Genomic DNA, 57,671 nt, shown 5'->3' on the forward strand with positions numbered 1-57,671 from the left:
TTTTATCCATCGTTTTCCTCGGAAGAAGAGCTTTGAAAAAAGCAATTACTATCTCTCAAGAATTTTTTGAGAAACTTTTAAGCATGCTGTATCAGTGTGCTATTCAGAATCAACAAGAGAGTCCTCACTATGGCTAAATTTTGTGAGGATCTCTCAGGCTTTATGCGCGGGCTCTATACCGAGACACACGAAAATGTACCTATTTTTAATGTAGCCTTTACTGGATTCTGCGCATAAAGCGTGGAACATAAGCTAATGAAGCAATTGTCAACAGCCCCTAATATAGGGTCGATAATTAGAAGCCCGAATTATCGCTGCACTAACTTGAGGAACAGACACATGTATCTTGAGCATAGAGAGATTTATCATTGCTCTAACACATTGTTACAAAGAGAGCCCCTCGCTACACTCGTGATGACGAAAAAACCTCTGGATTTCGTTAAACTAATCCAGTCTACTAAACACCATTGTTATTTAGGCAAGGAGGCTAAAAAGTCAGTAACCTCTTTGGGTGTTAATTCATAACATTGTCCACGTGACAAATATCTTGGCATAGTTAATACACCGTAGCGAATTCGTATCAATCGACTTACTTCCACACCTTGTGATTCCCATAATCGTCGCACTTCCCTATTACGTCCTTCATTTAATGTCACATGATACCAGGAGTTTGATCCTTCTCCACCTCGAAATTCCAAGCGAGTAAATTTAGCTATTCCATCTTCTAGTTCAACACCCTTTTGAAGATTATTTAAAGCCTCCGGACTAACCTGGCCATGAACTCTAACTGCATATTCTCTTTCCAGTCCATATTTAGGATGCATTAATTGATTTGCTAAATCACCATTATTTGTAAAGATAAGTAAACCAGAAGTATTTAAATCCAAACGACCTACCTGAACCCAACGTCCCTGTCGCAAATGAGGTAAATGATCAAAAACTGTCTTCTCAAATTTAGGATCATGACGGCTTGATATTTCACCTACGGGTTTATGATAAAGCAGAATGCGTGTGTTTTGTCTTACTTTAAGTGGATTAGGAATTAACTTTCCTTTTACAGTGATCTTATCTTCGGCACTTGCTGAATCGCCTAATTTCACTGGTTTACCATTAACCTGAACCCAGCCATTTTCTATCCAACGCTCCATTTCTCGTCGAGATCCAAGGCCTGCTTGACTTAATATTTTTTGTAACCTTTCGCTGCTCATTCGGTAATATACTCTTCATTAGGATTATGTAAAGTTAAGGATTCCATAACCTCGGGTAAGGTTGGAAGTTCCTTTAAATATTTTAAATTGAAATAATTTAAAAACTCTCTTGTAGTCGTATATACAGCGGGCTTACCCGCAACATTTTTATAACCAGAAACACGAATCCATTCTCTTTCCAATAATGTTTTTATTATTTGACTACTTACTGCAACACCACGTAGCTCCTCAATATCAGCTCGGGTAACTGGTTGCTTATAAGCAATAATGGCTAAAGTTTCAAGCAAAGCACGAGAATATTTACTAGGCTTTTCAATTTGCATGCGAGCAACCCAGCTGCTGTATTCTTTTCTGGTTTGTATGATAAAACCACTAGCAACTTGAACAAGCTCAAAAGATCGTGATGTATAGTCTTCTGTTAAGTCATTAATAACCATACTTAAATGTTCTTTGGTAGGTCTTTGCCATTCATCAAAAACCTCTAACAGTTTATCTATAGAGATTGGTTCATTAGAGCTTAAAATTAATGCTTCAACTATGTTTTTTAATTCCTTTTCATCCATCTTATGCTGCCTGTAAATGTATTGGAGAAAATGCTTCGTTTTGTGTAATCACAATGAGTGATTGCCTCGCTAACTCTAAAATAGCTAACAAAGAAACAACCAATCCAATTCGTCCCTCCTCAATCGAGAATAATTGACTGAATTCTAAAACTTTATGTTCTTGCAGTAGTGACAAAACGTGACTCATTCGCTCACGAACCGATAGCACTTCTCGTGAGATTTGATGATGGCTTGTCTGCTCTTCTCTTTGTAATAGTGATTTCATTGCTTCAATTAAATCTTCCAAATGTACATCAGGATGAACTATTATTCGTTCAAGTTCAGAAGGAGTTACTTGAACTAGAAAATGATCTCGCTCTTGTCTAGGAAGTGTATCAAGCAATTCTGCTGCAATTTTTATTTGTTCATAGGCTTGGAGTTTTCGTACCAGGCTCATACGAGGATCTTCTTCCTCATCATCGTCACTAGCAGGAGGAGCCGGTAGTAACAGTCGTGACTTAATTTCTGCAAGCATCGCAGCCATCAATAAATAATCAGCAGCTAATTCTAAACGTCTACATTCCATCAATTGGATATAATGCAAATATTGCTTTGTGATACTTACAATCGGAATATCCAGTATATCTATATTCTGTTTGCGAATAAGGTATAAAAGCAAATCTAGAGGTCCACTAAATGAATCTAAGAGAACCTCGAGTGCATCAGGAGGAATAAATAAATCATCAGGGAGCTCCGTAAGCTCCTTACCATCAATAATTGCTTTTACTTCTGGTTTGCTTGCTAATTCAATATCCATGCTAATAACTCATTCTTATGAGGCTCTTCACAGATACACTCTCAAAAATCGGCATAAATCTGTGCATGTAAAATGGAGGAAGTAACGTGGAACCTGGACGCTATTATATTCGTCCAGGATTGTTTTTCAAAAGTACCGATATAACGCCCAAGCATCAATAATCAAGCCCCATAACTTCTCGTACAGTACTCAAATTTTTGCAAGCCACTTCTCGTGCAGCTTCACTTCCTTCAGAAACAATTCGTTTTACTGAACTCAAATCAGACTCATATTCCGTAATTGCTTCTTGAATAGGTTGTAACTCTTTATTAACCGCGTCAACAACCGGTCGTTTACATTCAATACAACCAATTCCTGCTGAACGACAGCCCTTTTGCACCCAATCCTTCACTTCATTATTGGAGTAAATTTTATGAAATTGCCAAACAGGACATTTGTCTGGCTCACCAGGATCGGTTCGTTTGACTCTTGCTGGATCAGTTGGCATAGTCAATATCTTTTTCTCAACTTGTTCCGGCGGTTCCCTTAACATAATTGTATTATGATAGGATTTAGACATTTTTTGCCCATCTGTACCAGGCATTTTGGCTGTTTCGGTAAGTAATGGGTGGGGTTCTGGCAGAATAATTTTACCACTACCCTCTATGTAACCTAAGAGACGCTCTTTATCACCAATAGATAAATTAGGTTGATCTTCTAACAAAGCTTGTGCTGTTTTAATTGCCTCATGATTTCCATGTTCCTGAAATTGCCGACGCAACTCACTATAATACTTGCTGTTCTTTTTTCCCATTTTTTTAATAGCTTCAGCCGCTAACTCTTCAAAATTTGGCTCTTTACCATATATATGATTAAAACGACGCGCAATTTCTCTTGTAAGCTCAATATGAGATACTTGATCTTCACCGACAGGGACATAATCAGCATGATAAATAAGAACATCAGCACTTTGTAATAAAGGATAACCTAAAAAACCATAGGTCGATAAGTCTTTTTCCTTTAATTTTTCTTGCTGATCTTTAAAGCTAGGTACTCTTTCCAACCATCCCAAAGGAGTAATCATGGATAAAAGTAAGTGTAACTCAGCATGCTCTGGAACCCATGATTGAATAAATATTCGTGATAATCCAGGATTTACTCCACAAGCCAGCCAATCCACAATCATATCCCACAGATGGTTTTCTATAAAACCTGGTTGATCATATTGTGTGGTTAAGCCATGCCAATCGGCTGCAAAAAAGAAGCAATCATATTGATGTTGTAATTTAATCCAATTTTTTATTACACCATGGTAGTGCCCAAGATGTAATCTTCCACTGACTCGCATTCCAGAAACAACTCGTTTATTGGAACTAAATAATGCTGACATCAATATCCTCTTTATAAATTTAAATTAATTACTTAAAAGGTTCGGGATCACCCTTACCCTCCCTTATTATCACTGGATAATCACCAGTTAAATCAACTACCGTTGTGGGCTCTTGTCCACAGTTACCGCCATCAATAACTAAATCGATTTGATGTCCTAACAGATCATGAATCGCTTCAGGTTCGCTCAATGGGGCCTTAGCGCCAGGTAGAATCAACGTAGTGCTCATTAAAGGCGCTTCAAGACATTCCAATAGTGCAAGTGTAATCATATTATCAGGAACGCGTAATCCCAGAGTTTTTCTTTTGGGATGGAGCATTAAGCGAGGAACCTCTTGTGTTGCATTAAGAATAAAAGTATAGGAACCTGGCGTAAACGCTTTCAATAATCTAAATATTGGATTTGATACACGGGCATAAGTGCCAAGTTGAGATAAGTCACGACAAACAAGAGTCATGTTATGATTTTTATCCAATTGGCGTAATTTTCTAATGCGTTCAAGTGCGGCCTTATTACCTAAGCTACAACCCAATGCGTAACCTGAGTCCGTAGGATAAACAATTAGTCCGCCGTCCTCAATAATATTCACCGCCTTTCTCAATAAACGAGCCTGTGGATTATCAGGATGTAATGCAAAAAACTGACTCATAAAGTCCCCTGTTAAATGTTCCATTCATGCCAAATAGGCGTACAGTTCACTGGTAGCTGCCTCTGGCCTCCAAGCTTAACTCGTGAAGAAATATCACTATGATAATCTGAACCAGAAGAAGCTAATAACTGGAACCTTAGGCATATCGCCGCCATTTCATTAACATCAGTAACAGTCATCTCACCAGAAACTACCTCTATTCCTACGCCACCAGCTTCTTTAAATTCATTAATTAACTCATGCAATTTAGAGCGCGTCAATCCGTATTTAAGAGGATGAGCGATAACTGCCTGGCCACCTGCAGTGATAATGCCATCGACCGCTTCCTGAATGCTAATCCAAGGAGTCGGAACATAGGCTCCTTTACCTCTCCCTAAAAAGCGCTTAAATGCCGTTGCAAGATCTTGAACTTTGCCTTCATTCACAAGAAGCTGTGCAAAATGAGGTCTTCCTACTCGCTCATGTCCTGCTAATTTGCATGCCTTTAAATAAGCATCCGAAATACCAAGCAAATCTAATGCCGCTCCAATTTGTTGCGCACGCTCTACTCTACTCTGATTTTGCCGTTGAATCAGTTCAAGGAAACCCGCAGAATGGTTAATTTGATAACCCAGAATGTGTAATTCATGCTTTTTCCATCGGACACTAAATTCTATTCCATTAATTATTTTAATTGATGTAGTAGAAGCGGCCTGCAATAATTCGGGATAACCTGCGACTGTATCATGATCTGTAAGCGACAAACACTGAATCTGTTTACTTTGCGCTCTTTGTATTAATTCTTTTGGACTTAAAATTCCATCAGAAAAATTGCTATGACAATGAAGATCGATCATGAATTTGTGTTATATCAAAAAGAATGATTGTAGCATAAATCTTGCAGAAGATGAGCGTTCTGCACTATTCTTGTGAACCCATACCAAATACGGCCATAAAGTATAATAAATACTATACTAATAATATATTACTTTATTAAGGAAAACCCTAAGATAATGATTCATAATGTTCATCATGTTAAATTATGTAGAAAGTCAATCGTTGCCCGAAATAACAAACAAGCTGACTTTCTCGATGCAATAGACCGCTTTGATGTAACCTTTGCTGTTGGTCCCGCAGGAACAGGTAAAACTTATTTAGCTGTTTCTAAAGCCATACAATGTTTTGAAAAAGGTGAAATACAAAGATTAATTTTTGTAAGACCGGCAGTTGAAGCAGGTGAAAAATTAGGATTTCTTCCAGGAGATTTAGTAGAAAAAGTACTACCCTATTTAAGACCTATTTATGACGCACTATATGAAATGATAGGTTTTAAAGAAACACAAAAGCTGATTCAATCGGATATTATCGAGGTTTTACCCTTAGCATTTATGCGTGGCCGAACTTTAAACGAATCATTTATCATTCTTGATGAAGCACAAAACACAACCATTATGCAGATGAAAATGTTCTTAACACGTATTGGTTTTGGTTCAAAAGCTGTAGTAACTGGAGATATGACACAAGTTGATTTGCCAAAAGGTATTGATTCAGGGCTTGCGCATGCAGTAGGATTATTCAAAAAATTACCGGAAATTAGTATTCATACATTTACAAGTCATGAAGTAGTAAGGCATCCGCTAGTATCTAAAATTGTTGACTGCTATGATAATGCATCAACCGGAAAAAAATAAATGAGTTATTATATCGACATTCAAAACGCAACTGATGAATCACTACCTATCAGCGAAGACGAAATAATCCGCTTGGCATCTCTGGCTTTAAGAGATTGTAAAAAAGAAGCGGAGCTCACTGTTCGGCTGGTTACTGAAGAAGAAATGATTCATTTAAATCATACATACAGAAAGCAAAATAAAACCACAAATGTATTGGCATTTCCTAGTGCGTTACCACCTGAAATACAGTTAGAATGCCCATTATTAGGTGATGTTGTCATTTGCCCACAGGTTTTGTTAGAAGAAAGCAAGCAGCTTAAAAAAACTTTAGAATCACATTGGGCATTGATTTTGATTCATGGAGTATTGCATTTATTAGGCTATGATCATATTAAGGATGATGAGGCAGCCATAATGCAATCTATTGAAATTAAATTATTAGCTGAGCTTGGATTTCCTAATCCTTACGACGTAGAGGGTAATGAACTTGAATAGAGAGGAAGATAGCACTACGTGGTTTGCTCGTTTTAAGCAGTTTTTACAAGGAGAACCACAAAATCAAGAGGAACTTGTTAGTTTATTAAGGGACGCACAGATTCGCTCTCTTATTAGCGCTGAAACTTTGACAATGATAGAAGGAGCTATTTCATTCTCCAAAATGCGTGTACGAGATATCATGTTGCCCAAAAACCAAATGATTTGCATTAAGCAAGATGATCAATTCTGCGACATCATCAAAACAATTACTCAAACCGGCCACTCAAGATTTCCTGTAATTGCCGCAGATTCAGACGAAATCATTGGGGTATTACATGCAAAGGATTTATTACGCTATCAATCTGCAAATCTCGACTCCTTCGATTTACTAGATATTTGTCGTCAGGCAACGTTTGTTCCTGAAAGCAGGCGTTTGGATAGCTTACTCCGTGAATTTCGCAGCAACAAAAATCACATGGCTATTGTTGTGGATGAATATGGCGAAGTTTCAGGCTTTGTAACCATTGAAGACATTATCGAACAAATTATTGGCGATATTGAAGATGAGTTCGATATTGATGAAGATGCGTACCTTAAGGCACATGAAGATGGACACTATATTGTTAAAGCCCATATGCCTATTGATGAATTTAATGAACAACTTAAAGCAGATTTTAGTGATGAAACTTATGATACAATAGGTGGTATTGTAATGAATAGTTTTGGTCATTTACCTTCACGAGGGGAAACGATTACGATCGATTCTTTTGAGTTTAAAATTATTAATGCAGATGCTAGAAGAATCAAGTTGATGGAATGTATTGATAAACGCAAGGCATAATGAAGAATGAATGGTAATATTCTCATAATCGATGACGATATAGAGCTGACAGATTTATTAGCCCAATATTTGGAACCCGAGGGATTCCATGCTGTTTGTATTCATGACGGTGAAAACGGAGTAAAAAAAGCCTTAAATCAGACTTTTGATGCAATTATCCTTGATGTCATGTTACCGAAACTGAATGGTTTTGAAGTATTAAAAGCGATTCGTGAACATTTGGAAACACCTGTTCTCATGCTTACGGCTCGAGGTGATGATATAGACCGTATTGTAGGCCTTGAAATTGGTGCCGATGATTATCTGCCTAAACCATGCAATCCTCGCGAATTAGTAGCTCGCTTACGTGCTATTCTAAGACGTACCCAAAAAATTCCCACATCAAGACCGGTCATCGAACAACATAACATAGTGGTTGACTGTTCCAAACGTCATGTAACCATGGGTGGAAATTATCTCGAACTGACTAATGCTGAATTCAATATTTTAGAAATGCTTATAAAATCACCAGGGCAAGCATTTTCAAAGGAAGAACTTACTGAATATGCTTTAGGCAGAAAATATACTGCCTATGATCGAAGTATCGATGTTCATATCAGTAACCTAAGAAATAAATTAGGAGACAATCCTCAAGGCGAACCCATAGTTAAAACTGTTCGAGGATTTGGATATATGTTTAATGCGTAGTTTGTATTGGAAAATTTTTATTTCATTTTGGCTCGCCACAATACTTATTATTTTCACTACAGCTTGGGTAATTAGTCATATTGTACAAAAATCATCATTGCCTGCCCAAGAACAGCTATTTATGGATAGTTATGCAAATGCGGCCGTTGCAACGTACGAATCAGGTCGACAAACTGCTTTATTAAAATGGCTTAATAAAATTGGTATTTCACGCCATATGTCCATTTATTTATTATCAAGCACTGGTGAAATTATTGGAACACAAGCCGTACCAGAAAATGTAAAAAAAGTTGCAGAAAACTTACTTCAAGATCAGCTAAGCGAAGGTATATTAAAATCAGGCAAACTCATCGTGAGTCATGAAATCTTATCCACTTCAGGAAAGTTTTATCGACTTGCTGCTGTAAGTGAAAAACCAATCTATCATTTTGTTGGCGTTCCTTGGGCTGGTCTTGCGATTCGCCTCATTTTAGCCACATTTATTAGTGGTCTTATTTGTTATTTATTATCACGGTATTTAACTCAACCATTACGATCTTTGGGATTGGCGGCTAAATCAATTGCTACTGGAAAGTTAAATACAAGAGTTGGGCATTTAAGAGGTCATTATAATGATGAGATAGCCCAATTGAGCAATGAGTTTGATCGTATGGCAGAACAATTGGAGACAATAGTCAACTCCAAAGAACGATTGTTACAAGATATTTCACATGAATTACGCTCCCCTCTTGCTCGATTGCAAATTGCTATTGAATTAGGACGCAATAAAACGCAACATTTAGCAGACACAGAATTTAATCGTATGGAACTTGAGTGTTCCAGGTTAAATGCTTTAATTACTGAGGTACTTGATTTTGCTCGTTTGGAAAAATCAACAACTGATCTCAATTTAAATAAAATTGATCTTTCAGCTCTTTTGCTCAATATCATTAGAGATGCCAATTATGAAGCTGGAGAGGAAACACCGCGAGTCAAGGCAGGCGTGATTGAACCGTGTTGCTTGTTCATTGATGAGCGATTAATTCATAGAGCAATAGAAAATGTGGTTCGCAATGCACTACATTACTCGCCTGCCACAGAACAAGTGGTTGTTTCATTAAAACATGATGAAACTAAAGAACATGTGTACATCGATATTAGTGATAAAGGACCAGGCGTGCCTGAAGCTCAATTAAACAGAATATTTAGCCCATTTTATCGTGTTGATACGTCAAGAACAAAAAAAACAGGCGGATACGGTTTAGGGTTAGCCATAGCCTCTCGCGCAATTCAATTACATCAGGGTGAAATCATGGCTCTAAATAATCCTGGTGGAGGATTGCTTATACGCATTATTCTTCATTCAATACCAGATATAAAAACGGAACCACCTGTATTAAATCCAGTTATAAATTCGTAAAACTTTAATCATAAAATTAAATATATGATTGATACTTTTTTTATTCACTCTTATGCTCTTAAATATATGAAATAAACTATTTTTTTCTGTTTAATTAAGGTACAATTTGCAGGGTTACAAAATCTCCAGGATTACTTTTATATGACCGTAGCCCAGAAATTAGATAAAGCAAGTGGCATTTTTTTCTTTGCTGGCTTTTTGCTTTCAAAGCTTCAGTATATTCCTTTTCCACTGGCGTCAGCTATTTTCCGATTCATTTCATTGGGCGTTTATTCATTAGCTTATCTGTCTTGGTTTATAGCATGCCATCTTCATCCTGATCATCCAGAACACTATCGCAAATGGTATGGTTTTGCACAAATTAAAGAGCAATTTCTTTTTTCCTCAATTGTAGGGTTTACAGCAACAATAATCAGTGTCGCTGCCATTTTTGTACCGGCTTTATTTCCTCCTGCAGCATGGTTGTTTCTTCTTGGTAATATAATATGGTCAATTGGAGAGTATCATAAATTGAAAAATCCCCCTCCGGGTGATGAAAATTTTTCCTCGACACGACAAAAAGCTTATGTATCTTACGCTATAACATCTACTGCCATAAGCCTTGTTGCTGCAACTGCAGCAACTTTTATCTTTTTCTTTCCGCCGATGGCGATACCAATTACTATTTTTTCACTGCTCATTTGTGTGGGACTTGGGGCATTCGCATTTGAATTCTGGTTAAATTGCAATTTCGGACAACATAAACCCGACCAAACTCCTGAAAGTTATTATGAAATGAGTGAAATATTAAAGCCTTCAGTTTCCGTACAATACTCTAAGTCACCCGAACAAGAACCCAGTTGCTTCAACAGTGTATTTTCAAATCCGAGCCAACAATCTTCTGAACCAACTAAATCAAATGTTATTAATGGCGAAGAACATAAAGAAGAAGATAGTCTTAAAGACAATACTCTTTTATACTTACAAACTTCCAGTTTTAATTGAGATTTGTTATGGATCAAACGATTGCGAAAATGATTTCAAACGCACATGAGGCGCTCATTCATTCTTACTCGCCTTATTCCAAATTTTGCGTGGCTTGTTGTATATGCACCGATAAAGACAATTTATATACAGGAGTGAATGTAGAGAACGGCTCTTATGGTTTATCTGTATGTGCTGAAACTTCAGCAATTTCTGCAATGGTTTCTGCAGGCGAACAACATATTAAAAGTATGGTTATCCTTGCGGGAACAGATTTATTGTGTCCACCTTGTGGTGCATGTAGACAAAGGATTTATGAATTCTCAACAACTGATACTCTAATCCATCTATGTAATAAAGATTCAATATTACGTAGCTTAAAGATTAATGAACTCCTACCATTGGCATTTAATTTTGATGTTAACCCTTAATTAATAGGAAAATTTGTATGACAGATACTGCACCAAAGCAGAGCTATGCCCATTTAGCAGCAAACTATATCAAAAAATTATACCCTTCATTTAAACCAACCATTGGGGTGGTTTTGGGATCAGGATTAGGGAAATTTGCTGATGAGTTACAAGATTCAATACGAATCAGTTATGAAGAGTTACCAGGATTCCCTAAAATTACCGTGCAAGGACATGGTGGTAATTTGATTTTTGGCTATTGGAATAATGTGGGTGTTGTATGTTTACAAGGTCGAGCTCATACTTACGAAGGTATAGAGAACTATGAAACAGTTAAAACCTATATTCGTACTTTAAAACTGTTAGGATGCGATTATTTTATTGCCACTAATGCCTCAGGCTCATTAAGAGAAGATGTTGGGCCCGGAGAATTAATGCTAATCTCGGATCATATAAATTTACAGCCTAGCAACCCATTGATTGGGGCCAACGATGATGAGTTTGGCCCAAGATTTTATCCTTTGGATAACGCTTATGACAAACAAATGCGTTTTGACTTATTATCTATTGCTGCACAAAATTCAATTAAGCTTACTGAAGGAGTTTACATTTCGGTGTTAGGCCCACATTACGAAACAGCTGCCGAAATCAGAGCATTTAAAGTTTGGGGGGCTGATGCTGTAGGCATGTCTACTGTACCAGAAGTATTAGTTGCGAATCATTGTGGGATGCACGTAGCAGTTATTGCTATGATTACTAACTATGCAACAGGTCTCTCAAAAACTGCACACAGCCACGAGTCTGTAGTCGCGATGGCAGAAAGTGCTGCGGAAAAACTTAATTTAATTCTAAAACAATACATTGCGAGTATAAAGTGACTTTAGAGACCCATTTGAATGAGGTCATGGAAACGTTGCTTGGTAGCTATTCCAAAAGAATCATCCCCGCCAAGCAACTTATTCAAACCATTGATCTTACATTATTGGATGAACATGCAACTCCTGAAGCATTATTGCAATTAAAACACAATGCGAATCAAAATAAAGTTGCTGCGCTCTGCATTCATATACAGCATCTGGATCAATTTTTTTCACAAAATAATATTGATTTGGCTACGGTTATTAACTTTCCCCATGGAAGCGAAGAACTCTCTATTTCACTTGAAGCTATAGAAAAGGCAATTGAGCTGGGGGCTCGAGAAATTGATTATGTTTTTCCTTACCATATATATCTTCAGGGACAAATGCAAAAAGCGTTAAATCAATGCCATACTATTGCACAATTATGTAAGAGGCATAAGCTTACTTTAAAAATTATTTTAGAAACAGGCTCTTTTCCTGATATCAAAGCTATTTACAATGCAAGCAATGAGTTAATTGAATCAGGCTGCGATTTTATTAAAACATCAACAGGAAAAATATCTACAGGAGCATCATTATCCGCAGCATTTGCTATTTTAAGTGCTATTCGAGATGCAGGTAGAGTCTGTGGGATTAAGATTTCAGGAGGCATTAGAAAGCCACAGCAAGCATATAATTATGCCATACTCGCAGAGTTGATAATTGGCAAACAAATTAATAAAAGCTGGTTTCGCATTGGGGCCAGCAGTTTATTAGAAGAACTGTTAAAAATAAATTAATTCTCGGTTATACTTCATTCGATCGTAAAATTAATTAGTACGTGACATAGATAATTCCCTATTTGCTTCAAGATAAGCTCACAGTTAAATTTGATATGGGGCTATTATCTTAATCATGTTCCTTACTGGAGTTTGAGTATCTATGAATCGAAAAAACATATTTAAACCAATTTTAGTATTATTCTTTGGTCTTATTTTATCAAGCTGTAATAAAGCATTGCCTCCTGGTGAATATGATTCAAATGAGGTAGGTAAGATTAAAAAAGTAATTCCAGGAACAATTATTTCCAAACGCCCTGTGAATTTGCATCGAACAATGAGCAATGTAACTAATAACACAAACAATAGTTTTGAGGACAATGGCTATAACCAATCACGTGGTGTTGAATATGTCATTAAATTAAATTCAGGAGGAATTATTTCTGTAGTACAAGCAGAAGATCTCAAGCTGAAAACAAAGCAAAAAATACTTGTAATTTATGGAAAACATACTCGAGTTGTTGCAGATAATGGTAGTGAGGCCTTTTAAATCTAAACTATAGGTGTAGCCTGGGTGAAGCGTAGTGGAATCCGGGCTACTATAACTATAATACTACTGTGAGAACATGGTCTTATATGTTCAGGAAGATCATCACAGACCAATACCAACAACAGCCAACCACATTAATGCGCCATAATACGCACTCACAATAAAGGCTTTAAAGCAATCTTGAGGTATTCTTTTATTAATCAGCTTTTGTTGGTAAATCAAGACAATACCCGCTATAAACCAAAAAATATAAAACGATAAATTTATTTGATTTATGAATGCCCAATATAACCACAAACTATGAAATAAACCTTGTAACAAACCAATAATCACCCGATCATAACTAGCAAAATAAATTGCAGTCGATTTCACCCCAATTCGTAAATCATCCGCTTTATCAGCCATGGCATACATGGTGTCATAAGTAATAATCCAGGAAAAATTTATTAAAAACAACAAGAAACATTCACTATTTAAAAATCGATCTGAGGCAACATAAGCCATAGGTATTCCCATAGAAAATGCTAAACCAAGAACAAATTGGGGTGCATTGAGAAAGCGTTTACAAAAGGGATATAACAGAGAAATAAATAGTGCGATTAATCCAAGAAAAAAACAATTTCTAGGAAGCTGAATTAATATAAATAATGCAGCTAAAAGTAATGTTATTAATACAAGAAAACTCTCTGGCAAGCTCACTTCACCAGCAGTTAGCGGTCTTAGTTTAGTGCGTGCAACATGTTTATCAATATTTCGATCAGCAATATCATTGATCACACAGCCCGCAGCACGCATCAGTGCAGTACCGCATAAAAAAAAGATTAACAGTCTGAGCGATGGTAGTCCTTTATTTGCCAACCATAAAGCCCATGCCGTTGGGTACCAGAGCAATAGAATTCCCACGGGCTTATCAAAACGCATTAATCGCCAGTATGCATTCCACTTCATGAGTTAATATTCTCAAGTTCAGGTAACATAATTTCAGCCAAAAAAAATGATTCTTTTTGTTGAAATGAAAACTCAGCGAGTCGCACCCAAAGCACACCATTAATTGAGTCCAGATTTTGTTTAACCCAATAATACTCCAAGCATTGTTGATCCACAGGATAGCTTGTCCATCGAACGCGATGCACTCGATCTTCATTAAAAATTAAGTTTTTTATTGATTCGTTTTCTAAGCGTCCAAAAAAAGCAGGATCAAGCTCATAACATCTCTTAGGAATAATACTTCGTGCATACCAATAAACAACATCATGACTTTTCATCATGATTTCACGTTGAAAGACGAGGTTATCTTGGATTTGTAGAAGGTTTCTACCCCACCAGTCTGTATCTCTCCAACATTGGGAAATAAGCTGAATGCGTGATTCCCCTTTAATTTGCAGCAGTTTATCAGTTAATGAAGCGTTATAATTAAGCCATTGTGAAAGTTGTTCCGAACTTTGTGCATTTATTGTGTAAATGGAATGGGTATTAATAGACATGTATGTTAGCTACTTATTACAAAATATATTTCAGGATGATCTTACAAAATTAACGCATCAGCGACAAGTTATTGCTAACTCTTATTCTTCCTAGTCGATTCAAAATAACAACAGTCTGTTCATGGGTATCTAAATTCATTAAAATGAAACGTCCGTTGCTAATCGCTTGTCCAGGATAAGTTGAAAAAGTGATCTTCTTTGATGAACTTACTCCATCCCAATGCAAGTCCCAACGAGGATGACTCCATTGCCATTGATAAATCAATTCCATTTGATTCGTTTTTTTATTTAAAAAATTTAAAACAATACCCTTTGACCAATTCGATGACGCATCTTGAGGAGAAAGATATACAGGATTGCCAAGAATAATAGCCTGCATCTTGGCATATTGTATTGCCGTACGAAGTTCATCAATTATCGTCTTCTGCTCATTTTTTTTCACAAAATAAGTATATGAGCCAATCCCTATTATTGATAAGCCTATAAACACAGACATAGTTATAAGTAACTCAAGTAACGTAAAACCGTTTATTTTCATCAATTAAAATTTATTCCGTTTCTATTTCCTGATTTGCGAGTTACCTAATAAAATACCATAGTTCGATGAATATATTACATACTATAGGAAAATGATTCATCAGACTCTAAATCGACGTAATCATCTTCATAATAAACACCCGAAATCACAGTTTGCATGGGCTCATATTTTCTGCTTAATGAACGAAGCATTTGAGGATCAATATCAGAATGCTTACTCAATAAGCTTAATATGCGTGAACATTGAGAAAAAGATAAATCCCAACGTGAAAAATACTCTTCTTTACACACATTTACATTACTGTTAAGCAAAGCAAGCAATTGACTCATCGCATCATATACTTTCTCACTAGGATTCCTTTTAAGTTCTTTTAACAAATTAATTGCAATATGAAAAACTATGTGTGTTTCATTGCGGATTTTTGCAAAATGGCTCAAACAATCAAAAGGTGCTTTTAACGAAAAAGCGTGACGCGCATAATCAAAAATCTTTTTGTCTGTGCTGTCTTTTAATAAATCTTGCGATAATTTTAAAAACACAGGATATATAGCAAGCAGGATTTTGTGATGGTCTTTTCTAATTGATGAAGATGAATCATGATGTATTTCATTACCAAAAAAAGTCAATTGATTATCATCTTGTTTAGGAGTTTTGGGTGAGTTGGTTTGCGGTGAAAAACTTTTTGAACTGAAATAAAGTCTACGCAACTCCTGCGCTTGTTGCATTAATTCGCATTGATTAGGAGCACTAGACTCTTCAATCAGTCGATACACTTTTTCAAACCAGTTACTATCACCTCGATAACAACAATAGGAAAGTAACTCACCAAGGGAACTAAATGTCGTATACATAAATTCTTCATTTTCATATTCTTCAGAGTCATTTTTATGATAACGGGTATTCAAATAGTTGATTGTCTCTTGATAACCAGAATCAATCATTTGTTTTCTGGTTTCCTCTGCCACGGTAAACGATGATGTAGATACATTATCAACGTTAATTATAATGGATTGACATGCATATTTTCTCAATTTCAAGCGATCTTTTTCCCAACCGCTGGCAGGATCACTAACGCCAGTTAATAATCTATAAATCCAGTTTAATACAACATTCTCTCTATAAACTCGATCCATCACCCGATCGATAGCCTTTCTTTCTGGACCATCATCAAACTTAACGGCTAATACTTTTAGGTTATTACCGTATTCTGATTCGAGTAATGTGGAGTGATCATCAAAAAATGCCTCTGTAGGAAAATTATTTAATATTCCACCATCATTATGTTCTTCACCATCAATAAGGGTTGATCTATAAACAATAGGAAAACTGGCAGATGTTTTAACTGCCTCACTCACTTCAAAATTTGGTGAGCGAAAATAAGAGAAATATCGAGTTTTCCCTTGCCGTTTATTTGTTGCTGTAACTACCAATTCTTTTCCAATCCCACAACCTGGACATTTCTGCCGTATTTCCTCTAAGGTAGCAAACGTAATTTTTCCGTGCGGATATGGAATTTTATATTTAGAAACGATTTGATCTAATTTATAGGCAATAGCATAATCAAGAGCAGTCTTTAAGGAGTGAGCTTCTGAAATTCCATTGATATTTATATCAAAATGAACTAAATGCTCATGTTTAAAATGTTTAAACAGGGCTTCAATCTCGGCCGCTGTATAACCTAAATAACACATTAACGCCATAATGGCTCCTGCGGAGCTACCAGCGAATTTTTCAGGATATATTTTCGCTTCATTTAATGCTTTCCAGACACCAATATGAGCAAAAATTTTTGCACCACCACCACAAAGAACTATATTTTCAATATTAGGTTTTCTTTCACGCACTAAAATCTCATGTGATTTTAAAAACCGAAATATCTCTATTTTTTTTGTTTGATATAGAGGCACTACATGTTTTTCTTTAATTGATTTACTTTTAACTTTTTCTTCACTTATCCAGGGAAATAGCCAATTCCAAATTCGAACATACCAAGGTTTTAATGACATAAAACGCTGCATTCTTCGATAATCATACATTTTATCTAGGCGTTCTTGTGGATCATCTACCTCTATTGATTGAGGATGAGGACTCTTGCATATTGATTCAAAGTTAATATTTTTTATATTAAGCGAGATAAGTTGATCGACCAATTTATCGGTAATAAAAACTCGTTTTGTATTTCCTAAAGGTTCTTGCTGTGAGTCATTAGGATCTTTATATTTTGTCCCTGTTCCCGGAACTAAAAATTGATTAAATCCAATTAATATCCCGTGATTACCATGACACATTTGAATGCCTGTCAATTGATAATGGGATATATTTTTCAGTGATAAATCTAAATCACTTATTTTCCAATGCTCTAGATATTGTCCCTGAAACCAGCTTACTATTCTTCCCCACCAGGTTAAAGCAACCTCTGCTGTAAAGCCGCGATACTCATTTACAGTTACGCCACTTAAAAAGGCTTTAGTTTTTTCTTTTTGATGGGGTTCCAAAAGCCATTGTTTAAACAATGCTCTTTTCTCATCACTTACCCGGGTAAAATCGAACATTATTTGTTCGTTATCAAATAGATAACTACCCAAGGGGATTTTATTATCAGGAGGAAACCCATTAATTTGTAAACGTCCTAAATAGGCCGTCATAATAATTTTTTTTAGTAAATCAAGATTTTGGGCATATGGGTGTGTGTCAGATTCAAGCAGCTGACTTATTACGTGTTGTGGTGTCATCACTTATCCTTAAGTTATGATAATCCATTAACTCATTCAGCAAATAATCGAAGCATTCCCTGCTTTCCATTAATTTATTGCTGAATGGATCTTGCTATACTTATCTCGATTCTTGCTGTTTCCATCACCTTTTGTTCAAACGATAAGATTACGATTAGATTCCTTTATATTTATTATTTTTAACCATCACAAATATAATTAACACAAATTTATCATAAATTAAATAGATAAAATTATTCGAAATTGACGCTCTTATAGTATTAATATGATATGCCTATACCCGGGCTTTCATGATTAGCCTAGTCACATTTTGGAATGTAGCTAGGCTATAAATTGGATTAATTATCTTGAATATTCTTTTAAAATTTCAGCGACAACTAGTTCAGGATTTGCTGCTTGTGTGATTGGACGCCCTACTACCAGATAATCACTACCTTCTTCGATAGCCTGTTTGGGTGTCATTACTCGAGATTGATCATCACTGACGTTATTTGGCAATCTGATACCTGGAGTAACCGTGATAAATTGCTCACCACAAGCTCTTTTAATGGCTTTCACTTCTTGAGCAGAACAGACCACTCCATCTAAACCTGATTCCTTAGTCAAAATTGCTAATTTTTTCACATGGTCAATAACAGGAGTGTTAATCCCAACCGAAGTTAATTCGATTTGATTAAAACTGGTTAAAACAGTTACTGCAATTAAGATTGGTCTACTAGCGCCATAAGAATCAATAGCCTTCCTTGCTGCTTGCATCATATTCATTCCCCCAGAAGCATGGACATTCATCATCCATACACCGAGTTCAGCACCGGCCTTACACGCTTTTGCAACAGTATTAGGAATATCATGAAATTTTAAGTCTAAAAAAACCTTAAATTGTCTTTTGACTAATTGTTTCACAAAACTTGTGCCAAGCAGTGTAAAAAGTTCGCTTCCTACTTTTAAAGCACAACTTTGGGGATCAAGCTTTTCAATCAAACGTAAAGCATCATGCTCATTATCAAAATCCAGTGCTACAATTAATTTGGGCATCATTTATACCATTGCTTCTTGTTCATGAACTTTTAGAGCATTTTTAACTGCTGTAACTATTTTCATTTGCTCTGCTTCTTGCAAATATGGATGCATGGGTAGACTAATAACACGGCTGCTTGCATATTCTGCATGTGGAAAATCACCGATTTTATAACCAAGATAAGCCATTGCTGCTTGCTGATGCAGTGGTACAGGATAGTGCACTGCAGTTGGAATTCCTGATTCTTGCATCGCCTTTTGAAAAGCATCTCGATTAGTGACTTCAATAGTATATTGTGCATAAACACTTGTATTATAACTATGAACAAAAGGTGTTTTTACTAAAGGCGAAAGAATCTGATCATACATTTTGGCGACTCTTTGGCGCATAATAATTTCATCGGGGAACAGTTTTAATTTTTCAATTAAAACAGCGGCCTGAATCGTATCCATTCGTCCATTAATTCCTATACGGTTATGGCAATAACGCGCATTTTGACCATGAATTCTTATTTCAATAAGTTTTTGAGCTAAAATATCATCATTAGTAAAACAGGCCCCAGAATCTCCATATCCACCCAAAGGTTTAGACGGAAAGAAACTAGTACATCCAATCGTTGATAAAGCACAAGAATATTTACCTTTATAAGTTGCGCCAAAACTTTGTGCTGCATCCTCAATTACCGGGATACCATAACGAGCCGCAATCGCATTAATTTCATCATGTTCAGCACATTGACCATACAATCCAACCGGCATTATCGCCTTGGTTTTGCTGGTAATTGCGGCTTCCAACTTATTAGGGTCCAGGTTATAGGTCAGTGGATCAATATCTACAAAAACAGGTTTGGCTTGACAAAGACTAATCACCTCAGCAGTAGCGAAGAAACTGAAAGGAGTAGTTATTATTTCATCTCCTGGCTGAATTTCTAAAGCCATTAATGCCATTAATAAAGCATCTGTTCCACTTGAATTGACAATAGCATGTTTAACTCCTATAAAATCAGCTAATTGCTTTTCAAGCTGCGCAATTTCAGGCCCCATAATATATTGACCATGATCCAAAACGTTTTTAATACTGGCTAAAATTTCGTTTTCTATTATTGAATATTGTCTTTTTAAATCGATAAATTGCATCATAATCTCTAAAAAAATTAATTAATATCCTTCCAATCCATGGACAGGTTTCATTCTTCCCCAGTTTTTGCAGCTGGGACAATGCCAATGAAGATGCTTTCCACCAAAACCACAATGAACACATCTATAAACTGGCTTATTGTCTAAAAATTTACTCGTTATATCATAAAGCATTTGTAACTTGTCACGTACCTTCCCGTGAGCAGATTCAAGATGCCAATAGATTAACTGATTTAAACCTCGAATTGATGGATGTTTGCTTAAATTATCAGCTACGAAATCGATAGCAGCATCCATATTTTTTTGTTGTCTTAAATATTCCGCTATTACAAAAATTACTGAAGCTCTGGGATTTTTCTCTAATGTCTCTTCAAGATACTTGATACACTCATCCATTGTATTTAATTCTTTATGACATACAACTAGAGGTTCGATAATTTCTGTTAAAAAATCTGCATCTTGCTGAGGCACACGTTTTAATGAACGAATAGCATGTTTGTAACGCCCTTCTTTCATTTCAAGGCTTGCATTCATTAAACTGGCTCGAACAGATTCATTATCAACGTTTATGGCTTGTTTAATACAATATGTAGCCCTATCAATCGCATTGCTTTTTAAAGCTTGATTGGCCATTTCACAATAATAATGGGCGGCTTGGTTATGAAAACTTGTTCCTGTAGAAATTTCTAATTTTTTAATAACATCCAAAGCCTTTTCCCATGCTTTTTCTTGTTGATAAATCGCTAGCAATCCATGCAAGCTGCTAGTTTCTTTAGATCCACCTAACTCTACAACCTCCAAAAAAATTCGCTCTGCACGATCGAATAAACCAGCACTCATATAATCTTGGCCTAATGCCATTAACGATTCTTTTCTTTGTAATATACTTAATTGAGGTCTTGCGATTAAATTTTGATGAATGCGTATAGCTCTATCAACCTCACCACGACGTCGAAATAAACTTCCTAACGCAAGATGAGTTTCTACCGTATCACTGTCAACTTCTAATAACTTAATAAATATATCAACAGCTTTATCGGGTTGTTCATTTAAAAGATAATTAAGTCCGACAACATACTCACGAGATAAGCGATTATTAAGAGTAGGATCTTCCTTAGGTTTACTACGATTTGCCATCCACCAACCAGACCATGCAGCAGCAGGCAATAGTAATGGCCATAAATCAATCATTATTACCCTCCTCTCTGCATGTTAAACTTCATAATAATAAAAAAATTAGTGTTGATCTTGCAATGGAATTGATCGTAAGTTTTTAATTTCTTTTTCAGTTAATTTTAATTGGTTTTTAATTTTGTGGTATTCAGCTTTTAAACGCCAATATCGACCAATAAAAAGTATAAAGCCTACTAAAATACCGATACCCAACATAATTGTCATGAGAACAGATATAGGCATTGTTATCGTTTTAAAATATAAATTAACATCCACTGAAGTTGCATTTAAAGCAGCAAAACTAACGCCAATAATGATAAGTACTATATAAATAACTAGCATTAATATGCGCATAAATTCTTCCTTTTTTGTTTACTGGGCAATTCGAAGTGGAACCTGGGAGCGTTCCAGGATAATACTGTAACAAAAACCTGAGCGCCACCTCGTTCACTCTGGTTATAAAATATACAAACAAAAAAGCGTAGAAAAATCTACGCTTTCTTAACTAGTTGACAATAAAGGAATTAATCACTTTCTTTACTTGCCATTTTTTCTTTCAGCAAATCACCTAAGGTTGTTGTTGAAGCACCTTCGGTTCTAGAATATTTCTTGATGGCATCTGCTTCATCTTGAGCATCTTTCGCTTTTACTGAAAGCGTAATTGAACGGTTTTTACGATCAACATTTATGATTTTTGCTTCAATCTCGTCACCTTCTTTGACAAGGGTAGTCGCATCATCAACACGCTCATCAGACAATTCACTTGCACGAATAGTGCCTGTAATATCATCAGACAAAGCTACAGTAACTGTTTTAGGATCTACTGCAACAACTGTACCTTTAACTATGGCGCCTTTAGTATATTCATCAACAAAACTTGCGAAGTTATCGCCTTCAAGTTGTTTAATACCTAAAGAAATTCGCTCACGCTCAGGATCTATAGCAAGAATAACAGCTTCTAACTCTTGTCCTTTCTTAAACTGTTTTACTGCTTCTTCACCAGCAACAGTCCAGGAAATATCAGACAAATGAACCAAACCGTCAATATCTCCATCCAAGCCAATAAATATTCCAAAATCAGTGATTGAACGAATTTTACCACTTACTTTTTGGCCTTTATTGTGGGAGGCGGCAAATTGTTGCCATGGATTACCAACACATTGTTTCATACCTAGAGAAATACGGCGTCTTTCTTCATCAATTTCAAGAACCATAACATCAACTACATCACCCAGAGAAACTACTTTACTTGGATGTACGTTTTTGTTGGTCCAATCCATTTCAGACATATGGACTAAGCCCTCAACACCTTCTTCGATTTCAACAAAGCAACCATAATCAGTAATATTAGTTACTTTACCTTGTAATTTTTTGCCTATTGGATAACGTTCTACCAGGTCAACCCAAGGATCGTTACCTAATTGTTTCATACCTAGAGAAACGCGGTTTCTTTCGCTATCAAAGCTCAATACTTTTACTTTTACGTCTTGGCCAACTGATAATACTTCACTTGGATGTTTTACACGTTTCCATGAAATATCAGTAATATGCAACAAGCCATCTATGCCGCCCAAGTCAATGAATGCACCATAATCGGTAAGGTTTTTAACAATACCATGGAGTTCTTGACCCTCATGTAAGGACTCAAGCAATGCTTGTCTATCAGCACTACTTTCTTCTTCAACAACTGCACGACGTGATACAACGATGTTGTTACGCTTTAAATCCATCTTAATAACTTTGAATTCAAGCTCTTTGCCTTCTAGATAAGAAGGATCTCTTACAGGTCTGACGTCTACTAATGAACCAGGTAAGAAGGCGCGTATAGTACCAATTTCAACAGTAAAGCCTCCTTTAACTTTTCCGGAGATAAGACCAGTAACTGTTTCATTGTTCTCATGCGATTTAGATAATTTACGCCAAGCTTCCTGACGTTTTGCTTTTTCTCTTGAAAGGAGCGTTTCGCCATAGCCATCTTCCACAGAATCCAGTGCTACTTCAACAGTATCACCCAGGCTAACTTCCAAAGCACCATCTTTGTCATAAAATTCTTCTTTAGGTACGATACCTTCAGATTTTAGACCTGCATTTAAAATGACATAGTCACTATCGATACCAATAACTTTGGCATTAATAATGGCACCAGGATAAAATTGAGCGCCGGCAATACTTTGCTCAAACAATTCTTTGAAACTTTCAGACATGTTAATAAACTCTTTAGTAATAAAATGAAAGAATGAGTTCCACTCATCTTTCCCCCAACAAATAATTAAGCACAATACAAACGTTCATTTATTAATTTTAATACAATATTAAACACTTGTACAATGGATAATCTGGTTGTATCAATTTGCACTGCATCATCCGCAGGCTTTAATGGCGCATGCGTACGAGCTGTATCCCTTACATCACGCTTAGCCAATTCTTCTACAACCTGCGCGAGGCTAACATTAATTCCCTTTTCTTTCAACTGTAAATAACGTCTATTTGCTCTTTCTTCTTCGTTAGCATATAAAAAAATCTTCAAAACAGCTTCAGGGAAGACCACGGTCCCCATATCTCGACCATCGGTAACGAGCCCAGGAGATTGGGCAAAATTACGTTGGCGCTCTAGTAAAGCCTGTCTTACCTCCTGAATTGCAGCAATCTGAGAAGCATCCTGCCCACATTGTTCGCTTCGAATTTCCGAGCTGATGTTCATATCATCCAAAATGGCTTGCACTCCATAATCATCAGAAGATTCAAAGCGTAAATTTAGCGAACGGGCTAAAGTGGTTAATTTATCCACATCATTGAAGTCAATCTTGCTTTTTCTAGCTGCATAAGCGAGAACACGATAAATGGCTCCACTATCAAGCATATTCCATTTAAGATGTTTCGCAAGTAATTGGCATAAAGTGCCCTTACCAGTGCCACTTGGACCATCCAGGGTTATAACAGGTACAGTGTCATGGTGCATTATTAATGGTTTCCTCTATTTGTAATTGAAGCTCCTTTGCTGTTTCTACAAACAAAGGAAATGAGGTAGCTACATTGACACAATTTTTAATGGTAACAGGTTCTTTAGCTACAGCCCCAGCGATCGCAAAAGACATGGCGATACGATGATCGCCTCTGCTTTCAACAGTACCTCCTTGTAAGGTCCCTCCTTCTATAACTACTCCATCGTCTAGTGCATTCGCATAAATACCTAATTCTTTTAGACCATCAGCCATAGCAGCAATTCGATCACTTTCTTTAAAGCGTAACTCGCTTGCGCCATGCAGCGTAGTTTGTCCTTGTGCACAAGCTGCGGCAATAAAAATAACAGGGAACTCATCAATTGCAAGCGGTACCATATTGGGATCAATATTAATTCCTTTTAATGGTGCATACTGAACTCGCAAATCAGCAACCCACTCCTCTCCTAATTGTCTCTGATTTAAAAGGGTAATATTAGCCCCCATTTCCAATAAAATATGTAGTATTCCGGTACGTGTTGGATTAATCCCTACTTTACGAATGATAATATCAGAACCTGGAATAATAGTGGCTGCAACAATAAAAAATGCCGCGGATGAAATATCCCCAGGGATATCTATCTCTGTGCCAATACATTCACTATCAGAATTAACAATTAAAGTATTACCTGAACGGTGAACTGGGTAAGAAAAGTTTTTTAGCATAAGCTCTGTATGATCACGACTCACACCTGCTTCTGTAATTCGTGTCTCACCTTCAGCATAGAGGCCTGCCAATAAAATACATGATTTAACCTGAGCACTCGCTTCAGGCATTATATAATGAATTCCTTTAAGTTTTTGGTTTCCTCTGATTGTGATGGGAGGTTTGCCATCTACGGTAGTAATATCAGCCCCCATTTGTGTTAATGGTTTACTGATCCGCATCATAGGTCTTTTTAATAAACTCTCATCCCCTGTTAATTGGCTGTCGAACGATTGGGCAGCTAACAATCCTGCTAACAGGCGTATACTGGTTCCAGAGTTTCCACAATCGATAACCTGTTCAGGTTTTCTTAATCCATACTTGCCAACGCCATATATTACTACTTGCTGTTCATCAGGTCCTTCTATGGTGACTCCCATTGCTTGGAATGCTTTTAAGGTTGCCATGCAATCTTCGCCATCAAGAAATCCATTAATAATCGTAGTTCCTTTAGCTAAAGAACCAAAGATAATAGAACGATGTGAAATCGATTTATCACCAGGTACAGTTATTTCACCTTTTATTGACCGGACAGGTTTACTGATAAAATTAAGTATTCTCACTAACTATTTTCCTTTGCAAATTCAGACATGAACTCTATGAGCGCATCAACTCCGGCCATGGGCATCGCATTATAGAGACTGGCGCGAATGCCACCTATGAGTCGATGTCCCTTTAAACCGTACAAACCGCGTAGCTGGGCTAAATGTAGGAATTCATTCTCTAATTTATCATTCTTAAGTGAAAAACAGACATTAACTATAGAACGAACCTCAGGATCTACATGAGTTGTATAAAAATCGGTGTTATCCAAATATTGATATAATTTAGCTGCCTTTTGACAATTAAGACGGTATATTTCTTCAACTCCGCCTTGAGCTTTTAACCAATCAAACATTTTGTCAGCTAAGTAGCAATTAAATACTGGTGAAGTAGCATAAAGTGAATGATGCTCAGCTTGAATTTTATAATTTAACATTGTTGGCACATGGGGAGTGGGTATTTTTTCTAATAGATCATCCCTAATAATTACTATTGTTAACCCAGCATTCGCTATATTTTTCTGTGCTCCAGCAAAAATCAAACCAAAATTTCTAACATCTACAGGTTCACTAAGCAAAGCGGATGTCATATCAGCGATTAAAGTAATTCCCTTAGTGTTAGGAACATAAGGAAATCGTACTCCATTAACAGTTTCATTTGGAGTGTAATAAACATAAGATGTGTTTTCTTTTATATCCCAATTTTTCGGTTCAGGAATTGTTTTATAGCCATTTTGTTCATCACTGGCAATACAATAGGCCTTTTTTAAGTGTTGTGCTTCCAATAAAGCCATATGCGACCATACTCCAGTGACCAGATAGCCCGCCCGCTCCTCTGGACTTAAGAGATTCATTGGAATCATGGCAAATTGAGTACGGGCAGCTCCTCCCATAAATAACACATGATAATTTGAAGGTATAAAGAGCAATTCTCTTAAAGACTGCTCTGCATGATTTAAAAGAGCTGAAAACTCCGGGCTACGATGTCCAACCTCAAGAACAGAAACGCCAAGATTTTGCCAATCAAGAAGCTCTTCTTGAGCTTCCTTAAGAATAGCCTCAGGAAGCATTGAAGGCCCTGCACCAAAATTATAGACTCTAGTTGTCATCGCCATTTTCTTCAATTTCAGTTTCTTCATTGGACTCGTTAGATTCCTCGCCTAAATCTTCAATTTTTTGCATGCCCACTACTTTTTCACCTGGGCTAACATTAATCAATCGAACACCTTGCGTATTTCGACCAATTACGGACAATTCATCAACCTTAAATCGTACCAACGTACCTTTATCTGTAATTAACATTGCCTCATCTGCATCAGTAACTTGTACTGAACGCACAACTTTACCATTACGCTCACTTACCTGAATGGATATTACACCTTGTCCACCGCGACCAGAAACCCGATACTCTTCGATTGATGTGCGCTTTCCATATCCATTTTCTGTTGCAGTCAAAATAGTACCATCTGGATGAGCTACAACTAAGGATATTACTGCTTGCCCCTCTTCGATGCGAATACCTCGTACGCCACGGGCGGTACGCCCCATAGGACGAACTTTATTTTCATCAAACCGCACCACTTTACCTGCATCAGTGAATAGCATGATATCCTTACTACCATCGGTAATATCAACACCAACCAAACTGTCATCTTCATCCAGGTCTACAGCAATAATTCCATTAGATCTCGGTCTACTAAATGCATTTAAAGGTACTTTTTTAACCGTTCCTTTTTTAGTAGCCATAAAGACATAGTAACCTTCCTGATACTCCCGGACCGGTAGCATGGCATTAATTTCTTCGCCGTCAGCAAGTGGTAAAATATTAATAATCGGTCGACCACGAGAAATACGACTGGCTAAAGGAAGTTGATATGCTTTTAACCAATAAAGTTTTCCGAGATTAGAGAAGCAAAGCAATGTGTCATGCGTGCTAGCTATAACTAACCGAGAAACAAAATCCTCATCTTTAACATTTGTTGCGGATTTACCCTTACCACCTCGACGTTGAGCCTGGTATGCACTTAGCGGTTGGTATTTTACATAGCCTTGATGCGACAGGGTTACCACTACATTTTCTTCAGTAATTAAGTCTTCGATTGTCAAATCTTCTTGTGATGCAGTGATTTCAGTACGACGTTCGTCGCCAAACTGAGTTTTTATCTCAATGAACTCATCACGAATCACCTGCATGAGTCGTTCCGGAGATGCCAATATCTCCATTAACTCACGAATCAATTGCAATAATTCCTCAAACTCGCCAAGAATTTTATCTTGTTCCAAAGCTGTTAAGCGATGGAGTCTTAATTCAAGAATAGCCTGAGCCTGAGCTTCTGATAGCTTATAGCCATCAGTCCCTAATCCAAACTCAGCGGTCAAATCATCAGGCCGAGAAGCATCAGAACCAGCTCTTTCCAACATCGTTTTAACCATGCCTGGTTGCCATAGCTTGGCAAGCAATGCTTCTTTAGCGTGTTGAGGGGTTGGTGACTTTTTAATCAAGTCAATCATTTCATCAATATTGGCTAAAGCAATCCCCAAGCCTTCTAATAAATGAGCGCGAGCACGAGCTTTTTTCAGATCAAATAAGGTTCTTCTGGTTACAACTTCACGACGGTGTTTAATGAAATATTCAAGAATTTGTTTCAAGTTCAATGTACGTGGCTGTCCATCAACCAAGGCAACCATATTAATTCCAAACACATTTTGCATTTGAGTATGAGCGTACAAATTATTTAAGATGACATCAGCTACTTCATTACGTTTAAGCTCGATAACGACTCGCATGCCTTGCTTATCAGACTCATCCCTAAGACCAGAAATTCCTTCAATTTTTTTATCGCGCACCAACTCAGCAATACGCTCAACCAGTCGAGCTTTATTTACTTGATAAGGAAGCTCCGTAATAATAATAGATTGTCGTCCTGTATCTTCATCCGTTTCAATTTCTGTTCGGGCACGAATAATTGCGCGCCCTTTTCCTGTACGATAACCTTGAATAATTCCAGCTCGGCCATTGATAATGGCTGCTGTTGGAAAGTCTGGACCAGGAATAATTTCCATAATGTCGTCCAAACTTAACTCAGGATCATCAACAAGAGCAATGCAGGCATTAATAACTTCTGTAAGGTTGTGAGGTGGAATATTCGTCGCCATACCTACAGCAATACCTGAAGAACCATTAACTAATAAATTGGGTACTCGTGAAGGTAAAACTACAGGAGCAAATTCGGTCTCATCATAGTTAGGGCTAAAGTCAACGGTCTCTTTCTCAAGATCCGCTAATAAAGCATGGGCTACCTTAGACATTCTTACTTCGGTATATCGCATTGCCGCCGGTGCGTCGCCATCTACAGAACCGAAGTTACCCTGACCATCTACCAAAAGATAACGCATCGAAAAAGGTTGAGCCATACGAACTATGGTGTCATAAACTGCTGTATCGCCATGTGGATGATATTTACCGATCACATCCCCTACGACACGTGCAGATTTCTTATAGGGTTTATTCCAGTCATTGCCTAATTCACTCATTGCGAAAAGTACGCGTCGATGAACCGGTTTCAGTCCATCGCGAACGTCAGGCAAGGCTCTGCCTACGATAACACTCATCGCATAATCTAGGTAGGATTGTTTTAACTCATCTTCGATATTAACTGGCAAGATTTCTTTAGCTAGATAAACCATAGTTTGGACGTATCCTTGACGATAAATTTTAATGATAAAGGATACCATACAGACGGATTTAATTAAATCATCTACATTAAAATGTACCCCAAGTACTGCACAACAAGCAGTATTTTTCTGGGACAAGTGATAAAATACACACTAAATTTGGATTCTCGGCATAACAAAGATAAATTTGTTGGTTTATACTGTTATTCTTTGAAATTCTAAACCATAATAAAATTGACTGTAAGTGCTCATTTTGTATATAGTGCCGGCACAAACAAATGAATCCTTTTATCAGGAGAAGCAATGACAAAAAAAACAGCTAAACTTAGCATTGAAGGCCAAGAGCCACTGGAATTACCTGTATATACACCTACGTTAGGGAATGATGTGATTGATATCACACAACTAGGTGCGCGTGGCGTTTTTACCTTTGATCAAGGTTTTTTATCAACTGCCTCCTGTGAATCTAAAATCACCTATATAGATGGTGATAAAGGGATATTACTTTATCGAGGCTATCCAATCGAACAATTAGCTGAAAAAAAAGATTTTCTTGATGTAAGTTATCTTTTGCTCAATGGCGAACTTCCTAACGCCGAAGAGAAGAAAAAATTTGTTAATTTAATTAACAACCACACTATGGTACATCAACAAATGTATCAATTTTTAAATGGTTTCCGTCGTGACGCACATCCTATGGCAATTATGGTAGGAATGGTTGGTGCTTTATCTGCGTTTTATCATGACACCATGGATTTAAATAATGCGGAAGATCGCTTTATTTCTGCAATACGCATGGTTGCAAAAATGCCGACCTTCGCGGCAATGAGTTATAAATACTCAATAGGACTACCCTATATCTATCCGCAAAATAAAATGTCTTATGCCGAAAACTTCTTACATATGATGTTTAGCGTTCCCACAGAAGAATCAACTCCAGATCCAGTTCTGGTTCGCGCAATGGATACTATCTTTATTTTACATGCGGATCATGAACAAAATGCTTCTACATCGACTGTTCGCCTTGCTGGATCAACAGGAGCGAATCCTTTTGCATGTATTTCTGCAGGAATCGGTGCATTATGGGGACCTGCTCATGGCGGTGCAAATGAAGCTTGTCTTAATATGCTCAAAGAAATTGGAAGCGTTGATCGCATTCAACATTATATCAAGCGCGCAAAAGATAAAGATGATCCATTCCGATTAATGGGATTCGGTCATCGAGTTTATAAGAGCTACGACCCTAGAGCAAAAGTGATGCGCCAAACCTGCTATGATGTATTGGAAGCGGTAGGTGCAAAAGATGCTCCATTATTCAAGCTTGCTATGGAACTTGAACGTATCGCCCTCGAAGATGATTATTTCATTGAGAAAAAACTTTATCCCAATGTTGACTTCTATTCAGGTCTTACTTTAAGCGCTATAGGAATTCCAACAAATATGTTTACAGTAGTCTTTGCTTTAGCTCGTACTGTTGGTTGGATGAGCCATTGGATGGAAATGGTTGCCACTAAATCACGAATTGGTAGACCACGCCAGCTTTATACTGGTGAAAAGACAAGAAATGTTCCATAAATTTATGGATGTATAACCTGGATTCAGGTTACAACAGTCGTTCCCCCCGAAAGCGGGAACGACTCTCAGTCATTCTATTCGTAAAAATCTCATAACTAATGCATGTTTACTTTTTTATTTTTTGTAAAGCCCGAGCCCAACCACGATAGTCCCGCTCTACTTGCTCCAAAGACCTTTGTGGTTTAAATGCTTGCTCTACATCCCAAATTTCATGCAGCTCATCCAGCGAATTAAAAATTCCGTAACCCAAAGCCGCTAATATTGCTGCACCCTTTGCAGTTGTTTCGATATCTTTGGGTTTTTGTATCTCTAATTGACATTGATCTGCTAAAAATTGTAAAAACCAACTATTGACCGCCATGCCACCGTCAACTCGCAATAGCGATAAATCCAATTGGCTATCCTCTCTCATACAAAAACATACTTCACGAGTTTGATAACAAACACCTTCTAATGCGGCGCGGGCAAAATGGGCCCTATTAGTGGATAAATTCAAACCGACCATAGATGCTCCTGGTGATGATAACCAATGTGGTGCACCTAAACCTGTAAATGCTGAAACTAAATAAACCCCTTCATTGCCCGTCAATGAGCTGGCTAAGATCTCAGTTTCATCATAGCTTATTATTAACTTCATTGAATCACGTAGCCATTTTACAGTAGTACCTGCATGATAAATACTACCCTCTAACCCGTATACTGTTTGTCCTTGAATCTTATAAGCAATTGTTGTTAAAAGTTTATGCTGTGATAATACTGGCTTATTACCTGTATTAAGTAATAAAAATGCACCCGTTCCAAAAGTAGCTTTTACCATTCCCATTTTAAAACAGCCTTGGCCAATTAAAGCGGCTTGCTGATCACCTGCAACTCCCGTAATCGGTAACTCAATACCAAGCCACTGTTTATCAATCAGCCCAAAGCGACTATCACTCGCGCAAACCTTAGGTAATACAGACTCGGGTATTTTAAAATAATCGAGTAAATCTAAATCCCATTGTTCTTTTTTGATGTTAAACAGCATCGTTCTCGATGCATTTGTCACATCGGTTAAATGCAAATGCTCTGTAGTTAAACGCCAAATAAGAAAGCTATCAATGGTACCAAACGCTAAGTCACCTTTATTCACCAGCTTCTTAGCTTCTGCATTATTTTCTAAAAGCCATTTTAATTTGGTTGCAGAAAAATAGGGATCTGCAATTAAACCGGTTTTCTCTTGTATCATAGATTCATCAATTGCCAAGGTTTGGCAATATTCTGCTGTTCTGCGATCTTGCCATACAATAGCTGGAGCAACACATTTGCCTGTTTTTTTATCCCAGATTACTGTAGTTTCCCTTTGGTTTGTCAAACCACAACATACTATTTGATCTGTTGGAACTTTAGCTATCACATCACGCATGGCAGTTAAGGTTTTTCGCCATATTTCTTCTGGGTCATGCTCTACCCAACCTGTTTGAGGATAATATTGAGTGAGCGGATATTGACTACTAGCAACTAAGTCTCCCGATACATTATATATCATGGCACGAGTACTGCTCGTTCCTTGATCAATTGCAAGTAAATAATTCATTGTTGCAGAGTTCCTTGTCCCAACTATTATGTGTATATTGATAAGTGTATACCTTTTTTCTGGAGACCAAAATATGAATTCGGTTTTTGATGTTGCAATTATTGGCGGCGGCATCAATGGCTGTGGCTGTGCTGCAGATGCAGCATTAAGAGGATTATCTGTGGTGCTCTTGGAACAGGATGATTTAGCTTCTAAAACATCCTCAAGCAGTACCAAGCTTATTCATGGCGGATTAAGATATTTAGAAAATTATGAATTTAGCCTGGTTAGAAAAGCAATAACTGAACGACAAAGACTTTTAGACCTGGCACCACATTTAGTACATCCGCAAGCACTCGTTCTCCCCTATGAAAAACACATGCGTTCTCCTTGGTTTTTGCGTTTGGGTTTATTCATTTATGATCATTTAAGTGGAAAAAATCGTTTACCTAAATGCAAAATGATTTATAGGAAAAGTAAAAAGGATTATTTTGACTCCCTCATCGATGAACTGAATATAGGTTTTCTATTTTATGATGCAGTTACTGATGATGCTCGCTTAACCATTGTTAATGCACTCCAAGCCAAAAATCATGGGGCAAGCATACGAACTCACTCAACAGTAATTCATACAGAAGTAGTCAATAATTTGTGGCAATTAACTATACAGCCTAAATCTGGTTCAAATTATATGCTTTATGCTAAATCAGTAATTAATGCAGCAGGACCATGGGTTAAATCAGTCGAAGAACTTACTAAAATTCCAGATCGGCAAAAAGTCAGTTTAATTAAAGGAAGTCATATTATCGTACCCCAAATCTATGAAGGGAATCACGCCTATTTATTACAACATCAAGACAAACGTATCATCTTTGTTATTCCTTATCATGGGTTTAGTATGATAGGCACAACTGATATCCCATTAACTGATAATCCTGATGATGCGAGTATTAGCAATCAAGAAATTCATTATTTAATTGATTTAGTTAATTCATATTTTAAATGCAAGATATCCCAAGAGGATATTATTTACACTTGGAGTGGCGTCCGCGCTTTACTTGCTGATGAGAATAAGGAAGCCAGGGCTTTAAGTCGCGACTATTCATATGTAGTCCACCATAAACCGGCTCCAATCGTTACAATCTATGGAGGAAAAATTACCACCTACCGCCAATTGGCAGAAGAAGTCATAAACCAGCTTAATCAAACTTTTCCAAAGATTAGTCCATCGATTACGGCATCAACTCCTCTGCCTGGAGCAATTTTTGAAGGAATGAATTTTGAGCAGTATATGCATTATGCTAAAAAGAAATATGGATGGATGGATCCAAACTTACTGAACCGTTATTTATATACTTATGGAAGTCGCATGGAGCTATTTCTTGCCACCTGTAATAATCAGGAATCCTTAGGGAAAAAATACTGCACTCACCTATATCAAGTTGAAGTAGACTATTTGATTTTAGAGGAGTGGGCACAAAATTGTGACGATATACTCAAACGACGAACCAAACTCGACTTAATCATTGATGAACGAGGCAGGAAGGAACTCGCAAATTACTTATCACGAGTTACTTCGTTTCCTTCTGTTGAAGTTCCTCTTTTATTGCACTAACATCAACTGCTAGTGCTTGCTCAACCAATTCTTTTAAGGTAGAAGCTGGCATACTGCCAGCATTCGAGTAAATGACAATCCCTTCTTTGAATACCATCAGATGAGGGATTGAGCGTATTTCAAAAAAATCAGACAATTGTTGTTCTGCTTCAATATTAACTTTAGCAAATTTTATATTAGGGAACTGCTCAGCTACCTGCTCATAAACCTTAGAAAATTGTTTACATGGCGCGCACCAGTCAGCCCAAAAATCAATGAATACAATGCTATTATCATCAATTAAAGATTGGAATTCTGCACTGGATACATTGAGGCTGGTCATATTGCTTCCTTAATTTCAATTGAGTTAACAATTTTTTGAAAAACGTCATCTACATCACCAGTACCACAAATACTATGAAACTCAGGAGCGCTTTGATCACCACTCTCAGCCCATGACTTATAGTAATTAACTAAAGGTGCCGTTTGACTGCGATAAACTTCGAGACGTTTTCTTACCGTTTCTTCTTTATCATCTTCACGTTGAATTAAAGCGTCACCAGTAATATCGTCTATCCCCTCACGTTTGGGAGGATGGTTTTGGATATGATAAACACGACCTGAAGGCTGATGGATTCGTCTCCCACTGATTCGTTTGATAATTTCCTCATCATCCACAGCAATTTCAATCACATGATCTAAATAAATTCCTGCTTGTTTTAGAGCATCTGCCTGCACAATTGTTCTGGGGAAACCATCAAAAAGAAACCCTTTCGCACAATCACTCTTTTTTAAACGCTCTTTAACTAATCCAATAATAATCTCATCGGATACTAGACCACCTGTTTCCATAATTTTTTTAGCACTTAGCCCTAAGGGAGTTCCCTGTGCAATAGCTGCACGCAGCATATCACCAGTGGAGATTTGCGGAATTTGATAACGTTCAATCAAACGCAAAGCCTGGGTTCCTTTTCCAGCGCCCGGCCCACCCAAAAGCATTAATCGCATTAAAAACTCCTTAGTGATCTATATCAGTTTTGATTACTGATATATTATTACTTATTAAACTATATAAATTCAAATGCAACCCCAAATCTAATTCATTAATCCAGGGTTACCACCTTTTAAAACACTAAAACCAAGATATTGATTTTAATGATCTTTTACACGAATTCAGCTGCATTGCATAAAGTTGCGAACGTGCTTTTACTTTACGTGCAACAGGCATTAACCATGATTTTCTCAAATAAGTTCTACGCTGATAACCACCTATACCTTCATGATAGGCCAAATAAAGCGCATAAGCATCTGTTCGAGGAATTCTTGCTTTTTTATAAGCTTCATTTGCATACCAACCAATAAAATCGACACCATCAGCAAAGTTATCACGTGAAGCAAACCAACCACCACAATTTTGTTTATAATGACTCCATGTTCCATGTAATGCTTGGGTGTACCCATAAGCTGACGAAGGTCTTTTCCAGGGAATGATACAAAAAAGCTTCTTACGTGGTGGCCGAGCTCGAGCATTAAATTTTGATTCTTGATGAATAATAGCCATTTGTACAGGAATGGGAACCAGCCATCGGCGCTCAACATCCTTAGCATCTCGATACCACTTGGGATGCTGCTTAAATATACTACACAGATTGTTTATATCTGCAGGGGGATGACTAACACAAGCAGTAAGAAAAAAAGTAAACAACAAAACAACTATACGTAATTTCTTAAAAATTTGTAATAAAGCGTCCATGAGCGACCAAACAATAAAAAGATCATTTTAACAAATTTGATAACTACAATCTACGCTTGCATGAGGAACTCAAGATATGCTTTTGTATCTAAAAATAAACTACTACTTCCCTGCTTTACCCCATGTTAAGATATAGCTTAATCAAAATAAGTTAAGCTGAACCAATGACCATTCTTGTATTTGATATAGAAACAATTCCCGATGTTGAAGCTGGCCGTAATTTATATGACTTACATGGGCTATCAGATAAGGACACGGCTGAAGCAATGTTTGCATTACGTCGAGCTAAGGTAGGTAACGATTTCTTACCTCATTATTTACAAAAAATTTGCGCTATTTCTTTAGTTATGAGTCATGGCTCACAAATAAAAGTTTGGTCTTTAGGCGATGAATCATCTGATGAAAAAGAATTAATAACCCGATTTTTTTCTGGAATTGACAAACATACCCCAACTTTAGTCAGTTGGAATGGTAGTGGCTTTGATTTGCCTGTGCTACATTATCGCGCCTTGCTACACGGAATTACAGCACCTACCTATTGGGAAATCGGTGAAAATCAACAGAATTTTCGTTGGAACAATTATTTAAGTCGATTTCATTACCGACATATTGATCTCATGGATGTTATTGCAGGATATCAAAATAAAGCTTTTGCTCCCCTGGATGAAATCTCTAGCATGCTCGGATTCCCTGGGAAAATGGGGATGAGTGGTTCTAAAGTATGGGAACAATATTCATTAGGTCAACTAAAAAGTATTCGTGATTATTGTGAAACAGATGTACTCAATACTTACTGTGTTTTTTTACGATTTGAACTAATGCGCGGCGTGCTTCAAAATGATGAATATAACCATGCACTGGAATTACTCAAAATATATTTAAAATCCGAGCAAGAAAAAAAACACCTACAAGAATTTTTAAACAACATGGCATAAAACAGTCGTAAGCAGATGTTTTCGCTTGGGGACAGTGCAGCGAAACCCGGGATATGAGAGATATTTTATTCCCGGGTTCTGCTGTACTGTCCCACGGCCACCTTGTTTTTTAAAAAGGCCGATGACCGTCAAAAGTAGATTCCAAGCGATCTGCTTCAATAATATTCAATGCATCTTTATATTCTTTACTTTGCAAATGCTCCAAAGTCTTTGCAAAACGCTCTATCCCTAAGTTTCGATACTCATCCATACTTACAGATTTTGCATCATTTGCTAATTGGGTCCATGACCAAAGAGTAATCCACCACTCTACAACAGGTTTATAAGCGGTATACCATGCCCATATTGAATCTGAAGGTTTTTCTTTCCCGAAATAGGCACTTAAATAAGCTAATTCTTGTTCTTTGCTGAGTTTCGCTTCTATAGCAAAATAAGCAAGGTCCCACATAAAATCGTTATTGCTTGAGTATTCCCAATCAATTTGATAGAACCTTTCTTGCTCCTTTGCTCCCTCAACTGCCCTCATATAGTTTAAAGGCGTCGAATCATTATGACATGGGCACATTTCAATTTTATAAGAAGAGAATAATTTCTTTAAATAAGACATTTGTTCTATTACAAACTCAACTTTTTCAGGAAAAGCAAAATTTTTAATTTTTAATTGTTCGAGCAATTGCTTATTACGCTCGAACACAGCAGTGTCATTGTCAAAGCGTTCTGAGGCATGTAGCTTTTTTGCCATACCAGCTAAGGTTTGTAATATATCATCTCGTTGTAATGTTTCCTTATCTAAATTCTGAACGCCCTCTATGAATTTAGTGAGTTGTAGTCCATCCGGTCCTAAGTACTCTATAGGAACATTAAGTCCTAATATGGATGCCTTATGAGCATTTTTTGCTTCGTCCTTACGCGATACTGAAAACAACGAGACATCTCCTGGAATTCGTAATACCCATCGTGGCGGTTTTTTACTTTCAATAAGAGCCGGATTAATCCCAGGAATTTTTGCGAGCAATTTAGAATAGTCTTGTTCAGTTTGAACCCTATAAACAATATTTGTCATTCCACCTGACATTAATTTTAATCTTAATACATCGAGTCCCACTTCAGAAAGCAGTGGAATGCGATGAATTGTTGGCAATAAACTCATGTATTTTTGAGTTAAATCCACCATTTTTTTCCATTTATGATTTACCAATGACGCCTTGAACTGCGATGCTGGATCAAGTAGACTTAGGATGTAAATCATTAAATGTTCATTAATTCTAGGTTTGCCACTATCTTCGCCAAAAAAATGCCATTTCATTAAGATTGTTTCGCGAAATTGAACATCAAGCGAGTATATAAAATTTAGACACAGATTTACAAGACAGCACACTTAAAGAAAAAATTAAACAACAAGGGCTCTTGCTATGACTGAACCCCTTATTCCTATAACAAAAAAACAGGCGCTTATATTTACCTGCTTTTTTGTCATGTATGAGTTTCTAACTTATATAGCAAACGACATGATCATGCCTGGCATGGTTCAGGTTGTTCGTTCATTTCATGCGCCAGAATCTGCTGTAGCTACCTCTTTGAGCGTTTATATTCTCGGAGGCGCAAGTTTGCAAATTCTCTTGGGACCCATATCCGATAGTTATGGGCGCAGGCCAATGATGATACTTGGAGCATTTCTATTTTTTATTTTTACTTTATTTATTGCTTGCTCCAATTCGATGAGTCAGTTTTTGATCGCACGCTTTTTTCAAGGTATGGGCTTATGCTTCATTGGGGTAATAGGCTATGCAACCATTCAGGAGATTTTTGAAGAAATGGATGCAATTCGCTTAATAGCCATTATGGCTAATATTGCGATCCTGGCCCCATTACTTGGACCTCTCATTGGAGCGGTTGTTATTCATTATACTTCATGGCGTTACATTTTTGTTGCTATTGCACTAGGCGCCCTTGTTGTATTATGGGGGTTATGGCGATATATGCCTGAACCGATTGGCCAAATAAAGAGAAATGGGGAGTTAACGCCAAAAACTAAATTCTCAGCAAATAAGGTACTTCAGAACTATAAAGACCTGTTTACTAATAGAGCATTTTGTTTTGGAACTTTAGCAGCAGGTACAGTTGGTATTCCTTGTATTGCCTGGATTGCATTAGCACCTATAATTTTTATTGTGGAGGCAAAACTTACAGTAATTCAATATGGACTTTGGCAACTGCCAGTATTTGGTGCAACCATTTTGGGCAATTGGTTTTTACACAAATTAACCTATAAGTATCAAATTAAACAAATAGTTTTTCTAGGTTGTATTATTCTGGTTGTTGGAGCAGTTTTAACCTCTTTGCTTCCCTATCTGTTTGGTAATGCCTATTATTATTTGCTTCCTGGAACAATTATTTATTTTTTTGCACTGAGTGTAATTAATGCGCCTTTAAACAGATACTGCCTCTTTGTGACCCCGGTAAGCAAAGGCACTGCCTCTGCACTAGTTAGTCTATGTGTTATGGTTGTTGGCGCGATAGGAACAGAAGTAGCTAATTTATTTTATAAGCAGCATAATAACCTTCATTTTGGTCTTTATTGTAATGCAATTGAGTTAATCTTTCTGGTATTTATAGGTTTAACTTTTTTACTTAAAAATCCGATTGTAGATGAACGTAAACCCGATTTGAGTGTCACAATTTAGCACGTAGCAGAGACACAGCATATTTAGCTATTGTTGTTGACTCCTGAATAGTTTATTGGCCTAAAGATCTTAAGTACCTGCACAACGGTCTTCCATTTAAGCTAAATAGAGTAAGACAAGCTTAATTATGAAGTTAGTTCATAATGGTTTTGTGAATGATGACTCTAACTTGAATTTTTATTAAATTCATATTAAATCTATTAAGTTATATGATGCACTTTATTGCCATCATTTATTCTTAAGGACAAGAAATGCTAAAGAAAATCCAATTATTCTCTTTATTAATAGCAACTGCATTTTTCTCTACTGCTCATGCAGAAACATACAAAGTGGCCGCCAGCAAAGACACAGTAACCCTCGGCCTTTTTGCATTAGATAAAACACCTGTAGTTAAAGTTCACTCTGGAGATTCTGTGTCTTTAGAAACTTGGAATAGTTGCTTGCATGAAATGGTCTTTAATAAAACAACCCCAGCTGAAATTGCAAAATTCTATGCAAAACATGATATTCAAAAAAGACGAGGTATGCATAGCTTAACAGGCCCTGTTTACATTGAAGAAGCAGAGCCCGGGGATGTACTCGAGATTCGAGTATTAGATATCAAATTAAATGATTTTGGATATAACTTTTTAAGCCCAACACAAGGAATTTTATCAGAGTTTACTAAACCAAGAATCATGTACTTCAAATATAATAAAGAAAAGACCACCACAGAATTCACCAAAGGTATATGCTTACGCCTAAAACCCTTTCCGGGGGTTATTGCAGTTGCCCCACCTCGAGATTGGCCTGATGGATGGCCTGTGCATTTAGAAACTCATATGGGCCAACCCGTTCCAGGACAATTCAACTCGGTCCCACCAGGCCCTTTTGGAGGAAACCTCGATCAGCCAAGTCTGCAAGCTGGGTCCATTCTATATCTGCCTGTTTTTCAAAAGGGTGCTTTGGTATGGACTGGTGATTCACATGCAATGCAGAGCAATGGAGAGATTGATGTCACAGCACTCGAGACCTCCTACGAAGGAATCACCTTGCAATTTATTGTAAGAAAAGATTTAAGAGCCGAAGGAGTATTTGATAAAACCAAACGGAATGGAAGTAATTTATTCACCTGGCCTATTGTTGAAAATGCTGAGGAATGGATAATAATGGGTTTACATGAAAACTTGTTTGAAGCAATGCAGCTTGCCTCCAAGAATGCAATTGACTTTTTAGTACGCACTCAAGGGTTCTCTCCCCAAGAAAGTTATCAATTTTTAAGCATGGTAGGAGATTTCAATATTCCTGAAGCGGTTAATGTCATTAAAAACGTAGCTGTTCATATTCCTAAAGAAGCCTTCATACACCATGGGAAGACGACCACACTCAGCTCTGAAGGCAAGTTCCCTCTAACAACGCCCAAGATCAATGAAATGGCAACCTGTGAGCCCCAAGAAGGCAAAATTGTTGAATAACCTTTAGGTGAAATAATGAATGAGATCTCAGCTTACTTATGCTTATACTTCATGGCTTCAACTGCCTTAGCTACCTCAATTGTGCTTGATAATAAAACAAATTACCCTGAAAAAAGTAATCCAGGCAAAATTGCAATACAATGGGCTGCATCAGCTGAGGCCATTCAAGAGAACAATAAAACCATCATGAATGGTTCAAAATTGGACTTGAGATCCATGATGACTCTTTCTCAAAAAGGGCAAATCCAGCTCAATATACCTAATCATGCCCATTACTTTAGAGTAGTCGTGTGGTCAACTGGCAAAAAGAAACCTGATTTACTTACAAACTGGGTCGATATTGTTCCTAATAAAACCTATATTTTGAACCAGAACCAACTTGCATCTGCAATACTGCTGTCTGGAGCGGGCTGTTAGTCCGCCATGCTCATTTAAACTTGTGGACTATTTAGGCTGCAAGTTTATAAATTTCTTCCTAGTGGTTATAAAAGAAAAATTATGATCCGATTACTATTTTTTATCTTCTTTATTCTTATAAATTGCATTGATATTGTGAATGCAAAAACCTCAAAGTCCATTTCCACAATATCAGCTAAACCTCAAAATGTAATCAACAACTCCAGTATCAGTTCTAACCCCGCTGCAGTCAATGTAACCACGGGTTCGGGGGCAATGCAACGTTACGTGCAGAAAAAACTAGGTATTGAAAATAATCATGGAATTATGGTTCAAGGTGCCTGGATTGGTGACACGAATAAATTGTTTTCAGGAGGAATACCAGATGCTGATCGTGTAACATCAAACAGCGTGTTTTTATTGGATCTTACGGTAAACACGGAACAATTTAATGGATGGAAAGGAGGATTGTTTAGCGCCCAGTTTTTGCAACAAAACGCTCAAAATACCAATGCCCAAGCAGGTATTATTCAAGGGTATAACTCATTACCCGATGTTTACCCTTTTAATCGGTCCGAGCTATATGCTCTTTGGTATAGACAAGAACTTTTTGATAAAAAAATGTTTGTTCGAATTGGAAAAACTATTACTACGCTCGATTTTAATAATGTAATCAAACCCGCCCCTCTTAGCTCTGATGAGCCTAATATTCCTGCTGTAACGAGCTTAATTTATACTCCGATTTTTATTAATCCAGCTGTAGATGGAGTCATGCCTGGCTATACAAATACTGCATATGGCATTACTACGACTTGGGCTCCAATGGCTCAATGGTATCTTTCATATGGAATATATGATGGTAATTTAGCCAGTGGGAAGCAAACAGGTTTAAGTGGTCCAACCTTCAATGGAAACTATTTTCAGGTAACTGAATCTGGTGGAGCCTGGACTCTAGGTAAGAACCACCGACCAGGTACAGCAGGAATAGGAGTATGGCATCAGACCGGTTTGATTCGTCAACATAATCTATCCGAAAAAGGAGCAACTGGTGCTTATTTATTTGGTTCTCAACGTTTATGGTATCGCCACCCAGGATATGACATCAGTGGCATTTCTGCGTTTTATCAATTGAGTATCAATAATTCCAGTGTTTTACCCATGAAGCGCTCCATTGGCGCTGGCTTCACTCTATTTGGCCTTATTGCAAACCGTGAAGGAGACTCTTTAGGTACAGGATTTTCTCTTGCTTGGCTCAATCACAGAATCTCAAACCGCTCCTCTGAGTTGATGTACCAAATTTATTACCAGGCAAAACTAATGACTAATGTCTACCTTGAACCGGCCCTTTCATACATACCTACCCCAGGCCAGGATGAACATTTACCCTCCGCATTCGCTGGAACAGTTCGTGCTATTGTGCTGGTATAAAATCTATTGCTTGTAATTAAGTATCAATTAGTATAATCATTGCATTTACGGGCACAATTTAATACCGTGAGATCAGGCATTTGACATAAATATTAATCAATGACTAGTATTGTGTTTTAATTAACAAAAAAATCATTTTTGCTTCAACTCATTGCGCAACAATCCAAGTATCAATATGCCAAGGTTCGTTTGGTTATATTTTTAAAAGGGAATAAGAATTATGACTATTGAACTCATACAAACAGGAAAAGAAGATACAAATGATTACGAACAAAGCTTACAAGACTTAGGTTACACTGAGCTAGACAATCATCTTAAAGAAGATGTTATTGCTATCTGGAAGTTTTTTTGCAATGAAGAACTGGTATTCAAAGGCTTGAAAAAATTTGTTACAGCTTATTTTGCATTTACCCAACATGAAACAAAAACTTTACGCCAATTTTTCGATGAATGGGGCAGCAAAAATCATTTTAATAGGCCCGACTCTTTTGAGATTAGTGAAGAATTTAAAACCAGCCCACAGTTCCACTATCCTAAACACACTCCTGTTTTGTATGGTGAGCTGACACCGGACCTGTTTAATAACATTCTACTAAAAAATGGTTATTTATCCGCTGATGCGGGGGCGGGCCCCAAGCATGGTAAATGGGCTCACTCCATTCAGTTTTTTCTTTTAGAAGAGGCACGAAAAGAAGGTATTTTGCAGTTGCATGCTCCAACGGTTTGCCAATTTGTGCAAACAATCTCACAAATTAAAGGTCCTTTTGAAGCATTAAGTTTATGGGACATTCTATTTGACTCTTTTGAGGATCATATTTTTACTCACCCTAATAACATTACTACAATCCTATCCAGTTCCTGGGATACTTCAGAAGCAGCAAAATTTTTAGCCGCAAAGTTAATTGCTTTTGACGAAAAATTTTATCGGATAGCGCGCAATGAAAGCTGCTATGAGGCATATGCTAAGCAAAAATATTTAAGTAGGTTAAATGAAGCACATTTTATTTTTTATAAAGAGAAATGTGCTTTATTATGGTTTACACCAAAAGATCAAAAGGACACACCCACCCCGGACTTATTGATTCCTTTATGTAACCATCAGTTAGGATCGTGAGAACAAACCAACTCATCTTTTTCCTTATTGAAAAGATGAGTTGGAACAATTAGCGTTAATGCTTCTGATGTGCTGGATGAGACTCTTTAAGTAAGAAGGCTGCAATAAGCAAACTAGCTAAAAAGCATATTGGCATTACGATTAAGGCAATTTGGTAACTTGCAACACTATATACATGCGCCCCATTCACAACATGCCATAAGTTAGTATGCTGTAATATGTAACCTACTAATGGCTGGAATATTGCACCACCTATCACTACCGAAAGATTATTAAAACCTGAAGCAGTACCAACCAGATCGGGAGCGTTATTTTCTTTGACCACTGCAAAACTTACCGTTTGACCACCGGCTCCTAAACCCAGCACAAAGAGAATAAAAGGAGTCCATCCATAAGATAACCCAGGCAAATACAATAGGACCAATGTTGCAAATAAACCTAAAACTGCACTAATAATCAGAGCGATTCGTCGACTTTCAATTTTATCACTGAACCATCCTAAAAGAGGACTCCCTACACCTATTCCAATCCAAATCATACTGCATAGTCCTGAAGCAGCAACCACGCTTATTTGGAGTTTTTCTTGTAAATATGGAACACCCCAGAGTGCAGCAAAAACTGCTATGGGAGCCCAGATCGTAAAAGCATAAGAACCTATTATCCAGGTATAACTATGTTTGCATACGGCAAGAAGTCGTTTCCATTCATCACGTAGGTAATGTTCAGGAACTGATTGACTCTTTTGGTGGGGGTAATCTCTGATATACAACCAAAAAAATGCTGCTAAAATAAAGCCAATAATTGAAAGAATGAAACTTGCATTACGCCATCCAACAGCTTGAATTAAATAGGCAAGAGGCATTTCGCCAAAAATAGCACCTACTGAACTCATCAATTGGGCGACCCCTGCCAAAATGGCAAAATAATAAGGAGGAAACCAACGTGATAAAAGGACCAGGACACCAATAAATGAAAATGCCGAGCCAATTCCAATAAGAAACCTTCCAATACACGCCGTAAATACACTGTCTGTTGATGCAAAGAAAGCAGACCCTAGCGCACATAGGATAATTGCAAAAGTCATGAGTTTACGTGGACCATAACGATCATATAACACACCCGCAGGTAATTGTGTTGGAGCATAGGCATAAAAATAAAAAGCAGATATAACGCCAAACCCTTGACCGGTAACCCCAAAAGTTTTCATCATGGATTCAGCCATAACGCTAGGCGCTACTTGCAAAATAAATTCATATAAATAAAAAGATGCGGCAAGGAAGAAAATAAAATAAGCGGCTACAAGATTCGTGCTCGCTCCTTGATGTGTTTTATCTGAATAATGTGCGCTCAATTTAAGGTCACTCCGTTTGAAATTCCACATTTAAGCCTATACGTATTTATTTTGTCAATACGTTCTTGTTACATAAAAGACATATAGAAGATAATATAAGGCAAGTTCTTTGTTTAAACTTGAGTTTTGCTGCATGGCACCTAAGCTTGCTATTCATTTATCTTATTTTGTTACTGGATAGATTGCCCCCAAAATTGCAGGGTGTCGCGAGCCAGTAATAGTACTTAAATCAACTGGAACTCGATTGATCGTTTGAGCAGCAAACCAGGCAAACATCATCGCTTCCAAATAATCGGGACTGATACCTACTTCAGCAATACTCATTACACTGGTCTGAGGCAATAATTGAGCAATCATTTGTAATAAGACAAGATTGTGGGCACCTCCACCACACAAGTACATTTTTTTGACATGTCCTGGTTCGTTTAATACTGTTCCTGCAATTGTTTTAGCCGTAAATGCAAGCAGGGTCTTTTGTATATCTACAGGTCTATATCCTTCTTTTAAATAGCGTTCTAGCCATGATAAAGAAAAATATTCTTTACCTATGCTTTTTGGAGCTGAAGAAATAATGAAAGAATCAGACATTAGTGTTTCTAGAAGAGGTTCAATCACTTCACCCTGCTGTGCCCATGCTCCCTCTGCATCATAAGTTACTCCTTGGTGTCTCATAATCCAAGCATCCATTAAACAATTTCCAGGTCCTATGTCCCAACCTTTAATTGGTTCACTTTCATTAATAAATGTAATATTGGCGATGCCACCTATATTTACTACAGCAATATAGTTATTTACATCTTTAAATAATTGCTGATGATAAAGAGGAGCGAACGGTGCTCCTTGCCCACCTAACACTAAATCACGAGTCCTAAAATCTGCAACAACAGTGATTCCAGTTAATTCAGATATAGTATGGGCACATCCTAACTGTAAGGTATATGGAATATTGCAATTGGTATCATGACACACTGTTTGACCATGACTTCCTATGGCGCAAATTTCATTGGCTGACAATTTTACGTTCTGCAATAATTCATTAACTGCATATGCAAACTCTCTTCCAATCAATGTATTCAGTTGGCAAATAGAAGCCAGACTTAAATCCGCACCAGAAAGCAGCTTATCAATACGTGTTTTCACTTCTTTACTGTATTTTTTAGTGATTCCACAAATTAGTATATTTTTTGATATATCGACAAGCGCGGCATCAATACCATCCATACTTGTTCCAGACATCAAACCTATATACAAAGTCATTAATTAATCCTCACTTCATCACTAAATAATATTAGAACGAGTAGATTGTAACCTGGGCGCAGCGAACCTAGGAAATTTTTAATAGAGCAACCCCTATTCCGCTTCGTTGCACCCAGGCTAAAATTCATCCAAACTAAAAATATCCTACAATCTGAAACAAGTATAAAAGTTATTTGTGGTAATTTCAGCTATCTCATCGTATGACATATTACGAAGGTCTGCTATCGCCTGGGCAACATATTTCACAAGAGCAGGATGATTTTGTTTGCCACGATATGGTACAGGGGCTAAATAAGGCGCATCCGTTTCAATAAGTATTCTATCCAAGGGCACTTTCCGTGCTACCTCTTGAAGTGCAGTTGCGTTTTTAAAGGTAACAATTCCTGAAAAGGAAATATAAAAATTCAAATCCATGGCTTTATGTGCTATATCAAGGCTCTCAGCAAAACAATGCATTACGCCACCAATTTGTTGGGCATGTTCCTCTGCCATTAATGCGATTGTATCTTCTGCCGCTTGCCGGGTATGAATAATCAATGGCTTCGAAGATTTTAAAGCAGCCTTTATATGCTGTCTAAATAGGTTACGCTGTACCTCTTGCGCTTCCTCAGTATGGGTTCGATAATAATCCAAACCTGTTTCACCTATTGCAATACATGCTGGATTCGCGGCTAAATCACATAACATTTGTGACGTAACTGGATATTCCATTTCAGTATTTGGATGGACTCCAACAGAAATACTGATATTAGGGTATTCTGCAGCAAGTTGTTCTAATTTGGGATAGTCATTTAGTTCAACACAAACACATAAAAAATGCTGCACGTCATTTTCTTTTGCTTGCGCTAAGACATTAGCCATATCATTATTAAAATCAGATAAATCAAGAAAATTTAAATGACAATGTGAATCAACTAACATGGAATAACCTCATAAAATATTGATCAATTCAGCATAAGATAATAGGAATTATTTCTTACATTGAATTAATTTACATTGTATCTGTTAACTGAGAAGATTTTAGCATGCCTGCTAGATAGGTCTCTATTTTATTACACAAATAACGGCTATTTTCCCCAATAAATTGCACGCCAACTCCTGGCACTTTATTACCCTGGGCTCCTTTAGGTGTAATCCAAACTATTTTACCATCAACTACATAGAGCTCATCTTCATCCATTAATTTGATCAAGAGCTTAACTATTGAACCAAGCTCATAGTTCGTGTTAGTTCGGATAAATAGCCCACCTCCTTTCACAAAAGGCATATAAGCCATATAAAGCGCTGATTCATTAATAAACGAGCAATTAATCTGTTGTATAGTATCCATCACAGATCTCCTTTAAACATCCTGAATTTCCGATAAAAAATCACAAAATATATTCATCACGTTTTTTATGGGAAAACATTAGATTAGCTATTTAATCCTAGTAATAAATCCTCTAATGCCAAAGTTTGATTTACATTCATATTATGGCTTAATTTTCGTTGTAATGTATTTATTTTATCGATTTGAGAAAAAATCGTTATGGAATCAATTTTAGACATTAAATAATTTAGTTGATAAATAGCTGGTCCCGTAGCTACAGCCCCATTAATTTGCATCACGTGTATTTGCGCATATACTAAATAAAGAAGCCACAGTAATGCACCAAATTCAAACTGACTCCATTGGGCGGCTACCATACTCGGATGTTTCTTTTGTTCCATTACTGCAATTATGCCATCTAAAATAAATTCAGATTGTTTAATAATCAAAGTCTGTTCGGATTCTTCGGGAAAATATTCCGCTAATCGTAGAAAATTAATAAGTAATAAATCATCAGGCGAAGCAAAACGTACTATCTGACATCTACTTAAAACTGTAGGTAATAAAGTGCTTAATTGCTGGGCTAAAAGTAAAAATATGGTTTGCGGAGCAGGCTCTTCCAAAATTTTTAGTAATGAGTTTGCAGCCGCGGTGTTCATTCGTTCGGCAGATTCAATCACAATCAAACGAAATTTGGCTCGTTGGGGAGTTAAATAGGCGTAACTTTGTAATTCTCTGATTTGATCGATTTTAATTGGTCCACCACTTTTTTCTGGTTTAACCCATTTCACATCAGGATGTTCACCACGAGCAACCATTTGACAATCAGTACATTGAAAACAAGGTTGATTTTCTTTCATTTTACAGAAAATTAATTGAGATAATTTTCTGATAAAATCTTTAAAGGCATAATCAAATGATCCAACACATAACAACGACTGAGGCAAACGATGATTTGCCCATGCAAATTGAATCTGATCCCACTGTGATTGATACCTATCCTTTTCATCAAGTGAAGAAAGGTTCTGCAGCTCCTTGATGTGACTCATTGCTGCTGCTCTATAAATTCATTCATTGCATTTTGAATAGCCTGTTGTACTTCGTGTAACGATCGTCGCGCATCAATAGTTACCGTATTAGTACTCATTTCAACATGCTGAATATAGCTTTTATGGACTCGATGAAAGAAATCAATCGATTGCTGCTCAATCCTGTCAACCTCACCCCTAGATTTAACTCGCGCCATTCCTTCTTCAGGGCTTATATCCAAATATAAAGTCAAATCCGGTTTAAATCCCTTCAGAGCAAAAGAAGATAATTGATTAATCACCTCCTGATCTAATCCTCTTCCACCACCTTGATAAGCCATGGTTGATAGTTCAAATCGGTCTGCAATAACCCAAATTCCTTGACGTAATGAAGGCTTAATAACTTCTTCGAGAAGCTGAATTCTGGCTGTATAGAGTAATAGCAATTCGCTTCGATCATCCAAAGTATCCCTATATTCTGGATTTTTAATCAGATCACGTAAAATCTCACCTATTACTGTTCCACCAGGCTCCCGGGTTGTTAGGGTTTTGATATGTTTCTTTTCAAGCAGATCTATAACCGTATTTATTGCAGTGGACTTACCAGCCCCCTCCAACCCTTCAATAACAATTAACTTCCCGGTTGAAAACAACATCAGAAATCCTTCCGTTTATATTGATTAATTGCTTGTTTTTGTTGCTGGTAAGTTTCTGAGAACTGATGAGTTCCATCCCCTTTAGCAACAAAATATAAATAATTAGATAATTGAGGATGGGCTGCAGCATCTAATGATTCTTTGCCAACCATGGCAATAGGTGTTGGAGGCAATCCTCTATAGTGGTATGAGTTATAAGGTGTATCGATTAGTAAATCGTCATGAGATAATTTTCCCGTATATGCAGCCCCTAAACCATAAATGACCGTGGGATCCATCTGTAAAGGCATATTTTTATTTAAACGGTTGAGCATGACACCAGAAATCAGCTTACGCTCTTGTGGAATAGCAGTTTCTTTTTCAATTATTGAGGCTGCTATTAGCAATTCATATGGATTTTTATAGGGCAAGTTAGGTGCTCTATTGACCCAACTCATAGTCAAATAATTAACTAAGTTACGATGGGCATGCTCTAATAAACTTTTACCAGTACTACCACCGCGATATTGATAGGTATCAGCAAGCAATAATCCTTCAGCATTTGGATGATTATCTTTAATAGAATTCCAATCCTCTGGTCGATAATTCAAATAAGCTGCTTTTAGTAAATCTTGGGATATTTTCTGCTGGGTGGTCCCTGCAATAATTGTAAAATTTTGCGTTAAGACATCTCCTGCTACAACTCGATGCACTAACTGCATCGCAGTTTCACCTGGCTGTATTTGATATACACCAGCTTTGAGTTGAGAGGACAATCCTGAAAAACGAATCATCGTTAGAAGCATTTTGTCTGAACGTATTAAATTTTTATCTTTTAATATTTTTACAAATTGTGAGGCCGTAGCAGTTCGGTCAAGAGTGATAATGACCGGAGAACCCTGCATGGGAACAATAGGTTTAGTAATTTGAAAATAGGTAATCAAAAAGAAAATAAAAAAAGACATAAAAAACATTAGAACATAAAGTACCAGTTTTTTATGTCTTGGAAATGTCATTTATACACGCTTGAATAATAAGCTGCCATTTGTTCCACCAAAACCGAGTGAGTTACTCAGAACATAATTAATAGATCGTTTTTGGGGTGTGTAGGGTACATAATTCAAATCACATCCCTCATCTGGATTATCCAAATTAATAGTTGGTGGAGCAATTTGATCTCTAATTGCTAAAATACTAAATATTGCTTCTACAGCACCTGCAGCCCCCAATAAATGACCGGTCATTGATTTTGTAGAACTGACTGCTAAATCATACGCATGTTGTTTAAATATGCGCTTAATCGCTTTTGTTTCATTTAAATCATTAAGATAGGTCGAAGTGCCATGTGCATTGATATAATCAACTTGTTCTGGATCGATACCTGCGTCATGTATGGCTGCTTCCATTGCACGAGCAGCACCATCAGCATCATCATCAGGAGCAGTGATATGATAAGCATCACCAGACATACCAAACCCTACAAGTTCAGCATAAATTTTTGCACCACGAGCTTTGGCATGTTCATACTCTTCTATCACAAGAACACCTGCCCCTTCACCCATAACAAAACCATCTCTATCTTTATCAAAAGGTCTTGATGCTTTTTCAGGTTCATCATTACGTTTAGATAGAGATCGCACAGCAGAAAATCCTGCCAAGCACAGCGGGGTTAAGGTCATTTCAGCCCCACCACATAACATAACATCAGCATCACCATAAGCAATCATTCGTGCAGCTAGACCAATATTATGTGTGCCAGTAGTGCAGGCAGTAACAACAGAAACATTGGGGCCTTTAAGCTTATGTCGAATTGAAATCTGTCCAGCAACCATATTTATGATACCTGCCGGAATAAAAAATGGAGAAACCTTTCGTGGACCACCCGCCATCAGTTTATCCTGGTTATTGGTAATTGTCTGGATGCCACCAATACCCGCACCCACAGCTACACCAATACGATTTGATAGATTTGCGTCAATCTTCAATCCCGAATCAAGCATTGCTTCATCAGCTGCAGCAATACCATATTGGGTAAATAAATCCATTTTACGCGCATCTTTAAGCGCAACGTAGTTCTCAATATTAAAATTCTTAACCTTAGCCCAGATGCGAGAGCTGTATTCGTTGGCATCAAACTCATCTGCCAAAACAACACCACTTACACCAGCTAATATATTTCGCCAAGTTTCTTCTACATTAAGACCGACAGGGGTAACCATACCCATACCAGTAATCACTATACGCCGCTTATTCAATGAAAGCTCCTCGCAAAACACTCCCATTTCTCTCCCACATGCAAGAGGGAGAGAAAGAGATAAAAGCAAATAGTTATGCTTCTTCTTTATTTAAATTAGATTCAATATAATCAATCGCTTCTTGAATCGTGGTAATTTTTTCAGCTTTCTCATCAGGAATTTCTGTTTCAAATTCTTCTTCAAGAGCCATAACCAATTCCACAGTATCTAAAGAATCAGCACCTAAATCATCAACAAATGATGCATCATTCTTTAACTCTTCTTCTTTAACGCCTAGTTGTTCAACAACAATTTTGCGAACACGCTCTTCAACTGTACTCATAACTTGATTTTCCTCTTTCGGTTGATAGAAATTTAAAAAAACTTCGGATTATTTAATATACTACTTCCACTTAATTTTTTTTACTTGGTCAATAAACCTAAATACATTTTTAACCTAATCAATCACTTATATTTTTAGTAATCCCAAACAACCAAAGTTAAATGGAAGTGGTATAGTTTATTCATTTATACAGATAACGCAAGTGCATTTAGTCCATATACATACCGCCATTGACATGAATTGTTTCACCTGTGATATATTTAGCACTGTCTGATGCCAAAAATGCTACTGCTTCAGCTATATCCTTGGGTTCTCCTAGCTTACGCATAGGAATTCTCTTTAACATTTCGTCCTTTACCATGTCAGGTAAAGCAGCGGTCATATCTGTATCAATAAAACCAGGTGCAACAACATTAACAGTAATTCCTCGGCTCCCAACTTCTTGAGCTAAAGACTTACTGAAACCAACAATACCTGCTTTCGCTGCAGTATAATTCACCTGACCAGAATTTCCACTTGAACCCACCACTGATCCAATAGAAATTATACGTCCCCATCGTGCTCTAAACATAGGCTTTATACAAATTTTAGACACTTTGTATATTGAATTCAAATTTGTTTCGATTACTTTATACCACTCTTCATCATCCATACGCAGTAATAAATTATCTGATGTTATCCCGGCATTATTAACTAATATTGACGGAGATTGATTCTCATGAGTCAACTCACCTATAACTTGCTCTATTTGCTCCGAATTTGTAACGTCAAGAACCAATCCTTTTCCAGATAGTTTTTCTTTTTCAAAATAGGCATTAATCGATTGAGCACCTTGTTCTGTAGTAGCTGTACCAAATACAAAAGCACCTTGCTGCGCCAATTTAAGGGCTATAGCCTGACCTATTCCTCGGCTTGCACCTGTAACCAAGGCAATCTTTCCCTCTAGACTCATCATGTATTTCCTCAATAGAAAATGTTTATTTTTTAGGTTGTATCTTTGGACAAACTAGGCAAATTGCTCTTCAACCTGATCCAGACTAATAGTATCGTAAACACTAATAGTATTTAAACTTCTGTCTATTCTTTTAATTAAGCCGCCCAATACTTTTCCTGGTCCGCACTCTAAAACAAGTTCTATTCCATTATTTTTAAAGAGCTGGATTGTTTCAACCCAACGAACAGGGCTATATAATTGTTCTTTTAACTTTTCACGTATGTGCTGAACAGAATGATAAATGCTTAAATCAACGTTACTTACTACATCTGTTTTTGTGTTTTTAAATTCGATTTTAGCCAAATATTCAGCAAAGGATGCTGCTGCTTCAGATAGTAAGGGACAATGACATGGAACACTAACTGGAATTACTTTAGCCAGACGAGCACCAGCCTCCTCAGCTAATTCTAGTATTCGCGTAACGGCTGGAGTATGTCCCGCAACAACAACTTGTCCAATTGCGTTATAATTGGCTGGCGTTACAACCTCATGTTCTTGGCTGGCTTGCTCACATAGAGCTTTTACTTGTTCATCAGTTAAACCCACAATTGCAGCCATAGCCCCCATGCCCAAAGGTATTGCATTTTGCATTAACTGTCCTCGCCGAGCTACTAAACATGCGGCATCAAATAATGACAGTGCGTCAGCGCAAACCAATGCAGCATATTCACCCAGGCTATGGCCAGCCATAAGAATAGGCTTGGCAACACCTTGTTGCATCAATACTCTATATACAGCCACATCAGCAGTAAGCATCGCAACTTGTGTATGCTCTGTTTGATTTAGTTTTTCTTCCGGCCCATGTTGCACAAGTTTCCATAAATCATAACCTACTGCTTCTGATGCCTCTGCAAAAGTTTTTACAATAATAGGATATTGCAACTCAAAATCAGCCAACATACCAACTGATTGTGAACCTTGCCCAGGAAATACAAATGCGGTTTTTACCATTTAAAAATAGCTCCGAACTAAAAATTTAATTCAAAAAGTTGAATCAAGTAAATTATTAATAACGAATTACCATAGCTCCCCAAGTCATTCCACCACCGAAAGACTCAATCAATAACAACTCATCTCTTTTAATCTGATTGGTCCGAATAGAATGATCCAAAGCCAAGGGAATAGATGCAGCCGAAGTATTACCTTGGCTACCGATAGTAACAATCACTTGTGACATAGGAAGGTCAAGCTTTTTAGCAATGGCCTGAATGATACGCATATTTGCTTGATGAGGAATTAACCATTGAATATCAGATTTTTTCAAATGGCTCATCTCTAGAACTTCATCAACAACATCGCCCATAATTTTGACGGCAATTTTAAATACTTCATTACCTCGCATACTAATCGTTGCACGTTGATTATCAAATGTTGCGTTACTAAGATTTAATAATTTTTCAGCATCATAAGAAGCATGTAATACACTTCCCATAATACCTTGTTTATCACTGGCACTTAAAACCACTGCTCCAGCGCCATCGCCAAATAAAACACAGGTTGATCGATCAGTCCAATCTACTGCTCTGGACATGCTTTCACTACCGATGACGAGAACATTTTTTGCTGCACCGGATGTAATATACTGTTTTGCAATATCCATCACGTATACAAAACCACTACATGCTGCACCAACATCAAAAGCAGGAATAGGTCGCTTAATTTTTAAAGCATGTTGAACATAGCAAGCAACTCCAGGAAAAAAATGATCCGGAGTACATGTAGCAACCAATATCAAATCGATTTCATCAGCATTCAAGCCTGAGGAGATTAACGCCTGCTCAGCAGCTTTGGAAGCCATATACGAGGTTGTTTCGTAAGGTTGCGCGACGCTACGGCTGCTGATGCCGGTTCTGGTAACAATCCACTCATCAGTAGTGTCCAACATTGACTCTAGTTCAAGATTGGTAAGTTGTTTTTCAGGAATATAACTTCCGGTACCACGTATTACAGCATTATTCATAACAGCAATCCCTGATTTATAAAATCATTTATTTGGACACGTACTAAATCTACTACGTTATTTTTAGCCTCAAGAACTGCTTGTTCAATAGCATGTTGAAATCCTAATTCATTAGCACCACCATGGCTTTTTACTACAATACCATTTAAACCGAGCATACTTGCGCCATTATAACGAGAAGGATCAAAGCGCTTCTTAAGATGTTTTAATGCTGGACGCGCAATTAACGCAGAAAGTTTGGTATACCAGCTTCTGCTAAATGACTCCATGAGTAAACTTACAAACAACTTGGCAAGACCTTCACTTGCTTTTAAGGCTACATTCCCCACAAAACCATCACAAACAACCAGATCCACATCTCCGGTATAAAAATGATCACCTTCTACATAACCAACATAGTTCATAATCTCGCATTCGGCAAGCATGTGAGCTGTGCGTTTTACTTGATCATTTCCCTTCATTTCTTCCACGCCAATATTCAATAAGGCGATTTTAGGTTTAGGCTTATTCGCTACAGCTTGTACTAATGCAGATCCCATAACAGCAAACTGAAATAAATGTTCTGCACACGAATCAACATTAGCACCCAAATCAATCACCCATGTCCTACCTTTCATAGTTGGTAGCTCGGAAACAATTGCGGGCCTATCGATTCCAGGCAGCGTCTTTAAAACATAACGTGCCGTAGCCATTAAAGCACCAGTATTCCCAGCACTAACACAAGCTTGAGCCATGCCTTCTTTCACCAAATTAATGGCTACACGCATGGAAGAATCTTTTTTATTTCGCAAAGCATGCGAAGGCAACTCATCCATAGTTACTACTTCAGAAGCATGAACTATGGAAAATTGATTTGAAGACGCTACACCCTGTTTTTTTAGAATAGCACTAATCTTGTCATGAACTCCGACAAGAATAAGTTTCAAATCAGGATCATTCTTTGCTGCACGAATACAGGCAGGAATCACAACATTTAAACCATGATCCCCACCCATCGCATCAATTGCAATGGTGATATTTTTCAAGAAAATTACTCTTGTTCGTAAACAGTATCAGTGTCAATTATTTTTCTACCACGATAATAACCATCTGGTGTCATATGATGACGAAGATGAGTTTCACCGGTAGTTTCATCAACAGACAGTGTTGGCTTGGTCAAAGCATCATGCGAACGACGCATATCACGACGTGAGCGTGACTTTTTATTTTGTTGTACAGCCATTGTATTACTCCTAAACAAATTGCATTCATAAAGCGGGAATATTAGTGTTAATTAGATAAAATTTCAATAAAATTCATTTTTTCCCACTAAAATTTGATTAACTTCATTGCTGCAATCATCAATTTTTGGATGAAATTGTGGCGCGTAGAGATGTAATTCATCAATTAGTATATCTTCCAAACTAACCTGCAAATTTTCAGAAACAATACATTCGTAATGTTCTAATATCTGTTCTGCCCTTTCATCATTTCGACATACAGCAATCACAGTAATATTATCATACGGAAAATTAAATTCGTCCAGACAACGCTGGCATTGAATGGGTAACTGCCCCTTAACATGAAGATGAATTAAATAAAAATCTTCTTTAGCTTCAACATGATAAGTAACATCCAACTGACAGGAAGAGGTAATATAATTAGGTAAGCGCTCACTCAGTGTCACCATTTTAGTTTGTTGGCCTTGTTTAACCATTTCTTGTAAGTGCAGCATTATTGTCGTATCCTAAAGAGTTATATTTTTTTAATAATGTCATCAAAATCATAGCTGGGGTGTATCGCAGCGAAACCCCGGCTATGATTTTGAAACATAGAATATTAAGCGGTATCTTAATTTTATGAAAGCTAAAGTTATTGTTGGAATGTCTGGCGGCGTTGACTCATCCGTTGCAGCATGGTTATTGCAAGAAGCAGGTTATCAAGTCGAAGGCTTGTTCATGAAGAACTGGGAACAAGACGATAAAGACGGATTCTGCCCCGCAGCCCAAGACCTTGCAGATGCTCAGGCCGTATGTAATCAATTACATATACCGCTGCATACTGTTAATTTTTCTGAAGAATATTGGCAAAGAGTGTTCACCCATTTTTTAAGTGAGTATGAAAAAGGGAGAACTCCTAATCCTGACGTATTGTGCAATAAAGAAATCAAATTTAATGCTTTCTTAAACCATGCATTAACACTTGGAGCTGACTATATTGCAACAGGCCATTATGCTAAAAATAAAATAGCAGGAGAAGTAGGATTTTTATACAAAGCGAAAGATCGTGATAAAGACCAAACCTATTTCCTTCATGCGGTAGATCCTAAAGCTTTAGCAAAAACCCTATTTCCAATTGGCGATTATACAAAACCAGAAATTAGAGCGTTCGCTAAAAATTTGGGTTTAGTTACTCAAGCAAAAAAAGATTCAACTGGAATTTGTTTTATTGGTGAAAAACGTTTTAAATCTTTTCTAAAAGAGTTCATTCTGGCTAGACCTGGTGAAATCAAAAGCACTGATGGCAAAGTTCTAGGATCACATGATGGATTAATGTTTTACACTTTAGGTCAACGCCAGGGGCTGGGTATTGGTGGTTTACAAAACTCAACCGATGATCCTTGGTATGTGGTCGATAAAGAAGTATCTACTAACACTTTATATGTGGCTCAAGGCAGTCAACATCCCATGCTCTATGCACAAGGACTGATTTGTAGCCCAATTCATTGGTTAGCTGATTGTAAGGATAATTTGCCACTTACCTGTTACGCCAAAACACGATACAGACAAGCAGAACAAGGCTGCATCATTTCACCTCTGAATGATAATCAGCATTATGTGATGTTTTCAAATCCACAAAGAGCAGTTACCCCAGGACAATATGTAGTTTTTTATGATAAAAACCAATGTCT

The 57,671-nt window shown here is 37.2% G+C and carries 58 protein-coding genes (1 of these 58 running past the window's edge); 19 read left to right on the top strand and 39 right to left on the bottom strand.

All coding sequences use genetic code 11. From position 1 onward, the window contains the following. Nucleotides 1-470: 470 nt before the first annotated feature. The 6 genes from rluB to DGG96_RS08490 all read right to left on the bottom strand — a co-directional run bounded on the left by rluB (nucleotide 471) and on the right by DGG96_RS08490 (nucleotide 5,421). A complete protein-coding gene (rluB, locus tag DGG96_RS08465) occupies nucleotides 471-1,208 on the bottom strand; it encodes a 23S rRNA pseudouridine(2605) synthase RluB (RefSeq protein ID WP_110142297.1) in 738 nt (245 codons plus the stop codon). Beyond that, nucleotides 1,205-1,771: an SMC-Scp complex subunit ScpB gene (gene scpB / locus DGG96_RS08470; RefSeq protein ID WP_110142298.1), complete on the bottom strand. Its 567-nt coding sequence runs from the start codon at nucleotides 1,769-1,771 to the stop codon at nucleotides 1,205-1,207. The genes rluB and scpB overlap by 4 nt, the downstream gene beginning before the upstream one ends. Nucleotide 1,772: 1 nt before the next feature. Further along, nucleotides 1,773-2,567, bottom strand: a complete 795-nt coding sequence (locus tag DGG96_RS08475; RefSeq protein WP_110142299.1) for a segregation and condensation protein A — start codon at nucleotides 2,565-2,567, stop codon at nucleotides 1,773-1,775. Nucleotides 2,568-2,721: 154 nt separating this feature from the next. Further along, the gene (locus DGG96_RS08480) at nucleotides 2,722-3,936 is read right to left on the bottom strand and encodes a tryptophan--tRNA ligase (RefSeq protein ID WP_110142300.1); all 1,215 of its coding nucleotides are present in this window, start codon (nucleotides 3,934-3,936) and stop codon (nucleotides 2,722-2,724) included. Between the two features lie 28 nt (nucleotides 3,937-3,964). Further along, complete coding sequence (locus DGG96_RS08485) at nucleotides 3,965-4,585, bottom strand: L-threonylcarbamoyladenylate synthase (protein ID WP_110142396.1); 621 nt, start codon at nucleotides 4,583-4,585, stop codon at nucleotides 3,965-3,967. Nucleotides 4,586-4,596: 11 nt separating this feature from the next. Continuing rightward, entirely contained in the window at nucleotides 4,597-5,421 is an 825-nt protein-coding gene (locus tag DGG96_RS08490; protein WP_110142301.1) for a PHP domain-containing protein, read from the bottom strand. Nucleotides 5,422-5,577: 156 nt separating this feature from the next. Between DGG96_RS08490 and DGG96_RS08495 the strand changes: the two genes are divergently transcribed. The 10 genes from DGG96_RS08495 (at nucleotide 5,578) to DGG96_RS08540 (ending at nucleotide 13,182) form a co-directional block, all read left to right on the top strand. Then, nucleotides 5,578-6,255, top strand: coding sequence for a PhoH family protein (locus DGG96_RS08495; protein ID WP_110142302.1), 678 nt, complete (start codon nucleotides 5,578-5,580; stop codon nucleotides 6,253-6,255). Then, nucleotides 6,256-6,732: an rRNA maturation RNase YbeY gene (ybeY, locus tag DGG96_RS08500; RefSeq protein WP_110142303.1), complete on the top strand. Its 477-nt coding sequence runs from the start codon at nucleotides 6,256-6,258 to the stop codon at nucleotides 6,730-6,732. Continuing rightward, nucleotides 6,719-7,555: an HlyC/CorC family transporter gene (locus DGG96_RS08505; RefSeq protein WP_110142304.1), complete on the top strand. Its 837-nt coding sequence runs from the start codon at nucleotides 6,719-6,721 to the stop codon at nucleotides 7,553-7,555. The genes ybeY and DGG96_RS08505 overlap by 14 nt, the downstream gene beginning before the upstream one ends. 6 nt (nucleotides 7,556-7,561) lie before the next feature. Further along, entirely contained in the window at nucleotides 7,562-8,242 is a 681-nt protein-coding gene (gene cpxR / locus DGG96_RS08510) for a two-component system response regulator CpxR (RefSeq protein ID WP_110142305.1), read from the top strand. Further along, complete coding sequence (gene cpxA / locus DGG96_RS08515) at nucleotides 8,235-9,641, top strand: two-component system sensor histidine kinase CpxA (protein ID WP_110142306.1); 1,407 nt, start codon at nucleotides 8,235-8,237, stop codon at nucleotides 9,639-9,641. The genes cpxR and cpxA overlap by 8 nt, the downstream gene beginning before the upstream one ends. Before the next feature lie 141 nt (nucleotides 9,642-9,782). After that, entirely contained in the window at nucleotides 9,783-10,625 is an 843-nt protein-coding gene (locus tag DGG96_RS08520) for a hypothetical protein (RefSeq protein ID WP_110142307.1), read from the top strand. Nucleotides 10,626-10,633: 8 nt separating this feature from the next. Next, the gene (cdd, locus tag DGG96_RS08525) at nucleotides 10,634-11,035 is read left to right on the top strand and encodes a cytidine deaminase (protein WP_110142308.1); all 402 of its coding nucleotides are present in this window, start codon (nucleotides 10,634-10,636) and stop codon (nucleotides 11,033-11,035) included. Between the two features lie 17 nt (nucleotides 11,036-11,052). Further along, nucleotides 11,053-11,892, top strand: a complete 840-nt coding sequence (locus DGG96_RS08530; protein ID WP_110142309.1) for a purine-nucleoside phosphorylase — start codon at nucleotides 11,053-11,055, stop codon at nucleotides 11,890-11,892. Beyond that, complete coding sequence (gene deoC, locus DGG96_RS08535) at nucleotides 11,889-12,653, top strand: deoxyribose-phosphate aldolase (protein WP_110142310.1); 765 nt, start codon at nucleotides 11,889-11,891, stop codon at nucleotides 12,651-12,653. Before DGG96_RS08530 ends, deoC begins: the two co-directional genes overlap by 4 nt. A gap of 142 nt (nucleotides 12,654-12,795) precedes the next feature. Beyond that, nucleotides 12,796-13,182, top strand: coding sequence for a hypothetical protein (locus tag DGG96_RS08540; RefSeq protein ID WP_110142311.1), 387 nt, complete (start codon nucleotides 12,796-12,798; stop codon nucleotides 13,180-13,182). Between the two features lie 102 nt (nucleotides 13,183-13,284). Here DGG96_RS08540 and ubiA read toward each other — a convergent pair whose 3' ends face one another. The 13 genes from ubiA to gyrA all read right to left on the bottom strand — a co-directional run bounded on the left by ubiA (nucleotide 13,285) and on the right by gyrA (nucleotide 29,197). After that, entirely contained in the window at nucleotides 13,285-14,130 is an 846-nt protein-coding gene (ubiA, locus tag DGG96_RS08545) for a 4-hydroxybenzoate octaprenyltransferase (RefSeq protein WP_110142312.1), read from the bottom strand. Beyond that, nucleotides 14,127-14,666, bottom strand: coding sequence for a chorismate--pyruvate lyase family protein (locus DGG96_RS08550; RefSeq protein WP_110142313.1), 540 nt, complete (start codon nucleotides 14,664-14,666; stop codon nucleotides 14,127-14,129). The genes ubiA and DGG96_RS08550 overlap by 4 nt, the downstream gene beginning before the upstream one ends. A 49-nt stretch (nucleotides 14,667-14,715) precedes the next feature. Next, complete coding sequence (locus DGG96_RS08555; RefSeq protein WP_110142314.1) at nucleotides 14,716-15,204, bottom strand: GspH/FimT family pseudopilin; 489 nt, start codon at nucleotides 15,202-15,204, stop codon at nucleotides 14,716-14,718. Nucleotides 15,205-15,278: 74 nt separating this feature from the next. Continuing rightward, entirely contained in the window at nucleotides 15,279-17,936 is a 2,658-nt protein-coding gene (vpdC, locus tag DGG96_RS08560; RefSeq protein ID WP_110142315.1) for a Dot/Icm T4SS effector VpdC, read from the bottom strand. Nucleotides 17,937-18,278: 342 nt separating this feature from the next. Beyond that, a complete protein-coding gene (gene pyrF / locus DGG96_RS08565) occupies nucleotides 18,279-18,974 on the bottom strand; it encodes an orotidine-5'-phosphate decarboxylase (RefSeq protein WP_110142316.1) in 696 nt (231 codons plus the stop codon). After that, a complete protein-coding gene (locus DGG96_RS08570; protein ID WP_110142397.1) occupies nucleotides 18,975-20,090 on the bottom strand; it encodes a DegT/DnrJ/EryC1/StrS family aminotransferase in 1,116 nt (371 codons plus the stop codon). 21 nt (nucleotides 20,091-20,111) lie between these two features. Next, nucleotides 20,112-21,281, bottom strand: coding sequence for a lipopolysaccharide assembly protein LapB (gene lapB, locus DGG96_RS08575; protein WP_110142317.1), 1,170 nt, complete (start codon nucleotides 21,279-21,281; stop codon nucleotides 20,112-20,114). Between the two features lie 45 nt (nucleotides 21,282-21,326). After that, nucleotides 21,327-21,617 (bottom strand): LapA family protein, encoded by a 291-nt coding sequence (locus tag DGG96_RS08580; RefSeq protein ID WP_110142318.1) that lies wholly within the window; start codon nucleotides 21,615-21,617, stop codon nucleotides 21,327-21,329. Nucleotides 21,618-21,787: 170 nt separating this feature from the next. Continuing rightward, nucleotides 21,788-23,467, bottom strand: a complete 1,680-nt coding sequence (gene rpsA, locus DGG96_RS08585; protein ID WP_110142319.1) for a 30S ribosomal protein S1 — start codon at nucleotides 23,465-23,467, stop codon at nucleotides 21,788-21,790. 65 nt (nucleotides 23,468-23,532) lie between these two features. After that, nucleotides 23,533-24,222: a (d)CMP kinase gene (gene cmk / locus DGG96_RS08590; RefSeq protein ID WP_110142320.1), complete on the bottom strand. Its 690-nt coding sequence runs from the start codon at nucleotides 24,220-24,222 to the stop codon at nucleotides 23,533-23,535. After that, nucleotides 24,212-25,531: a 3-phosphoshikimate 1-carboxyvinyltransferase gene (gene aroA, locus DGG96_RS08595; protein ID WP_110142321.1), complete on the bottom strand. Its 1,320-nt coding sequence runs from the start codon at nucleotides 25,529-25,531 to the stop codon at nucleotides 24,212-24,214. The genes cmk and aroA overlap by 11 nt, the downstream gene beginning before the upstream one ends. After that, nucleotides 25,531-26,619, bottom strand: a complete 1,089-nt coding sequence (gene serC / locus DGG96_RS08600) for a 3-phosphoserine/phosphohydroxythreonine transaminase (protein WP_110142398.1) — start codon at nucleotides 26,617-26,619, stop codon at nucleotides 25,531-25,533. Before serC ends, aroA begins: the two co-directional genes overlap by 1 nt. After that, entirely contained in the window at nucleotides 26,609-29,197 is a 2,589-nt protein-coding gene (gyrA, locus tag DGG96_RS08605; RefSeq protein WP_110142322.1) for a DNA gyrase subunit A, read from the bottom strand. The genes serC and gyrA overlap by 11 nt, the downstream gene beginning before the upstream one ends. 291 nt (nucleotides 29,198-29,488) lie before the next feature. Between gyrA and gltA the strand changes: the two genes are divergently transcribed. Next, the gene (gltA, locus tag DGG96_RS08610; protein ID WP_058469032.1) at nucleotides 29,489-30,760 is read left to right on the top strand and encodes a citrate synthase; all 1,272 of its coding nucleotides are present in this window, start codon (nucleotides 29,489-29,491) and stop codon (nucleotides 30,758-30,760) included. Nucleotides 30,761-30,866: 106 nt separating this feature from the next. On the opposite strand, the gene glpK is transcribed toward gltA, so the two are convergent. Then, nucleotides 30,867-32,333 carry a glycerol kinase GlpK gene (glpK, locus tag DGG96_RS08615; protein WP_110142323.1) on the bottom strand — a complete coding sequence of 489 codons (1,467 nt, stop codon included), beginning with the start codon at nucleotides 32,331-32,333 and terminating at the stop codon, nucleotides 30,867-30,869. A 73-nt stretch (nucleotides 32,334-32,406) separates the two neighbouring features. On the opposite strand from glpK, the gene glpD reads away from it, so the two are divergent. Continuing rightward, a complete protein-coding gene (gene glpD, locus DGG96_RS08620) occupies nucleotides 32,407-33,927 on the top strand; it encodes a glycerol-3-phosphate dehydrogenase (protein ID WP_110142324.1) in 1,521 nt (506 codons plus the stop codon). Here glpD and DGG96_RS08625 read toward each other — a convergent pair. The 3 genes from DGG96_RS08625 to DGG96_RS08635 all read right to left on the bottom strand — a co-directional run bounded on the left by DGG96_RS08625 (nucleotide 33,884) and on the right by DGG96_RS08635 (nucleotide 35,659). Beyond that, nucleotides 33,884-34,249: a thioredoxin family protein gene (locus DGG96_RS08625; protein WP_110142325.1), complete on the bottom strand. Its 366-nt coding sequence runs from the start codon at nucleotides 34,247-34,249 to the stop codon at nucleotides 33,884-33,886. The genes glpD and DGG96_RS08625 overlap by 44 nt on opposite strands. After that, nucleotides 34,246-34,914, bottom strand: a complete 669-nt coding sequence (gene adk / locus DGG96_RS08630) for an adenylate kinase (RefSeq protein ID WP_110142326.1) — start codon at nucleotides 34,912-34,914, stop codon at nucleotides 34,246-34,248. The genes DGG96_RS08625 and adk overlap by 4 nt, the downstream gene beginning before the upstream one ends. A 124-nt stretch (nucleotides 34,915-35,038) precedes the next feature. Further along, complete coding sequence (locus DGG96_RS08635) at nucleotides 35,039-35,659, bottom strand: transglycosylase SLT domain-containing protein (protein ID WP_110142327.1); 621 nt, start codon at nucleotides 35,657-35,659, stop codon at nucleotides 35,039-35,041. A 164-nt stretch (nucleotides 35,660-35,823) separates the two neighbouring features. Between DGG96_RS08635 and DGG96_RS08640 the strand changes: the two genes are divergently transcribed. Then, nucleotides 35,824-36,594: a 3'-5' exonuclease gene (locus tag DGG96_RS08640; RefSeq protein ID WP_110142328.1), complete on the top strand. Its 771-nt coding sequence runs from the start codon at nucleotides 35,824-35,826 to the stop codon at nucleotides 36,592-36,594. 109 nt (nucleotides 36,595-36,703) lie between these two features. On the opposite strand, the gene DGG96_RS08645 is transcribed toward DGG96_RS08640, so the two are convergent. Further along, complete coding sequence (locus DGG96_RS08645) at nucleotides 36,704-37,900, bottom strand: choline/ethanolamine kinase family protein (protein WP_110142329.1); 1,197 nt, start codon at nucleotides 37,898-37,900, stop codon at nucleotides 36,704-36,706. A 106-nt stretch (nucleotides 37,901-38,006) separates the two neighbouring features. Here DGG96_RS08645 and DGG96_RS08650 point away from each other — a divergent pair, with 106 nt between their 5' ends. The 5 genes from DGG96_RS08650 (at nucleotide 38,007) to DGG96_RS08670 (ending at nucleotide 43,670) form a co-directional block, all read left to right on the top strand. Beyond that, a complete protein-coding gene (locus DGG96_RS08650) occupies nucleotides 38,007-39,278 on the top strand; it encodes an MFS transporter (protein WP_110142330.1) in 1,272 nt (423 codons plus the stop codon). A 251-nt stretch (nucleotides 39,279-39,529) separates the two neighbouring features. Next, the gene (locus tag DGG96_RS08655; RefSeq protein ID WP_110142331.1) at nucleotides 39,530-40,732 is read left to right on the top strand and encodes an acetamidase/formamidase family protein; all 1,203 of its coding nucleotides are present in this window, start codon (nucleotides 39,530-39,532) and stop codon (nucleotides 40,730-40,732) included. Nucleotides 40,733-40,747: 15 nt separating this feature from the next. Next, nucleotides 40,748-41,149 (top strand): hypothetical protein, encoded by a 402-nt coding sequence (locus DGG96_RS08660; protein ID WP_110142332.1) that lies wholly within the window; start codon nucleotides 40,748-40,750, stop codon nucleotides 41,147-41,149. 81 nt (nucleotides 41,150-41,230) lie between these two features. Beyond that, complete coding sequence (locus tag DGG96_RS08665) at nucleotides 41,231-42,556, top strand: carbohydrate porin (protein WP_110142333.1); 1,326 nt, start codon at nucleotides 41,231-41,233, stop codon at nucleotides 42,554-42,556. A gap of 220 nt (nucleotides 42,557-42,776) precedes the next feature. Continuing rightward, nucleotides 42,777-43,670 (top strand): LirA/MavJ family T4SS effector, encoded by an 894-nt coding sequence (locus DGG96_RS08670; protein ID WP_110142334.1) that lies wholly within the window; start codon nucleotides 42,777-42,779, stop codon nucleotides 43,668-43,670. A 55-nt stretch (nucleotides 43,671-43,725) separates the two neighbouring features. Here the strand turns inward: DGG96_RS08670 and DGG96_RS08675 are convergent, their stop codons facing one another. From DGG96_RS08675 to DGG96_RS08745, 15 genes are all read right to left on the bottom strand, one after another. Next, complete coding sequence (locus tag DGG96_RS08675; protein ID WP_110142399.1) at nucleotides 43,726-45,021, bottom strand: MFS transporter; 1,296 nt, start codon at nucleotides 45,019-45,021, stop codon at nucleotides 43,726-43,728. A 162-nt stretch (nucleotides 45,022-45,183) separates the two neighbouring features. Then, a complete protein-coding gene (locus DGG96_RS08680; protein WP_110142335.1) occupies nucleotides 45,184-46,278 on the bottom strand; it encodes an anhydro-N-acetylmuramic acid kinase in 1,095 nt (364 codons plus the stop codon). A 144-nt stretch (nucleotides 46,279-46,422) separates the two neighbouring features. Next, complete coding sequence (locus DGG96_RS08685; protein ID WP_110142336.1) at nucleotides 46,423-47,199, bottom strand: TatD family hydrolase; 777 nt, start codon at nucleotides 47,197-47,199, stop codon at nucleotides 46,423-46,425. A 70-nt stretch (nucleotides 47,200-47,269) separates the two neighbouring features. After that, on the bottom strand, nucleotides 47,270-47,608 hold the full coding sequence (locus DGG96_RS08690) for a PilZ domain-containing protein (protein WP_110142337.1): 339 nt from the start codon (nucleotides 47,606-47,608) through the stop codon (nucleotides 47,270-47,272). 83 nt (nucleotides 47,609-47,691) lie between these two features. Continuing rightward, entirely contained in the window at nucleotides 47,692-48,636 is a 945-nt protein-coding gene (locus DGG96_RS08695) for a DNA polymerase III subunit (RefSeq protein ID WP_110142338.1), read from the bottom strand. Beyond that, nucleotides 48,633-49,271 carry a dTMP kinase gene (gene tmk, locus DGG96_RS08700; protein ID WP_110142339.1) on the bottom strand — a complete coding sequence of 213 codons (639 nt, stop codon included), beginning with the start codon at nucleotides 49,269-49,271 and terminating at the stop codon, nucleotides 48,633-48,635. Before tmk ends, DGG96_RS08695 begins: the two co-directional genes overlap by 4 nt. Further along, nucleotides 49,271-50,266, bottom strand: coding sequence for an endolytic transglycosylase MltG (gene mltG / locus DGG96_RS08705; protein ID WP_110142340.1), 996 nt, complete (start codon nucleotides 50,264-50,266; stop codon nucleotides 49,271-49,273). Before mltG ends, tmk begins: the two co-directional genes overlap by 1 nt. Next, nucleotides 50,267-51,505, bottom strand: a complete 1,239-nt coding sequence (fabF, locus tag DGG96_RS08710; protein WP_110142400.1) for a beta-ketoacyl-ACP synthase II — start codon at nucleotides 51,503-51,505, stop codon at nucleotides 50,267-50,269. It abuts the gene before it with no gap. A 73-nt stretch (nucleotides 51,506-51,578) separates the two neighbouring features. Continuing rightward, nucleotides 51,579-51,827: an acyl carrier protein gene (acpP, locus tag DGG96_RS08715; protein ID WP_003631752.1), complete on the bottom strand. Its 249-nt coding sequence runs from the start codon at nucleotides 51,825-51,827 to the stop codon at nucleotides 51,579-51,581. A 208-nt stretch (nucleotides 51,828-52,035) separates the two neighbouring features. After that, nucleotides 52,036-52,782 (bottom strand): 3-oxoacyl-ACP reductase FabG, encoded by a 747-nt coding sequence (fabG, locus tag DGG96_RS08720; protein WP_110142341.1) that lies wholly within the window; start codon nucleotides 52,780-52,782, stop codon nucleotides 52,036-52,038. Nucleotides 52,783-52,833: 51 nt separating this feature from the next. Next, nucleotides 52,834-53,772: an ACP S-malonyltransferase gene (gene fabD / locus DGG96_RS08725; RefSeq protein WP_110142342.1), complete on the bottom strand. Its 939-nt coding sequence runs from the start codon at nucleotides 53,770-53,772 to the stop codon at nucleotides 52,834-52,836. Nucleotides 53,773-53,827: 55 nt separating this feature from the next. Continuing rightward, on the bottom strand, nucleotides 53,828-54,781 hold the full coding sequence (locus tag DGG96_RS08730) for a beta-ketoacyl-ACP synthase III (protein WP_110142343.1): 954 nt from the start codon (nucleotides 54,779-54,781) through the stop codon (nucleotides 53,828-53,830). Further along, complete coding sequence (gene plsX / locus DGG96_RS08735; RefSeq protein WP_110142344.1) at nucleotides 54,778-55,806, bottom strand: phosphate acyltransferase PlsX; 1,029 nt, start codon at nucleotides 55,804-55,806, stop codon at nucleotides 54,778-54,780. The genes DGG96_RS08730 and plsX overlap by 4 nt, the downstream gene beginning before the upstream one ends. Nucleotides 55,807-55,811: 5 nt before the next feature. After that, nucleotides 55,812-56,003: a 50S ribosomal protein L32 gene (gene rpmF, locus DGG96_RS08740; RefSeq protein WP_028380381.1), complete on the bottom strand. Its 192-nt coding sequence runs from the start codon at nucleotides 56,001-56,003 to the stop codon at nucleotides 55,812-55,814. Between the two features lie 63 nt (nucleotides 56,004-56,066). Next, nucleotides 56,067-56,495, bottom strand: coding sequence for a YceD family protein (locus DGG96_RS08745; RefSeq protein WP_110142345.1), 429 nt, complete (start codon nucleotides 56,493-56,495; stop codon nucleotides 56,067-56,069). 124 nt (nucleotides 56,496-56,619) lie between these two features. Between DGG96_RS08745 and mnmA the strand changes: the two genes are divergently transcribed. Then, nucleotides 56,620-57,671 carry the 5' portion of a tRNA 2-thiouridine(34) synthase MnmA gene (gene mnmA, locus DGG96_RS08750; RefSeq protein WP_110142346.1) on the top strand. It continues 34 nt past the right edge of the window, so 1,052 of the gene's 1,086 nt are visible here — the first part of the coding sequence; it begins with the start codon at nucleotides 56,620-56,622; its stop codon lies off the right edge, out of view.

It is taken from the genome of Legionella qingyii, assembly GCF_003184185.1.

Coding starts and splice junctions, on each gene's coding strand:
- DGG96_RS08645 (WP_110142329.1), bottom strand. CDS start 37,900: ATGAAATGGCATTTTTTTGGCGAAGATAGTGGCAAACCTAGAATTAAT.
- cmk (WP_110142320.1), bottom strand. CDS start 24,222: ATGCACCATGACACTGTACCTGTTATAACCCTGGATGGTCCAAGTGGC.
- cpxR (WP_110142305.1), top strand. CDS start 7,562: ATGAATGGTAATATTCTCATAATCGATGACGATATAGAGCTGACAGAT.
- fabG (WP_110142341.1), bottom strand. CDS start 52,782: ATGATGAGTCTAGAGGGAAAGATTGCCTTGGTTACAGGTGCAAGCCGA.
- serC (WP_110142398.1), bottom strand. CDS start 26,619: ATGACAACTAGAGTCTATAATTTTGGTGCAGGGCCTTCAATGCTTCCT.
- DGG96_RS08550 (WP_110142313.1), bottom strand. CDS start 14,666: ATGTCTATTAATACCCATTCCATTTACACAATAAATGCACAAAGTTCG.
- DGG96_RS08480 (WP_110142300.1), bottom strand. CDS start 3,936: ATGTCAGCATTATTTAGTTCCAATAAACGAGTTGTTTCTGGAATGCGA.
- scpB (WP_110142298.1), bottom strand. CDS start 1,771: ATGGATGAAAAGGAATTAAAAAACATAGTTGAAGCATTAATTTTAAGC.
- DGG96_RS08520 (WP_110142307.1), top strand. CDS start 9,783: ATGACCGTAGCCCAGAAATTAGATAAAGCAAGTGGCATTTTTTTCTTT.
- DGG96_RS08530 (WP_110142309.1), top strand. CDS start 11,053: ATGACAGATACTGCACCAAAGCAGAGCTATGCCCATTTAGCAGCAAAC.
- DGG96_RS08665 (WP_110142333.1), top strand. CDS start 41,231: ATGATCCGATTACTATTTTTTATCTTCTTTATTCTTATAAATTGCATT.
- gyrA (WP_110142322.1), bottom strand. CDS start 29,197: ATGGTTTATCTAGCTAAAGAAATCTTGCCAGTTAATATCGAAGATGAG.
- DGG96_RS08475 (WP_110142299.1), bottom strand. CDS start 2,567: ATGGATATTGAATTAGCAAGCAAACCAGAAGTAAAAGCAATTATTGAT.
- DGG96_RS08635 (WP_110142327.1), bottom strand. CDS start 35,659: ATGGACGCTTTATTACAAATTTTTAAGAAATTACGTATAGTTGTTTTG.
- DGG96_RS08495 (WP_110142302.1), top strand. CDS start 5,578: ATGATTCATAATGTTCATCATGTTAAATTATGTAGAAAGTCAATCGTT.
- DGG96_RS08570 (WP_110142397.1), bottom strand. CDS start 20,090: ATGCAATTTATCGATTTAAAAAGACAATATTCAATAATAGAAAACGAA.
- ybeY (WP_110142303.1), top strand. CDS start 6,256: ATGAGTTATTATATCGACATTCAAAACGCAACTGATGAATCACTACCT.
- DGG96_RS08490 (WP_110142301.1), bottom strand. CDS start 5,421: ATGATCGATCTTCATTGTCATAGCAATTTTTCTGATGGAATTTTAAGT.
- adk (WP_110142326.1), bottom strand. CDS start 34,914: ATGCGATTAATGCTTTTGGGTGGGCCGGGCGCTGGAAAAGGAACCCAG.
- rpmF (WP_028380381.1), bottom strand. CDS start 56,003: ATGGCTGTACAACAAAATAAAAAGTCACGCTCACGTCGTGATATGCGT.
- mltG (WP_110142340.1), bottom strand. CDS start 50,266: ATGACATTTCCAAGACATAAAAAACTGGTACTTTATGTTCTAATGTTT.
- acpP (WP_003631752.1), bottom strand. CDS start 51,827: ATGAGTACAGTTGAAGAGCGTGTTCGCAAAATTGTTGTTGAACAACTA.
- glpD (WP_110142324.1), top strand. CDS start 32,407: ATGAATTCGGTTTTTGATGTTGCAATTATTGGCGGCGGCATCAATGGC.
- pyrF (WP_110142316.1), bottom strand. CDS start 18,974: ATGATGCCCAAATTAATTGTAGCACTGGATTTTGATAATGAGCATGAT.
- DGG96_RS08640 (WP_110142328.1), top strand. CDS start 35,824: ATGACCATTCTTGTATTTGATATAGAAACAATTCCCGATGTTGAAGCT.
- rluB (WP_110142297.1), bottom strand. CDS start 1,208: ATGAGCAGCGAAAGGTTACAAAAAATATTAAGTCAAGCAGGCCTTGGA.
- tmk (WP_110142339.1), bottom strand. CDS start 49,271: ATGTTGTTTTCAACCGGGAAGTTAATTGTTATTGAAGGGTTGGAGGGG.
- DGG96_RS08650 (WP_110142330.1), top strand. CDS start 38,007: ATGACTGAACCCCTTATTCCTATAACAAAAAAACAGGCGCTTATATTT.
- cpxA (WP_110142306.1), top strand. CDS start 8,235: ATGCGTAGTTTGTATTGGAAAATTTTTATTTCATTTTGGCTCGCCACA.
- DGG96_RS08745 (WP_110142345.1), bottom strand. CDS start 56,495: ATGCTGCACTTACAAGAAATGGTTAAACAAGGCCAACAAACTAAAATG.
- rpsA (WP_110142319.1), bottom strand. CDS start 23,467: ATGTCTGAAAGTTTCAAAGAATTGTTTGAGCAAAGTATTGCCGGCGCT.
- DGG96_RS08680 (WP_110142335.1), bottom strand. CDS start 46,278: ATGACTTTGTATATAGGTTTGATGTCTGGAACAAGTATGGATGGTATT.
- DGG96_RS08555 (WP_110142314.1), bottom strand. CDS start 15,204: ATGAAAATAAACGGTTTTACGTTACTTGAGTTACTTATAACTATGTCT.
- DGG96_RS08670 (WP_110142334.1), top strand. CDS start 42,777: ATGACTATTGAACTCATACAAACAGGAAAAGAAGATACAAATGATTAC.
- DGG96_RS08485 (WP_110142396.1), bottom strand. CDS start 4,585: ATGAGTCAGTTTTTTGCATTACATCCTGATAATCCACAGGCTCGTTTA.
- DGG96_RS08690 (WP_110142337.1), bottom strand. CDS start 47,608: ATGGATACTATACAACAGATTAATTGCTCGTTTATTAATGAATCAGCG.
- cdd (WP_110142308.1), top strand. CDS start 10,634: ATGGATCAAACGATTGCGAAAATGATTTCAAACGCACATGAGGCGCTC.
- DGG96_RS08695 (WP_110142338.1), bottom strand. CDS start 48,636: ATGAGTCACATCAAGGAGCTGCAGAACCTTTCTTCACTTGATGAAAAG.
- vpdC (WP_110142315.1), bottom strand. CDS start 17,936: ATGACACCACAACACGTAATAAGTCAGCTGCTTGAATCTGACACACAC.
- ubiA (WP_110142312.1), bottom strand. CDS start 14,130: ATGAAGTGGAATGCATACTGGCGATTAATGCGTTTTGATAAGCCCGTG.
- DGG96_RS08660 (WP_110142332.1), top strand. CDS start 40,748: ATGAATGAGATCTCAGCTTACTTATGCTTATACTTCATGGCTTCAACT.
- DGG96_RS08655 (WP_110142331.1), top strand. CDS start 39,530: ATGCTAAAGAAAATCCAATTATTCTCTTTATTAATAGCAACTGCATTT.
- DGG96_RS08540 (WP_110142311.1), top strand. CDS start 12,796: ATGAATCGAAAAAACATATTTAAACCAATTTTAGTATTATTCTTTGGT.
- DGG96_RS08580 (WP_110142318.1), bottom strand. CDS start 21,617: ATGCGCATATTAATGCTAGTTATTTATATAGTACTTATCATTATTGGC.
- DGG96_RS08685 (WP_110142336.1), bottom strand. CDS start 47,199: ATGTTAGTTGATTCACATTGTCATTTAAATTTTCTTGATTTATCTGAT.
- lapB (WP_110142317.1), bottom strand. CDS start 21,281: ATGATTGATTTATGGCCATTACTATTGCCTGCTGCTGCATGGTCTGGT.
- gltA (WP_058469032.1), top strand. CDS start 29,489: ATGACAAAAAAAACAGCTAAACTTAGCATTGAAGGCCAAGAGCCACTG.
- DGG96_RS08625 (WP_110142325.1), bottom strand. CDS start 34,249: ATGACCAGCCTCAATGTATCCAGTGCAGAATTCCAATCTTTAATTGAT.
- fabD (WP_110142342.1), bottom strand. CDS start 53,772: ATGGTAAAAACCGCATTTGTATTTCCTGGGCAAGGTTCACAATCAGTT.
- glpK (WP_110142323.1), bottom strand. CDS start 32,333: ATGAATTATTTACTTGCAATTGATCAAGGAACGAGCAGTACTCGTGCC.
- DGG96_RS08730 (WP_110142343.1), bottom strand. CDS start 54,781: ATGAATAATGCTGTAATACGTGGTACCGGAAGTTATATTCCTGAAAAA.
- DGG96_RS08505 (WP_110142304.1), top strand. CDS start 6,719: ATGAACTTGAATAGAGAGGAAGATAGCACTACGTGGTTTGCTCGTTTT.